At 68.3% G+C, this 55029-nt stretch carries 49 protein-coding genes (1 of these 49 running past the window's edge); 28 read left to right on the top strand and 21 right to left on the bottom strand.

Annotated features, from left to right (window positions below; translation table 11 throughout):
- Nucleotides 1-1302: the 3' portion of a chaperonin GroEL gene (gene groL / locus KDK82_RS00580; RefSeq protein ID WP_013800679.1), read on the top strand. It extends 342 nt beyond the left edge of the window; only the last 1302 of its 1644 coding nucleotides appear in the window; its start codon lies beyond the left edge, outside the window; its stop codon occupies nt 1300-1302.
- Between the two features lie 109 nt (nt 1303-1411).
- Here groL and KDK82_RS00575 read toward each other — a convergent pair whose 3' ends face one another.
- Complete coding sequence (locus tag KDK82_RS00575; RefSeq protein WP_088165405.1) at nt 1412-2689, bottom strand: PLP-dependent aminotransferase family protein; 1278 nt, start codon at nt 2687-2689, stop codon at nt 1412-1414.
- A gap of 111 nt (nt 2690-2800) precedes the next feature.
- A complete protein-coding gene (locus KDK82_RS00570) occupies nt 2801-4216 on the bottom strand; it encodes a VOC family protein (protein WP_034397069.1) in 1416 nt (471 codons plus the stop codon).
- Between the two features lie 166 nt (nt 4217-4382).
- Here KDK82_RS00570 and KDK82_RS00565 point away from each other — a divergent pair, with 166 nt between their 5' ends.
- A complete protein-coding gene (locus KDK82_RS00565) occupies nt 4383-5303 on the top strand; it encodes a LysR family transcriptional regulator (protein WP_012207461.1) in 921 nt (306 codons plus the stop codon).
- Here the strand turns inward: KDK82_RS00565 and KDK82_RS00560 are convergent.
- The 7 genes from KDK82_RS00560 to KDK82_RS00530 are packed head-to-tail and all read right to left on the bottom strand — an operon-like array spanning nt 5278 to nt 13464.
- Nucleotides 5278-6240 carry a GTP-binding protein gene (locus tag KDK82_RS00560; protein WP_088163694.1) on the bottom strand — a complete coding sequence of 321 codons (963 nt, stop codon included), beginning with the start codon at nt 6238-6240 and terminating at the stop codon, nt 5278-5280. The genes KDK82_RS00565 and KDK82_RS00560 overlap by 26 nt on opposite strands.
- A 1-nt stretch (nt 6241) precedes the next feature.
- On the bottom strand, nt 6242-7906 hold the full coding sequence (locus KDK82_RS00555; RefSeq protein ID WP_088165404.1) for an amidohydrolase: 1665 nt from the start codon (nt 7904-7906) through the stop codon (nt 6242-6244).
- Between the two features lie 19 nt (nt 7907-7925).
- Nucleotides 7926-8948 carry an ABC transporter ATP-binding protein gene (locus KDK82_RS00550; protein WP_088163692.1) on the bottom strand — a complete coding sequence of 341 codons (1023 nt, stop codon included), beginning with the start codon at nt 8946-8948 and terminating at the stop codon, nt 7926-7928.
- Nucleotides 8945-9973 carry an ABC transporter ATP-binding protein gene (locus tag KDK82_RS00545; RefSeq protein ID WP_065346774.1) on the bottom strand — a complete coding sequence of 343 codons (1029 nt, stop codon included), beginning with the start codon at nt 9971-9973 and terminating at the stop codon, nt 8945-8947. The genes KDK82_RS00550 and KDK82_RS00545 overlap by 4 nt, the downstream gene beginning before the upstream one ends.
- Complete coding sequence (locus KDK82_RS00540) at nt 9973-10881, bottom strand: ABC transporter permease (protein ID WP_016448711.1); 909 nt, start codon at nt 10879-10881, stop codon at nt 9973-9975. Before KDK82_RS00540 ends, KDK82_RS00545 begins: the two co-directional genes overlap by 1 nt.
- Before the next feature lie 4 nt (nt 10882-10885).
- Complete coding sequence (locus KDK82_RS00535) at nt 10886-11863, bottom strand: ABC transporter permease (protein ID WP_012207467.1); 978 nt, start codon at nt 11861-11863, stop codon at nt 10886-10888.
- 17 nt (nt 11864-11880) lie between these two features.
- Entirely contained in the window at nt 11881-13464 is a 1584-nt protein-coding gene (locus KDK82_RS00530; protein WP_088163690.1) for an ABC transporter substrate-binding protein, read from the bottom strand.
- Nucleotides 13465-13706: 242 nt separating this feature from the next.
- On the opposite strand from KDK82_RS00530, the gene KDK82_RS00525 reads away from it, so the two are divergent.
- A complete protein-coding gene (locus tag KDK82_RS00525) occupies nt 13707-15233 on the top strand; it encodes a PLP-dependent aminotransferase family protein (RefSeq protein WP_088163688.1) in 1527 nt (508 codons plus the stop codon).
- On the opposite strand, the gene KDK82_RS00520 is transcribed toward KDK82_RS00525, so the two are convergent.
- From KDK82_RS00520 to tal, 3 genes are all read right to left on the bottom strand, one after another.
- Entirely contained in the window at nt 15218-16117 is a 900-nt protein-coding gene (locus KDK82_RS00520) for a transporter substrate-binding domain-containing protein (RefSeq protein ID WP_012207470.1), read from the bottom strand. The genes KDK82_RS00525 and KDK82_RS00520 overlap by 16 nt on opposite strands.
- A 231-nt stretch (nt 16118-16348) precedes the next feature.
- On the bottom strand, nt 16349-17968 hold the full coding sequence (pgi, locus tag KDK82_RS00515; protein WP_088163686.1) for a glucose-6-phosphate isomerase: 1620 nt from the start codon (nt 17966-17968) through the stop codon (nt 16349-16351).
- Between the two features lie 4 nt (nt 17969-17972).
- A complete protein-coding gene (gene tal, locus KDK82_RS00510; protein WP_088163684.1) occupies nt 17973-18926 on the bottom strand; it encodes a transaldolase in 954 nt (317 codons plus the stop codon).
- A 208-nt stretch (nt 18927-19134) separates the two neighbouring features.
- Here tal and KDK82_RS00505 point away from each other — a divergent pair, with 208 nt between their 5' ends.
- A complete protein-coding gene (locus KDK82_RS00505; protein ID WP_016448717.1) occupies nt 19135-19980 on the top strand; it encodes a MurR/RpiR family transcriptional regulator in 846 nt (281 codons plus the stop codon).
- Between the two features lie 28 nt (nt 19981-20008).
- On the opposite strand, the gene fabF is transcribed toward KDK82_RS00505, so the two are convergent.
- The gene (fabF, locus tag KDK82_RS00500; RefSeq protein WP_088165403.1) at nt 20009-21334 is read right to left on the bottom strand and encodes a beta-ketoacyl-ACP synthase II; all 1326 of its coding nucleotides are present in this window, start codon (nt 21332-21334) and stop codon (nt 20009-20011) included.
- Nucleotides 21335-21540: 206 nt separating this feature from the next.
- Here fabF and KDK82_RS00495 point away from each other — a divergent pair, with 206 nt between their 5' ends.
- A complete protein-coding gene (locus KDK82_RS00495; RefSeq protein ID WP_088163682.1) occupies nt 21541-22143 on the top strand; it encodes a TetR/AcrR family transcriptional regulator in 603 nt (200 codons plus the stop codon).
- A gap of 15 nt (nt 22144-22158) precedes the next feature.
- On the opposite strand, the gene KDK82_RS00490 is transcribed toward KDK82_RS00495, so the two are convergent.
- From KDK82_RS00490 to KDK82_RS00480, 3 genes are all read right to left on the bottom strand, one after another.
- Nucleotides 22159-23385 (bottom strand): M20 aminoacylase family protein, encoded by a 1227-nt coding sequence (locus KDK82_RS00490; RefSeq protein ID WP_088163680.1) that lies wholly within the window; start codon nt 23383-23385, stop codon nt 22159-22161.
- 134 nt (nt 23386-23519) lie between these two features.
- On the bottom strand, nt 23520-24668 hold the full coding sequence (locus tag KDK82_RS00485) for a porin (protein WP_034397081.1): 1149 nt from the start codon (nt 24666-24668) through the stop codon (nt 23520-23522).
- Nucleotides 24669-24850: 182 nt separating this feature from the next.
- A complete protein-coding gene (locus KDK82_RS00480; protein WP_071956829.1) occupies nt 24851-25906 on the bottom strand; it encodes a porin in 1056 nt (351 codons plus the stop codon).
- A 331-nt stretch (nt 25907-26237) separates the two neighbouring features.
- Here KDK82_RS00480 and coq7 point away from each other — a divergent pair, with 331 nt between their 5' ends.
- Nucleotides 26238-26855 carry a 2-polyprenyl-3-methyl-6-methoxy-1,4-benzoquinone monooxygenase gene (coq7, locus tag KDK82_RS00475; RefSeq protein WP_034397083.1) on the top strand — a complete coding sequence of 206 codons (618 nt, stop codon included), beginning with the start codon at nt 26238-26240 and terminating at the stop codon, nt 26853-26855.
- 108 nt (nt 26856-26963) lie between these two features.
- Here coq7 and KDK82_RS00470 read toward each other — a convergent pair whose 3' ends face one another.
- Complete coding sequence (locus tag KDK82_RS00470) at nt 26964-27416, bottom strand: OsmC family protein (protein WP_012207481.1); 453 nt, start codon at nt 27414-27416, stop codon at nt 26964-26966.
- A 366-nt stretch (nt 27417-27782) separates the two neighbouring features.
- Between KDK82_RS00470 and ilvA the strand changes: the two genes are divergently transcribed.
- Genes ilvA through KDK82_RS00455 form a run of 3 tightly spaced genes read left to right on the top strand, consistent with a single transcriptional unit; the run spans nt 27783 to nt 30778 of the window.
- Nucleotides 27783-29336 carry a threonine ammonia-lyase, biosynthetic gene (gene ilvA, locus KDK82_RS00465; RefSeq protein ID WP_013800662.1) on the top strand — a complete coding sequence of 518 codons (1554 nt, stop codon included), beginning with the start codon at nt 27783-27785 and terminating at the stop codon, nt 29334-29336.
- A gap of 30 nt (nt 29337-29366) precedes the next feature.
- Nucleotides 29367-30179, top strand: coding sequence for an adenosylcobinamide-GDP ribazoletransferase (locus tag KDK82_RS00460; RefSeq protein WP_088163678.1), 813 nt, complete (start codon nt 29367-29369; stop codon nt 30177-30179).
- On the top strand, nt 30176-30778 hold the full coding sequence (locus KDK82_RS00455) for a histidine phosphatase family protein (RefSeq protein ID WP_088163676.1): 603 nt from the start codon (nt 30176-30178) through the stop codon (nt 30776-30778). Before KDK82_RS00460 ends, KDK82_RS00455 begins: the two co-directional genes overlap by 4 nt.
- Before the next feature lie 6 nt (nt 30779-30784).
- Here KDK82_RS00455 and KDK82_RS00450 read toward each other — a convergent pair whose 3' ends face one another.
- A complete protein-coding gene (locus tag KDK82_RS00450; RefSeq protein ID WP_034397087.1) occupies nt 30785-31258 on the bottom strand; it encodes a type II secretion system protein N in 474 nt (157 codons plus the stop codon).
- Nucleotides 31259-31304: 46 nt separating this feature from the next.
- Here KDK82_RS00450 and gspG point away from each other — a divergent pair, with 46 nt between their 5' ends.
- The 17 genes from gspG (at nt 31305) to KDK82_RS00365 (ending at nt 46476) form a co-directional block, all read left to right on the top strand.
- A complete protein-coding gene (gene gspG, locus KDK82_RS00445) occupies nt 31305-31757 on the top strand; it encodes a type II secretion system major pseudopilin GspG (protein WP_170961998.1) in 453 nt (150 codons plus the stop codon).
- An 82-nt stretch (nt 31758-31839) separates the two neighbouring features.
- Nucleotides 31840-32295: a GspH/FimT family pseudopilin gene (locus KDK82_RS00440; RefSeq protein ID WP_034397088.1), complete on the top strand. Its 456-nt coding sequence runs from the start codon at nt 31840-31842 to the stop codon at nt 32293-32295.
- The gene (gspI, locus tag KDK82_RS00435) at nt 32292-32690 is read left to right on the top strand and encodes a type II secretion system minor pseudopilin GspI (RefSeq protein ID WP_063328348.1); all 399 of its coding nucleotides are present in this window, start codon (nt 32292-32294) and stop codon (nt 32688-32690) included. The genes KDK82_RS00440 and gspI overlap by 4 nt, the downstream gene beginning before the upstream one ends.
- On the top strand, nt 32691-33398 hold the full coding sequence (locus KDK82_RS00430) for a prepilin-type N-terminal cleavage/methylation domain-containing protein (RefSeq protein WP_088163673.1): 708 nt from the start codon (nt 32691-32693) through the stop codon (nt 33396-33398).
- Nucleotides 33395-34372, top strand: coding sequence for a type II secretion system minor pseudopilin GspK (gene gspK, locus KDK82_RS00425; RefSeq protein WP_065346786.1), 978 nt, complete (start codon nt 33395-33397; stop codon nt 34370-34372). The genes KDK82_RS00430 and gspK overlap by 4 nt, the downstream gene beginning before the upstream one ends.
- Nucleotides 34373-34416: 44 nt before the next feature.
- Nucleotides 34417-35661, top strand: coding sequence for a type II secretion system protein GspL (gene gspL / locus KDK82_RS00420; RefSeq protein ID WP_088163670.1), 1245 nt, complete (start codon nt 34417-34419; stop codon nt 35659-35661).
- Nucleotides 35658-36218 carry a type II secretion system protein GspM gene (gspM, locus tag KDK82_RS00415; protein ID WP_013800653.1) on the top strand — a complete coding sequence of 187 codons (561 nt, stop codon included), beginning with the start codon at nt 35658-35660 and terminating at the stop codon, nt 36216-36218. Before gspL ends, gspM begins: the two co-directional genes overlap by 4 nt.
- 2 nt (nt 36219-36220) lie before the next feature.
- Complete coding sequence (gene gspN / locus KDK82_RS00410) at nt 36221-37024, top strand: type II secretion system protein N (RefSeq protein ID WP_088163668.1); 804 nt, start codon at nt 36221-36223, stop codon at nt 37022-37024.
- A 3-nt stretch (nt 37025-37027) separates the two neighbouring features.
- Nucleotides 37028-39403, top strand: coding sequence for a type II secretion system secretin GspD (gene gspD, locus KDK82_RS00405; protein WP_088163666.1), 2376 nt, complete (start codon nt 37028-37030; stop codon nt 39401-39403).
- A 14-nt stretch (nt 39404-39417) separates the two neighbouring features.
- Nucleotides 39418-40779: a GspE/PulE family protein gene (locus tag KDK82_RS00400; protein WP_013800651.1), complete on the top strand. Its 1362-nt coding sequence runs from the start codon at nt 39418-39420 to the stop codon at nt 40777-40779.
- A gap of 63 nt (nt 40780-40842) precedes the next feature.
- Complete coding sequence (locus KDK82_RS00395; RefSeq protein ID WP_223275171.1) at nt 40843-41127, top strand: hypothetical protein; 285 nt, start codon at nt 40843-40845, stop codon at nt 41125-41127.
- Nucleotides 41128-41212: 85 nt separating this feature from the next.
- Nucleotides 41213-42214, top strand: coding sequence for an LLM class flavin-dependent oxidoreductase (locus KDK82_RS00390; protein WP_088163664.1), 1002 nt, complete (start codon nt 41213-41215; stop codon nt 42212-42214).
- A 4-nt stretch (nt 42215-42218) separates the two neighbouring features.
- A complete protein-coding gene (locus KDK82_RS00385; protein WP_013800648.1) occupies nt 42219-42908 on the top strand; it encodes a YafY family protein in 690 nt (229 codons plus the stop codon).
- An 88-nt stretch (nt 42909-42996) separates the two neighbouring features.
- Entirely contained in the window at nt 42997-43641 is a 645-nt protein-coding gene (locus KDK82_RS00380) for a glutathione S-transferase family protein (RefSeq protein ID WP_043822076.1), read from the top strand.
- A 144-nt stretch (nt 43642-43785) separates the two neighbouring features.
- Nucleotides 43786-45012: a type II secretion system inner membrane protein GspF gene (gene gspF / locus KDK82_RS00375; protein WP_088163662.1), complete on the top strand. Its 1227-nt coding sequence runs from the start codon at nt 43786-43788 to the stop codon at nt 45010-45012.
- A gap of 16 nt (nt 45013-45028) precedes the next feature.
- Nucleotides 45029-45949 carry a 5'-nucleotidase gene (locus KDK82_RS00370; RefSeq protein ID WP_012207501.1) on the top strand — a complete coding sequence of 307 codons (921 nt, stop codon included), beginning with the start codon at nt 45029-45031 and terminating at the stop codon, nt 45947-45949.
- A gap of 62 nt (nt 45950-46011) precedes the next feature.
- A complete protein-coding gene (locus tag KDK82_RS00365; RefSeq protein ID WP_088163660.1) occupies nt 46012-46476 on the top strand; it encodes an EF-hand domain-containing protein in 465 nt (154 codons plus the stop codon).
- A gap of 24 nt (nt 46477-46500) precedes the next feature.
- Here the strand turns inward: KDK82_RS00365 and KDK82_RS00360 are convergent, their stop codons facing one another.
- From KDK82_RS00360 to KDK82_RS00350, 3 genes are all read right to left on the bottom strand, one after another.
- Nucleotides 46501-46935 carry a hypothetical protein gene (locus tag KDK82_RS00360; RefSeq protein WP_012207503.1) on the bottom strand — a complete coding sequence of 145 codons (435 nt, stop codon included), beginning with the start codon at nt 46933-46935 and terminating at the stop codon, nt 46501-46503.
- A 155-nt stretch (nt 46936-47090) separates the two neighbouring features.
- Nucleotides 47091-47594, bottom strand: a complete 504-nt coding sequence (locus tag KDK82_RS00355) for a DUF1854 domain-containing protein (protein WP_012207504.1) — start codon at nt 47592-47594, stop codon at nt 47091-47093.
- Nucleotides 47595-47597: 3 nt separating this feature from the next.
- The gene (locus KDK82_RS00350; protein ID WP_088163658.1) at nt 47598-49892 is read right to left on the bottom strand and encodes an ABC transporter transmembrane domain-containing protein; all 2295 of its coding nucleotides are present in this window, start codon (nt 49890-49892) and stop codon (nt 47598-47600) included.
- Nucleotides 49893-50110: 218 nt separating this feature from the next.
- Between KDK82_RS00350 and cphA (KDK82_RS00345) the strand changes: the two genes are divergently transcribed.
- Both cphA (KDK82_RS00345) and cphA (KDK82_RS00340) read left to right on the top strand, forming a co-directional pair.
- Complete coding sequence (cphA, locus tag KDK82_RS00345) at nt 50111-52303, top strand: cyanophycin synthetase (protein ID WP_088165402.1); 2193 nt, start codon at nt 50111-50113, stop codon at nt 52301-52303.
- A 66-nt stretch (nt 52304-52369) separates the two neighbouring features.
- Nucleotides 52370-54949 carry a cyanophycin synthetase gene (gene cphA / locus KDK82_RS00340; RefSeq protein WP_043782910.1) on the top strand — a complete coding sequence of 860 codons (2580 nt, stop codon included), beginning with the start codon at nt 52370-52372 and terminating at the stop codon, nt 54947-54949.
- Nucleotides 54950-55029 lie beyond the last annotated feature (80 nt).

Below are 55029 nucleotides of genomic sequence, written 5' to 3'. Positions count from 1 at the left end.
GACCTCAAGCGCGGCATCGACAAGGCTGTCGCCGCCCTGGTGGAAGAGCTGAAGAAGCAATCCAAGGCCACCACCACCTCCAAGGAAATCGCCCAGGTCGGCTCGATCTCCGCCAACTCCGACGAATCCGTGGGCAGCATCATTGCCGAAGCCATGGACAAGGTCGGCAAGGAAGGCGTGATCACCGTTGAAGAAGGCAAGTCGCTGGCCAACGAACTCGACGTCGTCGAGGGCATGCAGTTCGACCGCGGCTACCTGTCGCCCTACTTCATCAACAACCCTGAAAAGCAGGTTGCCCTGCTGGACAACCCCTTCGTGCTGCTGTTCGACAAGAAGATCAGCAACATCCGTGACCTGCTGCCCACGCTGGAAGCCGTGGCAAAGGCCGGCCGTCCCCTGCTGATCATTGCAGAAGACGTCGAAGGCGAAGCCCTGGCAACGCTGGTGGTCAACACCATCCGCGGCATCCTGAAGGTTGTGGCTGTCAAGGCTCCTGGCTTCGGCGACCGCCGCAAGGCCATGCTGGAAGACATCGCCATCCTGACGGGCGGCAAGGTCATCGCTGAAGAAGTGGGCCTGGCGCTGGACAAGGTGACCCTGGAAGACCTGGGCCAGGCAGTGCGCATCGAAATCGGCAAGGAAAACACCACCATCATCGACGGTGCTGGCCAAGCTGCTGAAATCGAAGCCCGCGTCAAGCAGATCCGCATCCAGATCGAAGAAGCCACCAGCGACTACGACCGCGAAAAGCTGCAAGAGCGCGTGGCCAAGCTGGCTGGCGGCGTTGCCGTGATCAAGGTTGGCGCTGCCACCGAAGTCGAAATGAAGGAAAAGAAGGCCCGCGTTGAAGACGCCCTGCACGCTACCCGCGCTGCTGTGGAAGAAGGCATCGTGGCCGGCGGCGGCGTGGCTCTGCTGCGTGCCAAGCAAGCCGTGGGCGACCTGAAGACCGGCGATGCCGAGCAAGACGCAGGCATCAAGCTGATCATGAAGGCCATCGAAGCGCCCCTGCGCGAAATCGTGGCCAACGCCGGTGGCGAGCCCTCGGTGGTGGTCAATGCCGTGCTGAACGGCTCGGGCAACTACGGCTTCAACGCTGCCAACGACACCTACGGCGACATGCTGGAAATGGGTATCCTGGACCCGACCAAGGTGACGCGTACGGCCCTGCAGAACGCCGCTTCCGTGGCATCGCTGCTGCTGACGACCGAAGCCATGATCGCCGAGTCTCCCAAGGCTGAAGGCGGCCCTGCCATGCCCGACATGGGCGGCATGGGTGGCATGGGCGGCATGGGCATGTAATTGCCCGCCGCAACCGGGCAGGCCTTGCGCCATGCCCGGTTTGCCCAGCAAGACAAAGGCCGCCCTCGGGCGGCCTTTGTCATTGCATGAACGCTTTTGCCGATGTCTTTCAGGACACGGCCTGGCCCCAGGCCCGGCCCAGGCGTGCCACGGCCTCGGTGATCTGGGGCACGGTGGGCGCCGCATACGACAGGCGCATGCACAGGCCGGCCTTGTCTGCTGCATCGGCCGGGAAGAAGGCCTTGCCCGGCACATAGAGCACGCCCTGCTCCACCGCTGCCGTGAACAGCGCACGGGCCAGGGCCTGGGAATCGCCCGCAAGCCGCTGCGGCGGCAGCAGCTGGGCCCAGACGAACATGCCCCCCGCAGGCCGCACGAAGCGGATCTGATCGCCCAGGGCCGACTGCATGCCAGAGCACAGCGCATCCATGCGCGCCGCGTACTCGGCGCAGGCCTGGGCCAGTTGGGGCGCATAGCGGCCCGAGCGCAGATAGTGCGCGGCGATCATCTGCGCCAGCGGCGAGGTGCACAGATCGGCCGTCTGCTTGGCGATGGTGCAGCGGCGCAGCAGTTGGGCGTCGGCCAGCATCCAGCCGATGCGCAGCGCAGGCGCCACGGTCTTGGACAGGCTGGACAGGTAGACCACGGGATTGGCCTGGGCGCCGCACAGCGCCAGGCCCGTTTCGTAGATCGACGGCTCGCGCTGGCCGGCAAAGCGCAGCTCGCCATAGGGGTCGTCCTCGACGATGACAAAGCCATGCTGGCGCGCCAGCTCCACCAGGGCCGTGCGCCGCGCCGCGGGCAGCAGGGTGCCGCCCGGGTTGGAGAAGTTGGGCACGGTGTAGAGCAGCTTGGGGGCGCGCGCATGGGGCCACTGCGCCAGCAGGCGGGCCAGGGCCTCGGTGTCCAGGCCCTGCTCGTTCGTGGGCACGGCAACGACCTGTGCCTGGGCCAGCTTAAGGGTCTGCAGCGTGGCCGGGTAGGCGGGCACTTCGACCAGCACCGGATCGCCGGGCTCGACCAGCACCTTGACCAGCAGGTCGAAGGCCTGCTGCGAGCCCGTGGTCACGATCATGTCGGCCGGCGTGCAGGCAATGCCGCGCGTGGCGCACAGCGCGGCCAGGGCTTCGCGCAGCGCAAGCTGGCCTTCGCTGGCGCCGTACTGCAGGCTGGTGGCGGCATCCTGCTGCAGCGCGGCCATGGCGGCCTGCTGCAAACCTTCGGCATCGAACAGGCTGGGCGAGGGATAGCCTCCGGCCAGCGAGAGCATGCCGGGACGGCTCAGGTAGGGAAACAGCTCGCGGATCGGCGAGCCTTCGGGCTGTGCGAACAGCGGGTTGAACAGATGGGCGGTGGGCGACGACGCGCCCTGGTCTGCGGTGCTCATGAAGGCCTCCGGCAAATGGCAAAAACAAAGGGGCGCACGCGCAGGCCTGGCGCCTGTGCATGCGCCCCGGGGAAGGGGATCAACGGTGGCGGGCTCTGCCCGGGTCGGCGCTTATGCGGCGACCTTGGTGGCCTGGCCGCGCAGCGCGCTGCGCAGCTGGTCGATGGAGCGCTGCTGGGCCTGCTCGTACAGCGCGATCTCGTCATGCACGCGGGCACCCAGGTCGGCCTCGAAGGCCTGCTGGGCCGCATGGGCCGCGTACTGCTTTTGCTCTTCGCCGCCCAGGTTGGACTGGAAGATGCCGGCCGCGCTCACGGGCAGGAAGTCTTCGTAGACGATGGGCTCGGCCTGGGCCAGGCCGCGGGCGATCAAGGCGTCCAGGTCCGAGGCGGCGGCCGCTGCGGCCTCGCCTGCGGCCAGGGCGGCTCCCTCGTCGCTCAGCGTGAAGCGGTAGAAGGCCAGGTCTTGCCGGCGCAGCTGCTCATGGGTGTCGGGGAAAGCCTCGAAGACCTGGGCCAGGCGGCTGCCGTAGTCGGGCGCGGCACTGCCCGCGCTGCCCATGTCGCGCACCTGGGCCAGCAGCTGGTCGTATAGCGCGCGGCCCTTGCGCGTGAGCGCCACGCCGCGCTGCTCGATCTCGCCGAAGCGCGCCGTGTGCGAGCCCGCGCCCGTGGCATCGCCCGCAAAACGCACGGTCTCCTTGAGCGCCTTGAAGCTGGTCTGGCGCAGCAGGATGGGGCAGGCGCGGCGCGGCGGGCCTTCGACCACGTCCTTGGCGTCCATGCCGCGTGCGGGCATGGCGGCCTGGGCGGCGTCGATGTCCAGGGTGCGCGGCGTCAGGTGGTTGATGTGCGGGCCCTTGAAGCAGACCACGTCGGCGATCAGGCGGTGGGCCTTGTGCAGCGCATCGTAGGTGGTGCCGTCCACGGTGGACTCGCTGTGCCAGCGGAAGGTCTCCAGCGCCTCGCGCACGAATGCGTCGGCATCGGCGTCGGCCAGGCCGCCATGGGCTTCGGCCTGGGCGATCAGCGCCAGCGCGCGTTCGGTGAAGATGCTGCGTTGCGCCAGGATGGCGCCGGCCTGGGCCCGCAGCGCCTCGTCGGCAATCAGGTCCAGGCGCAGCAGCGAGGTGAAGACGCGGAAAGGGTTGGCCAGCAGCGCCGCATCGCCCACGGGGCGGAAGGCCGTGGAGTGCACGGGCACGCCGGCCACCGACAGGTCGTAGTAGCCCACGGGCTCCATGCCCATGATGGCGAACAGGCGGCGCAGCATGGACAGCTCGGCCGCCGTGCCCACGCGGATGGCGCCGTGGCGCTCCACGCCCAGGCGGGCCAGCTCGCCGCTGCGCTGCATCCGGGCCAGCAGCGCGGGCTCGGCCTGCAGCGTGCGCTGGTTGATGTCGGCCACGAGTTCGATCAGCGTGCCGTACTGGGGCACTTCATCGCGGTACATCTCGGACATGGCGCTGGAAAACCGTGCGCGGATCTCGTCGGAGGGCACGAAGGTGTGGGCAGGCGTAGAGGACATGGTGCTCGTGGGGACTGAAGTTGGAGCCGCAGGGCAGCCCTGCGGCAGAGTGGATTCCTGGCACGCATGCTAGGTCTGCGCCTTGAGCCTGGTCAAACGATAATCAGGCCCATAGGTCATTCCCAAACAGAATGCCCCTCCCACGATTGCCCCACCGCCCTCTGCCATGCTGCTGTCCCGCCGTTTCCTGCCCCCCATGTCCCTGCTGTGCGCCTTCGAGGCGGCGGCCCGGCACCAGAGCTTCACGGCAGCTGCGGCCGAGCTGCACCTGACGCAAAGCGCCGTCAGCCGCCAGATCCGCGCGCTGGAGGAGCGGCTGGAGGCGGAGCTCTTTGTGCGCGAGCGCCAGACCGTGCGGCTCAGTCCGGCCGGCCAGGCCTATGCCCAGGAGATACGCGGCGCGCTGATGCGCATCTCCACCGCCACGCTGGGCTTTCGGGCCAACCCGCGCGGCGGCAGCCTGAACCTGGCCATCCTGCCCACCTTCGGCACGCGCTGGCTGGCGCCGCGCCTGCCGCAGTTCTTCAGCGCCCACCCGGGCATCACCATCAACCTGACGACGCGGCTGTCCCAGTTCGACTTCCAGCTCGAAGCCGTGGACGCCGCCATCCATTTCGGCCTGCCGCACTGGCCGGGCGCCGAGCTGGCCTTTCTGATGAGCGAGACCGTGGTGCCTGCCTGCAGCCCCGCCCTGCTGGCCCAGCATGGCTTTGCCCAGCCCCAGGACCTGCTGCAGGCGCCGCTGCTGCACCTGGCATCGCGCCCCGATGCCTGGCAGCGCTGGCTGTCCGTGCACCATGCGCCCATGGCCGAGGGCCAGGGCATGCTGTTCGACCAGTTCGCCACCGCCGCCCAGGCCGCCATCGCCGGCGTGGGCGTGGCCTTGCTGCCACGCTTTCTGATCGAGCGCGAACTCGCCCAGGGCGATCTGGTGCGTGCCCTGCCCCATCTGCCCGAGATGGAAAGCGCCGAGCGCTACTACCTGGCCTGGCCCACGAGCCGCGGCAACTACCCGCCGCTGCAAAGCCTGCGCGAGTGGCTGCAGCAGGCGGCCCAGGATTTCATGCGGGACGGCCCGCAGCCCTGACGCCCGCAGCGCCTGCCACCAGCGCCTGCAGCGCGGCCACCGGCAGTTGCCCGGCCAGGCCGATGGCCACGATGGCGGGCACCTGCTGCTGCGCGGGCGCGGGCGCTGATGCGGCACGCAGCCGGCCGCTGCGCCCGGCAAACTGAAGCTCGCTCCACTGGCCCGCCCCGGTCTGCACCACGCCCTTGAGCCGCAGCACGCCAGCCGGCATGGCCTGCAGCCACGCCTGCAGAGCCGTCTCGGACAGCGTCCCGGGCGGCTGGCAGGACCAGGTCTCGAACTGCCGGCCATGCATGGGGCGCGCAGTGCCGGCACCCCATGAAACCTCCCGCACGCCACGCAGCAGGGCTGCGCCACTGAGCAGTTCCACGGGCACCCGGGCTTCGTGCACATCGCAGCGTTGCGCGGCTGGCGCGTGGCTGGCTATCCAGCCGTGCACGCGCTCCAGGGTCCGGGCATCGGCCAGATCGGTCTTGTTGACGATGACCAGATCGGCCCGGGCCACCTGGCGCTGCAGCGTGTCGGCCAGCAGCGGATCGGCCGCCTGCCCGGGCAGGGCAGCGGCATCGATAACCACGATGACGCCGTCCAGCGCCAGTGCGGGATCGGCCAGGCCCAGTTGGGCAATGCGCCAGGGGTCGGAGACGCCGCTGGCCTCGACCACCACGGCGTCAAAGCGCTCGCGCTGCTGCAGCACGCCGATCAGGGCCATGGAGAGGTCATCGCCGATCTGGCAGCACACGCAGCCATTGGTCAGCGCGATGGTGTCGCCGCTGTGGGCCCTGATCAGGCCTGCATCGATGTTGAGCGCACCGAAATCGTTGACCAGCACGGCCAGCCGCTGGCCATCCGCATGGCGCAGCCAGTGGTTGAGCAGCGTGGTCTTGCCGGCGCCCAGAAAGCCGCCGATGACCGTGAACGGCAACCGCTGCCCCATGTCATGCCGCCTTGAAGACACGCCCCGACAGCACCGTGCCCCAGACCCGGAGGTCCTTGAGCACCATGGGGTCCAGGGACAGCGGATCGTCCTCCAGCACGCAGAAGTCGGCGCGCTTGCCGCATTCGATGCTGCCGATCTCGTGGTCCATCTTCAGTGTCCAGGCCGCGCCCAGCGTGACGGCATGCAGGGCCTGGGCCACGGTCAGGCGCTCGGCCGCGCCCAGCACGCGGCCCTTGGGCGTGATCCGGTGGACCGCGCACCAGGCGGTGAACAGCGGCCCCAGCGGCGTGACGGGCGCATCCGAATGGATGGCCAGCGGCACGCCGGCGGCCAGCGCGCTGGAGCAGGCATCGAGCCGCATGGCCCGGTCCGGTCCCATGGTCATCTCGTAGTGCTGGTCGCCCCAGTACCAGAGGTGGTTGGCGAACAGGTTGGCGCACAGGCCCAGCGCCGCCATGCGGCGAAACAGCGGCGCATCGATCATCTGGCCATGCTGCAGCGTGTGGCGGTGATCGGGCCGGGGGGCGCGGGCCAGCACGCGACCTATGGCGTCGATGGCGGCTTCGCTGGCCTCGTCGCCATTGGTGTGCGTATGGATGAGCAGGCCTGCGCGGTGGTAGGTCTCGAAATCGGCCTCGTACTGCGCGGGCGCCGTGACCCAGATGCCGTTGGGCGCGCCGTTGTAGTGACCGGGCCAGCGCAGGCGTGCCGAAAAGCCCTGGATGGAGCCGTCCAGCATCATCTTGACCAGGCCGTAGCGCAGCCGGTCGGTGTTGCGCGCCATGAGCGTGCGCACATGCTCGGCACCGGCCTCGGCGCCATGCGTGCCGTGAAACGCCTGGAAGGCGGGCAGGATGCGGATGGGCACCTGGTCGTCGGCCAGCGCAGCCTCCAGCACGCGGCAGTCCTGCTCACCCAGCCTGTTGACCAGGTCGGTGGCCGTGGTCACGCCCTGGCGGCAGGCCAGGCGCGCAAAGGAGCGCACGCCGGCCTCGGTCATGGGCGCCAGCAGGCCGGCGTTGCCGATCTTGCGCAGCACCAGGAACATGGCGGCCGGCTCCTGCAGCTCGCCCGTGGGCTCGCCGGCCAGGGCGTGGCCGGGTGCAAAGCGCACCACGCCCTCGACCTCGTTGTCACGCGTGATCTCGGCCAGGCGCAGCATGGCGCTGTTGACGTTCATCAAATGGCCGTTGGCGTGCGAGATCACGATGGGACGGCCTGCGGCGGCGCGGTCCAGGTGCTCCACCGTCATTCGCTCGCCGCCAAAGTAGATGGGATCGAACCCCCAGGCGATCAGCGGCTGCCCGGGCGGCAGGCCCTGCGCATCCATGCGCGACGCCACCTCGGCCAGGCGGTCCACCACGGCATCCATGGAGCGCAGGCCGGGCCAAATCTTTCCGTCGGGGTCGCGCCGGTCGAACCAGCCCGTGTATATCCAATCCCACATGCTGCCTTCCTTGAGGTGGCAGTGGCCCTCGACCAGCCCGGGCAGCAGCACCTGGTCGGCAAAGCGCTCGTCGATACGGCACTCGCCCCAGGCCATGCAGCGCGCGAGGTCCCCGACCGCGAGGATGCGCCCGTCGCGCACGGCCACGTGCGTGGCCTCGGGCTGCATGGGGTTCATGGTGATGATCTTGCGGGCGGCGTAGACGGTGATGCTCATGGTGGCGGGTGCTCCGGGTTCACAGGGCCAGCGGCGCGCGCGGCACGCCATCGATGTGGTCCACGCGGATGCAGCGCACCCAGTGGCCTGGGGCGGCTTCGCGCAGCGGTGGCGTCTCGGCCGAGCACGCAGGCACGGCCACGGGGCAGCGCCCGGCGAAGCGGCAGCCCGCGGGCGGGTTGATGGGGCTGGGCGGGTCGCCGGCCAGCCGGATGCGCCGCGCCGCGCGCTCGCGCCCGCCGCGCACCGTGGGCACGGCCGACATCAGGGCCACGCTGTAGGGATGCAGCGGCCGCGCGAAGAAGTCCTGGCGCGGTGCGCGCTCCACGATCTGGCCCAGGTACATGACGGCGATGTCGTCGCAGATGTGCTCGACCACGGCCATGTCGTGCGAGATGAACAGGTAGCTCAGGCCCAGCTCGCGCTGCAGCCGCGCCAGCAGGTTGAGGATCTGGGCGCGGATGGCGATGTCCAGCGCCGACACGGGCTCGTCGCAGACCACGAGTTCGGGCCGCGTGGCCAGGGCGCGCGCGATGTTGATGCGCTGGCGCTGGCCGCCCGAGAACTGGTGCGGGAACAGCTGGCGCTGTTCGGGCCGCAGGCCGACCTGGGTGAACAGCTCGGCCACGCGCGCCTCGCGCTCGGCCGGCGTGCCCACGTCCATCAGGTCCAGCGGAGCGCGCACCGCATCGCCCGCGCGCTGTCGCGGATTCAGCGAGGAGAACGGGTCCTGGAACACGATCTGCATGCGCCGCCTCGCTTGGCGCAGGGCCTCGCCCGACAGGCCGCCCAGGTCGGTATCGCCCAGCTGCATGCGGCCCGCCGTCACGGGCGCCAGGCGCATCACGGCCAGCGCCGTGGTGGTCTTGCCCGATCCCGACTCGCCCACCACGGCCAGCGTGCTGCCGCGCCGCAGGCTGAAGGACACGCCGTCCACGGCCTTGACCACTTCGGGCCTGCCGAACAGGCCCTTGCCCGGGCGCGGAAAGTGGACCTGGAGATCGTCCACCTGCAAGAGGGTATCGTCCATGCGTGCGTTCATGCCAGGGCCTCCGTGTGGGCGCGGATGCGGGAAGCGGGAGCGTGCAGCCAGCAGGCCACGCCGTGGGATGGATCATCCAGCGCGGTCAGCGGCGGCGCCTCGCTGGCGCAGCGCGGCTGGGCCTCGCGGCAGCGCGCACGAAAGGCGCAGCCGCTGCCCAACTCCCAGATCGAGGGCACGACGCCGGGGATCTCGGGCAGCTCGGTGCGCCCGCCTGCCTGGCTGCTGCCCAGCTCGGGCAGGCAGGCGATCAGGCCGCGCGTGTACGGATGGGCGGGCGCCGACAGCACCTGTTCGCAGCGGCCCTGCTCGATCACGCGGCCCGCATACATGACCATGACGCGGTCGGCCATCTCGGCCACGGCCCCCATGTCGTGCGTGATCAGCACGATGGCCGTGCCCTTGTCGCGCTGCAGCTCGCGCAGCAGGTCGAAGATCTGCGCCTGCACGGTCACGTCCAGCGCCGTGGTGGGCTCGTCGGCGATCAGGATGTCGGGCCGGCAGGCCAGGGCCATGGCGATCATCACGCGCTGGCGCATGCCGCCCGACAGCTGGTGCGGGTACTCGTGCACGCGCCGCTCGGGCGCGGGGATGCCGACCTGCCGGAGCATCTCCACCGCGCGCTGGCGCGCGGCGCCCGCGTCCAGGCCGGCGTGCAGGCGCAGCGGCTCGGCGATCTGCTCGCCCACGGTGAGCACCGGGTTCAGCGAGGTCATCGGCTCCTGGAAGATCATGGAGATGCGGTTGCCGCGCACCTGGCGCATATGGGCCTCGCCGGCGGCCACCAGGTCCTCGCCCTGGAAGCGCACCTGCCCGCCCGTGATGCGGCCCGGAGGCGAGGGAATGAGGCGCAGCAGCGCCAGCGCCGTCATGCTCTTGCCGCAGCCGGATTCGCCGACCACGCACAGGGTCTCGCCCGCGCGCAGATCGAAATCCACGCCGTTGAGCACCGTCGCCTGGCCGCGCCGGCCCTGGAAGGCCACGCGCAGGCCGCTCACTTGCAACAGGGGGGTGTCGGTGTCCATCAGCGCTCCCTCAGCTTGGGGTTGAGTGCATCGTTGAGGCCGTCGCCGATCAGGCTGACGGCCAGCACGGTGACGAAGATGGCGGCACCGGGAAAGGCCACGGCCCACCAGCACGACAGCAGGTACTGGCGGGCCGACCCGATCATCAGGCCCCAGCTCATCTGGTTGGGGTCCCCCAGGCCCAGGAAGGACAGGCCGGCCTCGAACAGGATGGCGGCGCCCACGGCCAGCGTGGCCGACACCACCAGCGGCGGCAGCGCATTGGGCAGGATCACCTTCCAGATGATGCGGCCGTGGCGCGCGCCAATGGCGCTCTCCGCGCGCACGAATTCAAGCTGGCGGATGCGCATGAACTCGGCCCGCGTGAGCCGCGCAGTGGCCGGCCAGCTGACGCTGCCGATGGCCAGCGTGACCGTCACCAGCGAGGGCGAGAACAGCGTGACCACCACCATGGCGAACAGCAGCGCAGGCAGCACCTGGAAGAACTCGGTCACGCGCATCAGCAGCGCATCGACGCGGCCGCCGTAGTAGCCGGCCATTGCCCCCAGTGTCACGCCGATGCACACCGACAGCAAAGCCGCGAAGGCGCCCACCATCAGCGTGGCGCGGCCGCCGTGGATGATGCCCGTGAGCACGTCGCGCCCCAGCTGGTCGCTGCCCAGCCAGGCCTCCTCGCTGAACGGCGGGCTCAGCGGCATGGTGCGGATCTCGAACGGGTCCGCAGGCCAGATCCAGGGGCCGGCGATGGCCACCAGCAGCACGATGAGCAGCATGGCCATGCCGGCAATGGCCGAGGGGTTGCGCAGGAACATGCGCAGCGCTTCGCGCGCCGGGTGCTCGGCATGGGCTGCGGCCTGCGGCGCGGCGACGGTCGGCACGGACACGGAAGGTGGTGTGATGGCATTCATGGTCTCAGGCCGCCTTGATGCGGGGATCGATCAGCCGGTAGCACAGGTCGGTGACGAGGTTCATCACGACCACGACGATGGAGGAGAACAGCAGCACGCCCAGGATGGTCGGGTAGTCGCGCCGCAGCACCGAGTCGAAGGCCAGCCGGCCCAGGCCCGGCCAGTTGAAGACCGTCTCGACGATGATGGCGCCAGCCATGACGTTGCCGAACTGCAGGCCCAGCATGGTCACCACGGGCAGCAGCGCGTTGCGCAGCGCATGGCGGTAGAGCACCACATGCTCGGCCAGGCCCTTGGCGCGCGCCGTGCGGATGTAGTCGGCACCCAGCACGTCCAGCATGGACGAGCGCGACAGCCGGCTGTACTGCGCCAGGTAGACCAGGGCCAGTGTCAGCGCAGGCAGCACCAGGTGCCGGGCCACGTCCAGCAGGTCGGCAAGGCCTGCGCCGCCTGCGGCATCGGCCGAGCGCATGCCCGACACCGGCAGCACGGGCCACCAGGAGGCAAAGGCCAGCACCAGCAGCATGCCGGTCCAGAACACGGGCGCCGCAAAGCCCACCAGGGACAGCACGGTGATGCACTGCGACAGCAGGCCGTTGGGCCGGCGCGAGGACAGCACGCCCAGCAGCGTGCCCACCACGAAGGCCGTGAGCACGGCGGCCAGCACCAGCAGCAAGGTGGCGGGCACGCGCTCGGCAATCATCTGCGCCACCGGCAGGTTGAAGAAGTAGGAGTAGCCCAGATCACCACTGGCCACGCGCGCCAGGTAGATGCCCAGCTGCACGGGCAGCGGCCGGTCCAGCCCGTAGCGTGTGCGCAGCTCGGCCATGAGCTCGGGCTCCATGCCGCCGCTGGCGCCGGCAATGGTCTCCACGGGATCGCCGGGCGCCGCATGCACCAGCATGAAGTTCAGCACCACCACGGCCAGCACCAGCGCCAGGCCCTGCAGCAGCCGCTTGAGGAGTGTGCGGAGAAATGCCATGGCCGGGTCCTCCTGGATTACTTCAAGAAAATCTCGTCATAGGGCGAGGCCGGCCCCCAGACCGTGGTCGGCAGGTTGCCCACGTTCTTGCGCGCAGCCGTGTGGTAGGGCGAGTTGTTGATGAATATCACCGGCAGCTCGTCCGTCACGGTCTTCTGGAAGGCCGCATAGAGCTTCTTGCGCTCGGCCGCATCCAGCGTGCTGCTGGCCGTGTTCAGCAGCTCGTCCACCTTGGGATTGCGGTAGGACTGGGTGTTGGTCCAGACCACGGGCTTGATGTTAGTGGACAGGTAGCTGCGGTGCACGCCGATGACCGGGTCGCCCCAGTTGAAGACGATGTCCATGGACAGGTCGAAGTCATGCGTGGCCAGCCGCCGGGACCAGGCCGGGAAATCGGCCGAGGCCCTTACATCGACGGCGATGCCGACCTTCTTGAGCTGGGCGCGCACGTACTCGGCCACGTTCTTTTGCTGCTCGTCCGTGCCCGGCAGGTAGTCGATGCTGATCTTGAAGCGCTCTCCGTTGGAGGCGGGCTTGAGGCCGGCCTCGTCCAGCAGGGCCGCCGACTTCTTGAGGTCCATCGGATAGCGCACCAGGTCGGCCGAGGCAAACGGGCTGGCCGCCACGATGGGGCCGTCGGCCACGGTGGCAAAGCCGCCCATCAGCGCCTTGGTGATGAAGTTCTTGTCGATGGCATGCGCAATGGCCTTGCGCACGCGCACGTCGTCCAGCGGCTTCCTGTCGGTGTTGATGGCCAGCCAGTTGATCGAGCCTATGCCCTCGAAGCCCTTGCCGGTCAGCGTGATCTGGGGATTGGTGGACAGGCGCTTCAGGTCGATGGAGGCCTGCAGGTAGGGCACCATCTGCACGTCGCCGCGCTCCAGGCTCAGCAGCAGGCTGGAGGAGTCGGGCACGATGTTGAAGACCAGCTTGTCCAGATAGGGCCGGCCCGGCAGGAAGAACTTGTCGAAGCGCTCCATCACGATGCGCTGGCCCGCGCGGAACTCGGTCAGCTTGAACGGCCCCGAGCCCACCACGTCGGCGCTGTTGCGCGCATGGGTCTTGAGATCGGCACCATCGCCATAGATGTGCCTGGGCAGTATGGGCGCCAGCGCCGGGCTCATGGCCAGCAGGATGGCCGGATGCGGCGCGTTCATGCGGATGATGGCCGTGTACGGGTCGGGCGTGTCCACCTTCTCCACGGGCCCCAGCATGGTCTGGAACGGATGGTTGGCCTTGATGGCCATGATGGAGAAGGCCACGTCGGCCGAGGTGATGGGCTTGCCGTCGTGGAACACGGCATTCCTGCGCAGGGTCAGGGTCAGCGACTTGCCATCCTCGGCCAGCTTCCAGGATTCGGCCAGGTAGGGCTGGGGCTTCCACTGGTCATCGAAGCGCAGCGGGCTGGCGAACAGCTGGGTGGAAGGCATGGCCGTGGCAATGCCCGATTGCACGGCGCCGTTCAGGTGCCGTGGCACCTGGGTGCTGCCCACGATCAGGGTGCCGCCGCGCTGCGGCTCCTGGGCCTGCAGCGGCGTGGCCGCCAGGCCCGCCAGCGCCAGGGCCGCCAGGGCGCGGCGTCGGAAAGTGATGGTGTGCATGGACTGTCTCCCTCGTTGGATCGCCAGGCCGCGCGGCTCGCTGCCTTCAATCCAGAATACGCAACAAGGGCGCGGGCCGCGGGGGCCACAGCCGTCCAAACGTAGGAGCCAGAGGCCCGGTGTTTACCCGCGTCGGCCGGCCCAAACCTTTACTTGCCCGCACCCGCACCGCAACATGGCGCCGACCGCGCGCCCTCTGCCCGGCCGCGCCAAGAACGCCCCCCGATTGCCTCCGTTGCGCCATGAGCACCCCTTCCGCCACAGACCCACGCCACCAGTGGGCCCGCCTGTTCGCGCTGCCCGAGCAGCCCGGCCTTCCCCTGAAGGACCGCCTGCGCCTGGCCCTGGTCCAGCCCATCCTCGAAGGCCGCCTGCCGCCCGGCGCGGCCATGCCACCCTCGCGCGAGCTGTCGCGCCTGCTGGAGGTGTCGCGCAATACCGTGACCACGGTCTACGAGCAGCTCGTGGATGAAGGCTTTCTCGAGGCCCGCCCGCGCAGCGGCGTGTTCGTGGCCCGGGATTCGCGCCTGGCTGGTGTGGACGGCGCCGTGGCCCTGCCTGCGACAAGTCCCGGGGAGCCCGCACCGGACTGGTCTGCACGCGTGCTGCGCTCGCTGACGGACAGGCACACGCTGTCCAAGCCGCAGCAGTGGCGCGAGTACCCCTACCCCTTCGTCTACGGCATGCACGATCCCGCGCTGTTTCCCACCGAAGGCTTCCGGGAATGCTGCACGCGCAGCCTGGCGCGCGCCCAGCTGCCGCACTGGACGCCGGACTTCGAGACCGACGACGTTCCCGACCTGATCGAGCAGATCCGCCTGCGCCTGCTGCCCCGGCGCGGGGTGTTCGCGCTCAAGGAAGAGATCCTGGTCACCGTGGGCGCGCAGCAGGCCTTCTACCTGCTGGCCGACGCGCTGCTGGACCCCTCGCAGCGCCTGGGCTTCGAGGAGCCCGGCCACCCGCATGCGCGCAACACCTTTTCGCTGCGCCGCCCCCACTGGGTGCCCGTGGCCGTGGACGAGGAAGGCGTGGTGGTCGATGGCCTGCCGCCGCTGGACTATCTGTTCGTCACGCCCTCGCACCAGAGCCCCACCACCGTGACGCTGAGCCTGCAGCGGCGCGAGCAACTGCTGCGCCGCGCCGAGCAGGGCGATTTCGTGATCATCGAGGACGACTACGAGGCCGAGAACCTCTACCAGGGCACGCCCATGCCCGCGCTCAAGAGCCTGGACAAGGGCGGGCGTGTGATCTATGTGGGTTCGCTGTCCAAGAGCCTGTCGCCCGCGCTGCGGCTGGGCTATATCGTCGCGCCGCGCGCGCTGATCGACGAGTTGCGCGTGCTGCGCCATGCCATGGTGCGCCACCCCAGCGCCTTTCTGCAGCACGCCTATGCGCTGTTCCTGTCGCTGGGCCACCATGAGGCCCATGCGCGCCGCGTGAACCAGGCCATGCTGGAACGCGTGGCGCAGGTGGACCGCTCGCTGCGCGCGCACCTGCCGGATTTCATCTTCCGCCAGCCCCAGGGCGGCGCATCGCTGTGGGTGCAGGCGCCGGCGTGGCTGGATGCCGATGCGCTGGCCGCCGTGGCGCGCCGCCACGGCGTGCTGATCGAGGCAGGCAGCGCGTTCTTTACGACGCCGCGCCAGCCCTGCCCCTTTTTCCGGCTGCGCCTGTCCTCCATTGCCATCGATCAGATCGATGCCGGCATCCAGGCGCTGGCGCGGGCGGTGATGGAGCTGGACTCAGCCCGCAATCACTGCTGCGCGTAGGATTCCAGCGGCTTGTCGTTGGGCTTTTGCAGCAGCTGCTTGAGCAGGTCGCTCATGGGCAGGTTCAGCGGGGCGTTCTTGGGCGGAATGGGCTGCACGAACCACTTGTCGTAGATCTTCGCCACTTCGCCCGAGGCCATCATGCCCACCAGCACGTCGTCCACGGCCTTCTTGAAGGCGGGATCATCGCGGCGGAACAGGATGGCAATGGGCTCGGAACCCAGCACCTCGCCCACGATCTTGAAGCCTGCAGGGTTCTTGGAGTTGGCGATGACGCCGGCCAGCAGGTTGTCGTCCAGCACGAAGGCATCGGCACGGCCCGATTCGAGCATCAGAAAGCTCTCGAAATGGTCCTTGCCCAGCGAGGTGGGCAGGTTCACGCCATTGTCGCGCCCGTACTTGCGCAGCAGCTGCACGGCGGTCGTGCCGGCCGAGGCCGCCACGGGCTTGCCGTCGAGCTGCTTGAAGGAGGTGATGCCCGAGTCGGCGCGCACGGCCATGCGCACCTGGCTCACATAGGTGGTCACGGCAAAGGCCACCTGCTTTTGGCGCGCGAGGTTGTTCGTGGTCGGGCCGCAGCCGATGTCCACGGTGCCGTTCTGCACCAGGGGCATGGTGTTCTGCGAGGTCAGGGCCATGTACTCGATCTTGGCCTTGGGCACGATCTGGGCCAGCACCTTCTCGCACAGCTCCACATGGTAGCCCACGTACTTCTGCGTGGTCCCGAAGGCATAGGCCATGGGCGCCGAGCTTTCGCGCACACCCATCACCACCTTGCCTGTGCTCTGGATCTTGTCCAGCGTGCCGGCCGCCTCCTGTGCATGGGCAGCGCCAGTTGCCGCCACCACACATGCCATCGCCACATGGGCCAGTACGAATCGCATCGAGGGTCTCCTTGGATAGTTGTTGCAGGTCCGAAGGCGCGCTGCGCCTCCACCCTGCCGTGCCGCCGTCGCCGGCTGCCTCCAGGCAGGGCCGCCGTCAAGGCGATTGCATCAACTATCGAGCAATCAGGCGCCTGTGCATAACGATGAAATGGAAGAAGGTCATGCTCCACCCACATGACCCGGCACCCTGATGGTGCGCCGCGGTGGCCGCCGGCCCGCCGCGCCCGGTCAGCCGGCCGACCCTGCCGCAAGCCGGTGCATGAGGCCCTGCGTCGAGGCATCGACGCCCTGCCAGTCGCCGCTGTCCTGCCGCGCATGCAGCTGGCGCGCCAGGTGCTTGCCCAGCTCCACGCCCCATTGGTCGAAGCTGTTGATGCCCCACACCGCACCGGCCGAGAAGACACGGTGCTCATACAGCGCGATCAGGGCGCCCAGCGATGCCGGGTCCAGCTGCTGCAGCAGCAGGAAGCTGCTGGGCCGGTTGCCCGCGCAATGGCGCTCTGCCCCTTCGCCATGGCGCCCCTCCATCAGGGCCTGGGCCTGGGCAATGGCGTTGACGACCAGACTCTGGTGGTGGGCGCCCAGGTATTTGCCGCCGTCGCGCAGCGCGATGAACTCCACGGGAATCACGTCCTGGCCCTGGTGCAGCATCTGGAAGAAGGCATGCTGGCCATTGGTGCCGGGCTCGCCCCAGATCACGGGCGCCGTGCGCACGGGCAGTGTCTGCCCGTCGCGCGTCACGCCCTTGCCGTTGCTCTCCATCTCCAGCTGCTGCAGGTAGGCGGTCAGCCGCCGCAGGCCATGGCTGTAGGGGGCGATGCAGCGGCTGGAGAAGCCGCAGAAATCGCGGTACCAGACGTCCAGCAGGCCCAGGCGCAGCGGCAGGTTGCCGTCCACGCCCGAGGAAAAGAAATGCGCGTCCATGGCATGCGCGCCGTCCAGCAGCGCACGGAACTGCGCCGCGCCAATGGCGATGGCCACCGGCAGGCCGATGGCCGACCACAGCGAAAAACGGCCGCCCACCCAGTCCCAGAATCCCAGCGTGCGGCGGATGCCGAAGTCGGCTGCTGCCTGCACATTGGTGGTGAGCGCCACGAAGTGCCGGTCGATGGAGCACGCGGCCTGCGGGTCCTCGCTGCCGCCCTGCTCCAGGAACCACCGGCGCGCCGAGTGCGCGTTGAGCATGGTCTCGGCCGTGGTGAAGGATTTGGAGGCAATCAGGAACAGCGTGCTGTGCGGGCGCACGCGGCGCAGCACATGGCCGAGCTCATGGCCATCGACGTTGGAGACGAAATGGAAATTCTTGCCCGCATCGACCCAGTCCTCCAGCGCATTGACCACCACTTCGGGGCCCAGGTGCGAGCCGCCGATGCCGATGTTCACGATGTCGGTGATGCCCTCGTCGCCACGCACCTGCTCGGCCAGGGCCAGCATGGCGTCCAGCGTCTCGTGCACCTGGCCCAGCGCCTCGTGCATGGCCGGCTGCCACTGCTGCACGGTGGCGCAGTGGCGCAGCTGGCCGCCGTCGCGCGGCATGCGCAGCAGCCAGTGCATGACGGCACGGCCTTCGGTGCAGTTGACAGGCTCGCCGGCCAGCATGGCGTCGCGCTGGGCCAGCACGCCGGCCTGCTGCGCCAGCTCGCGCAGCAGCTCTTCGGTGCGCTCGGTCCAGAGGTTCTTGGACAGGTCGGCAAAGACATGGGGCGCCTGCTGGCTCAGCGCCTCCAGCCGGCCCGCGTCCGCGGCAAAGGCCTGGCGCAGATCCAGGGTCTGGATGTCTTCGTGGAAATGGCTTTCAAGTGCCGGCCATGCCGGCAAGGTATTGCACAGAACGGGCAAGGTCTTCATCCAATCAGTCTGCGGCCTGCTGCATCAATGCTTCGAGCTTGCGCGTGTCGGCAGCAAAGGCGCGAATGCCTTCGGCCAGCTTCTCGGTGCCCATGGCGTCTTCGTTGAGGGCCAGGCGGAACCCGGACTCGTCGTAGTGCACGGGATCGAGCTCCAGGGTCCGCGCCGCCTCGGGGTCCAGGGCGCGCGACAGGGGCGCATCGCTGGCGCCCAGCTGGGCCAGCAGTTCGGGGGCGATGGTCAGCAGGTCACAGCCGGCCAGTGCCACGATCTGGCCCGTGTTGCGAAAGCTCGCGCCCATGACCTCGGTGGCGATGCCGAAGTGCTTGTAGTGCTCGTAGATGGCGCGCACGGAACGCACGCCGGGGTCGTTGGCGCCGGCCATGGCGGCCTCGTCCCACTGGGCGCCAGCCTGCTTCTTGTACCAGTCGTAGATGCGGCCCACGAAGGGCGAGATCAGCTGCACCTTGGCCTGTCCGCAGGCCACGGCCTGGCAGAACGAGAACAGCAGCGTGAGGTTGGTGTGAATGCCGCGCAGCTCCAGCTGGCGCGCCGCCTCGATGCCTTCCCAGGTGGAGGCGATCTTGATGAGCACGCGGTCGATGTGCACGCCTTCGGCCTGGTACAGCTCGATCAGGCGCTCGGCACGTGCCACGGTGGCCGAGGTATTGAAGGACAGGCGCGCATCGACTTCGGTGGAGACACGGCCCGGAATGGTGTTCAGGATCTCGCAGCCGAAGCGCACCAGCATGCGGTCCATGACCTCGTCGAGGCTGCGGCCCTTGTACTGGGCGACGGTGGCACGCATCAGCGGTGCGTACTCGGGCTTTTGCACCGCCTTGAGGATGAGCGAGGGATTGGTGGTCGCATCCCGCGGCTGGAACTGGGCCAGTTGGTGGAAGTCGCCGGTATCGGCCACCACGGTCGTGTACTGTCGAAGCGCATCAAGCTGGTTCATGGAACATCCTTTGGGCGGGAGCCTGGCGAGGGGCGGCATCGCACCAGGGCGGTGCGGTTGTACCGGCAAATCCTTCGAGTGTATGCGCGCGCATGGTTTGCATCGGCGTCAGGAAAGTAAGCGAAGGCTGCCGCTCATGCAAAATGCGCGCTGGACCTGCCTTGCGGCAACCGCTTCCCTTTACCCACAGAACAACGCCCACCGCCTAATGCTGGACCGCATCACCGCCTCGCTGCCCTCGCTTGCTCCCGCCGAACAACGCGTGGCCCGCCTGGTGCTGGCCGATCCTCGGGCCTTCGCACGGCAGCCGGTGCGCGAACTGGCCGAGCGTGCCCATGTCAGCAAGCCGACGGTGGTGCGCTTTTGCCGCAGCATGGGCTACGACGGCCTGGCCGACTTCAAGCTCAAGCTGGCCGGCAGCGTCAGCGAGGGTGTGCCCTTCATCCACCGCAGCGTGGACACCGACGACAAGACCAGCGACGTGATGGTCAAGGTGGTGGACAACGCCGTGGCCGCCTTCCTGCAATACCGCAATGCCGCCAGCACCACGGCCATAGAGCAGGCGGCGCAGGCCATCGCCTCGACCTGGCAGACAGGCCGGCGCATCGAGTTCTACGGCGCGGGTAACTCGGGCATCGTGGCGCAGGACGCGCAGCACAAGTTCTTTCGCCTGGGCGTGACCAGCCTGGCCACCAGCGACGGCCACATGCAGGTGATGAGCGCCACCCTGCTGGGACCCGGCGACTGCGCGGTGATCATCTCCAACTCGGGCCGCACGCGCGACCTGATGGACGCCGCCGACATCGCGCGCAAGAACGGCGCCACCACGATTGCCATCACCGCCAGCGGCTCGCCCCTGGCCTCGGCCTGCCACATCCATCTGGCCGCCGACCATCCCGAGGGCTACGACCGCTACAGCCCCATGGTGTCGCGCCTGCTGCACCTGCTGGTCATCGACGTGCTGGCCACCTGCGTGGCGCTGCGCATCGGCCCGGCCCTGCAGCCTGCGCTGGAGCAGATGAAGAACAACCTGCGGGCCAAGCGCTACACGTAGCACCGGCCCCCAGGCCCACCCTCCTCGCTCAGCCCTGCCAGCGCCTGAGCACCAGCGAGGCGTTGACGCCACCAAAGCCGAAACCGTTGACCAGGGCATGCTCCATGGCCCAGGGTCTTGCCGCGCCGGCGATCAGGTCCAGCCCCTGGGCCAGGGGATCGGGCTCCACGAGATTGCGCGTGGCCGGTGCCATCTGTTCGCGCAGCGCCAGCACCGTGAAGATGGCCGCCACCGCGCCCGCCGCGCCCAGCAGATGGCCCGTGGCCGACTTGGTGGAGCTGATCGCCACGCCGCTGCCCTCGCCAAACAGGGAGCGCATGGCCGCCAGCTCGCCCCGGTCGCCCACGGGCGTGGAGGTGGCGTGGGCATTGAGGTACTGCAGCTGATCCGGCGACAGCCCGGCCATGGCCAGCGCCTGTGCCATGCTGCGGCGCGCGCCGTCGCCATCTTCCGGCCCCGAGGTGATGTGATAGGCATCGGCGCTGGTGCCGTAGCCCACCACTTCGGCCAGCGGCACGGCGCCGCGCGCCAGGGCGTGCTCCAGTCCCTCCAGCACCAGGGCGCCCGCGCCCTCGCCCATGACAAAGCCGTCGCGGCCTGTGTCGAAGGGGCGCGAGGCCTCCTCGGGGCGGTCGTTGTATCCCGTGGAAAGGGCCTTGGCTGCCGCGAACGCGCCCAGGCTCACGCGGTCGATGGCTGCCTCTGTGCCGCCGCACAGCGCCACATCGGCCTCGCCCGAACGGATCATGCGCAGGCCGTCGCCCACCGCCTGAACGCTGGCAGCGCAGGCAGTGACCGGCGCACCCAGCGGGCCCTTGAGTCCATGCCGTATCGACACATGCCCGGCCGCGAGATTGACCAGGAAAGACGGCACGGTGAATGGCGACAGGCGCGACACCCCCCGGCTGTCCGTGGTGCGCACGGCCTGGGCAATGGCGCCAAAGCCGCCGATGCCCGAGCCAATGATGCAGGCCGTGCGCGTGCGCTCGTCCTCGCTGGCAGGCTGCCAGCCGGCCTGGGCCAGGGCCTGGTCCGATGCGTCCAGCGCCAGCGGAATGAAGCGGTCCATCTTGCGCTGGTCCTTGGGCGAGACCACGGCATCGATGTCCCAGCCGCCTTCCGGGTCCCGGGCCAGGTCAGGCACCTGGCCTGCCACCTGGCCCGGCACATCGGGCGCCAGATCCTCGGGCAGCCGGCTCAGGCCCGATGCGCCGGACAGCAGCCGGCGCCAGGCCAATTCAGTGCCGCGCCCCAGCGGCGAGACCATGCCCATGCCCGTGATGACCACGCGGCGAGGCAGGTGGGCAGCCGTATGGGACGTCTGGGACGTATGCGCCGTATGGGCCGTATTCATGAGCCGCTCCTGGCACACCGTGCGGAGGTCGGAGCGGGCCCAGGCAGCAGGCTGCGCAGAAGTGAACAGGCATTCATCGGTTCTTCCCTGTAGAGTGCACAGCCCCTGCAGAACATGGCGCACAGGCCATGGCAGGGGCTGATTTATGATGATGGCCGTCATCATAAACGTGTTTTGATAACAACCACAATCATTGGACAGCACACATGAAAGTCACGAAAGCCCAGGCCGCGCAGAACCGGCAGGACATCCTCGAAGCCGCCGCACGGCTGTACCGCGAGCACGGGCTGGACGGCGTCGGCGTGGCCGAGGTGACGCGCGGCGCGGGGCTCACGCACGGCGGGCTCTATCGCCACTTCGAATCCAAGGATGCGCTGGTGCGCGAGGCCTGCGCACGCGCCTTCGACTGGTCCATCGCGCCGCTGGACGGCCTGCAGGGTGAACAGGCCGGCAGCCTTGCCGCGCGCGTGCAGTCCTATCTGTCGCCGCAGCACCGCGACAGCCCCGGCGAGGGCTGCCCCGCTGCGGCGCTGGCCGTGGACGTGGCCCGGGCAGGCGGCGATCTTTCAGCGGTGTTCGCCGAAGGGGTGGAACGCAACATCGGCAGATTTGCGCGCGTGATAGGCACACTTGGCGACGATCAGGCACCCGATGCCACACAGCGCGCCCAGGCCATGGCCATGCTCAGCAGCATGGTGGGCGCCCTGGTCCTGGCACGCGCCACGGTCGCGGCCAATCCAGCCTTGTCCGACGAGATTCTGAAAACGGTGCAGGCCCACCTTCTTGCGCCCGAGGGCCAGGCCCGTTGACCCGCTCCGTCTGCGCTATACGTCCTGCGAATGCAGCGGCATGGCCTGCTCGATCAGGCTGGCGTGCAAGGCAGCGCCCAGTGGCAGCACTTCGTCGTTGAAGTCATACCGGCTGCTGTGCAGCGGCACCCCGGGCTGGGCGCCCGTGGATTGCCCCAGGCGCAGGTAGGCGCCGGGTTTGTGCTGCAGCATGAAGGAAAAATCCTCCGCGCCCATGCTGGGCTCCAGCTGCCGGTCCAGGTTCTCCACGCCCACCAGCGCCTGGGCCACATCGGCCGCAAAGGCGGCCTCCGTGGGGGAATTGATGGTGGCGGGATAGATGCGCTCGTAGTTGACCTTGGCCGTGGCACCCAGCCCCAGCGCCACCGCGCTGCACAACTCCTGCAGTCGCTGCTCGACACGGTCCTGCACGGCGGAATCGAAGGTCCGCACGGTTCCCACCAGCGTTGCCGTGCCCGGCATCACGCTGAAGGCGCCCAGGTCCCCGGCCTGCATGGCACACAGGCTGATGACGGCGCTGTCGATGGCGCGCACATTGCGCGAGACGATGCTCTGCACGGCCGTGGTGATGTGCGCGGCCGCCAGCACCACGTCCACCGTCTGGTAGGGATGCGCACCATGGCCGCCGCGCCCCGTAATCTCGATGGTGATGCGGTCGGCCGCCGCCATCATCGCGCCCATGTTAATGCCCACCGTGCCCGCACGCATGGCGGGCCAGTTGTGCATGGCGTACACGGCCTGCATCGGAAAGCGGTCGAAAAGACCATCGGCAATCATGGCCCGCGCACCACCGCGCCCTTCCTCGGCGGGCTGAAAGACCAGCACGGCCGAGCCATCGAAGCGCCGCGTCGCGGCCAGGTAGCGGGCGGCGCCCACCAGCATGGTCGTATGGCCGTCATGCCCGCAGCCGTGCATCAGACCCTGCTTGCCGGACTTCCAGGGAAATTCGTTGTGCTCGACCATGGGCAGTGCGTCCATGTCGGCACGCAGGCCCACCATGGCGCCCGAACTGTGGCCCTGCCCGCGGATCACGGCCACCAGGCCCGTGGTGCCCAGGCCTTCATGGATCTCGTCCACACCGCACTGGCGCAAGGCCTCCTTGACGCGCGCCGCCGTGAAGCGCTCCTCGAATCCCAGCTCCGGATGCGCATGCAGCTCGCGGCGCAGCGCCGTCAGCTCCGGGTGGTACTGGGCGATCTGGGCAAAGGCCCGACCGCCTGCCTTGTATCGAGTGGCTTCCATAGCCTTGGTTCTTTCGCTTCGTTGGCCTGCGCATTACCTTAACGCAGGAAATCGCGCCCGCCCACCGTCAGCCCATCGACAGGAAACAAAAAGGCCTCCCGAAGGAGGCCATTCGTTGCGCAGACGCCGCGTGCTCAGAAGCGATGGCGCAGGCCGACGGTGAAGCCCGTGCGCTTGGTGGCGCCATTGGCGTCCAGCATCACGCCCGAGCCACCGCTGGTCTTGGTGTGGTCCAGGGCCACATAAGCATCGGTACGCTTGGAGAAGGCGTAGTCGGCCACCGCCACCAGGAAGTCTGCCTTGCCATTGAAATTACCCGTGCCCGAGCCCGACTGCTTGGCATGGTAGTAATGCGCGCCCACATTGATCTGGGGCGTGATCTGGTAGCCGAAGCCCATCTTGTACATCTGGCGCTTGTTGGCGTCGCCGGCCACGAAGCCGCCGTTGGACGAGCCCGTCCAGAAGGAGTTGAGGATGGCCTGGTCGAATCCACCGCCTGCCGCTGCAGCTGGGAACGCATCCTTGCGCTTGTTCAGGCCGTAGCCCAGGTTGACGTACCAGGGACCCACACGGTACGAGCCGCCCAAGGTATAGGCATCGACCTTGGTGCCGGCCGGCAGCGTGGTGCCCAGGTAGCCGGCGCCTGCGGAGATGCCGCTTTGCGAATAACGCAGATAGCCGCCAGCCGTCTTGATGGCGCCACCAGGGCTCACGCCGGTGCCCACCTTGTCGAAGGTGTTGTTCTCGTCGAACGAATACTGCAGGGCGCCGCGCACGGGGCCGAACTCGGCCAGGTACTTGACCATGTTGCTGGCGCGCGCCCCCATGGACATGCCGATTTCAGGCTTGTAGGCCTCCATGTACGGCGAATATGGGAAAGAGGCATAGGTGGAAGTCACCAGGTCGAACAGCAGGTTGTACTGGCGGCCCAGGGTAACCTGGCCAAAGCTCTTGCTGCGCAGGCCCACCCAGGATTGCTGAAAGTAGCTGGCCGCAGCCTGCTCGCCGGTGTCGGTGAGGAAACGGGCTTCCAGGTTGGCAATCGCTGCCAGACCGCCACCCAGGTCCTCGGTGATATTGATGCCCCAGCGGCTCTGCGACATGCCGCCGCCGATCATCTGGGTCTTGCCGCTCTTGGTCGGGCCTTCATTGGTGGTGTGGCGCACAGCGGCATCGACGATGCCGTACAGCTGCACGCTGCTTTGCTGGGCGAATGCTGCCAAGGGTGCCGTTGCTGCCAACACCGCCAGTGCCACGCTCTTTTTCACGAATGAAGAATTCATTGTGTTGTCTCTCTCTTGTTAACGATTGGTTGGTGGAAATTTCATTCTAGAAACGCTTTTCCCGCCTCGTCACCGTTGGCACAAGCACAACACAGGTCTTTCCCTAGCACAAAACAAAAGAGCCAGTCCGAAGACTGGCTCTTTTTTGCTTCAAATGGCAACTGGCTTACGCCAGCCGTTCATTAGAAAGCGTGGCGAATGCCGACTTGCACGCCAGTCTGGCTTTCGCCAGCTTGCACGCCACCAGCGTACACGCCCTTGGCTTGCAGGCCCAGGGTCGAAGCATCCTTGTTCTTCAGGAATGCCAAGTTGCCGTACAGAGCGGTGCGCTTGGACAGGTTGTGGACGTAGCCCAGAGTGATCTGGTGAGCCTTGGAGTCGATGGCCTTTTGGTCGTACAGAGCGTATTGCAGCTTGACTTCGCCCACGCCGCCGACGGGAGCCGAAGCGCCCAGCATGTAGGAGTTGGTCTTGATGTCGCCGCCGATGTCACGCTTGAACTTGGTCTGTTGCAGCAGGCCGCTCAGCTTGGCAACGCCGAAGTTGTACGAAGCACCCAGGGTGATTTCGTCACGGTCGGTAGCCAGGCCGCCAACGGCAGTCTTTTGCTGGGCCAGGCCCAGGCTGGCGCTCAGGGGGCCGTTGTCGTATGCAACGTAACCACCGATGTAACGGCCGACGCTGTCAGCAGTACCGATGGTTTGCTTTTCGTCGAAAGCGTAGCCAAAGCCGGCGTTGAAACCGCCGAAGTTGGGGGTGTAGTACGAGATCAGGTTGTTAGCGCGGATGCCGTTGTCGTCGGCGCCTTGGCCAGCTGCCCAGTTACGGAAGCCCATGAATTGGCCGATACCGGTGGCGCTGAACAGGTCGTAGGAGGTCAGCTTTTGGAAGGTCGGGACTTGGTCACGGCCCAGGCGCACTTCACCGAAGTTGCCCGACAGGCTCACGGTGGAACGACGCTTGAAGTTGAAGCCGCTGGCGTTGCCATCGTCACCGAAGATTTCGCCTTCCAGCCAGAAGCCAGCCTTCAGACCACCACCCAGGTCTTCCGTGCCGCGCAGGCCCAGACGGCTCGTGGAAGCGCCGCTGGTGCCCAGGCCGTAACGGCTGTCGCCAGCTGCGTCCTTGTTCACGTAGGCAACGTTGGTGTCCACGATACCGAACAGGGTCACGGAGGATTGAGCCATTGCGGCGCCGGAAGCAGCCAGCACTGCCAGGGCAATCAGAGATTTTTTCATTACGAGTTACTCCAAGGTTTAGAAGGGCGCCGGTCGTGAGGAAGAGAGGCTTGGCCTGATGCTCCACCGGTTTCCCGCGCCAACCTCCTGGTGGGGAAGTTAGGGCCTATTGCACCAGACCACCGCTGCCCATGCAAAGAAATTCACCCACAAACGGGCATTACCCCCCGTTTTTCGTTGCACTGCCGCAACAAACCTGCAAGCCAACACAATCAGGCCCAACCCGAACATCGCGCCAGCCTTGTTGCGCTTGCACAAAGAGAGGGCATGGCGTCCTGGTGTACCGTTCAGACCCTGAATTTGCCAAGATTTTCCGCTCTAGGGACCGCCCATGGACAAGATACTGACTGCCGCCGATGCGGCGCTTCGCACCCTGTTTGCACAGCCTTCCGCCGCCGAACGCTCCCCGGCCGCCGGCATCGCGGAGGGAGAGCTGACCGAGGCACAGCGTCGGCTGTCGGGCGCCTTGATGCGCGTCAATCATGTCGGAGAGGTCTGCGCCCAGGCGCTGTACAACGCCCAGGCCATGGTGACGCGCGACATGGTGCTGCGCGAGCACCTGCTGGAGGCGGCGCGCGAGGAGACCGACCACCTGGCATGGACCCGCGACCGGCTCAACGCCCTGGGCGACCGGCCCAGCCTGCTGAACCCGCTGTGGTTTGCCGGCGCCTTCGCCATTGGCGTGGTGGCCGCCAAGATCAGCGACGCGGCCAGCCTGGGGTTTGTGGTGGAGACGGAGGAGCAGGTGTCCGCCCATCTGGAATCCCATCTGGACCTGTTGCCCGAGGAAGACCGCGCCTCGCTGGCCGTGGTGGCCCGCATGAAGGATGACGAGGAACGCCATGCCGCCGCTGCGCGTGAAGCCGGAGCCCTGGAATTGCCGCCCCCCGCCCGCGCCTTGATGCGCCTGGCAGCCAAGGTGATGACGACAACCGCCCACCGCATCTGAACCTTCAGAAACATCTGAAACAGCATTCCATCCAAAAAAAGCGGGCCTTGCCCGCTTTCTTCATTTCAGGAGGGCCGCGCCCAGGCGCAAGCCCAGCCATCGGCGGCATCAGGCCTCGACGATGTCGAATCCCGTGGTGATCTCGGCCGTCTTGCCCAGCATGATGGTGGCCGAGCAGTATTTGTCATGGCTCATGGCGATGGCACGTTCCACCGCACCCGTGGGCAGACCCGTACCGCTGACGGTGAACTGCATGTGGATCTTGGTGAACACCTTGGGGTCCGCATCGGCGCGCTCCGAGGTGAGCTTGACGCTGCAGCCTTTGACGGCATGCCTGCCGCGCTTGAGGATCAGCACCACGTCATAGGCCGTGCAGCCACCGGCGCCGGCCAGCAGCATCTCCATGGGGCGGGGTGCCTGGTTCTGCCCCCCGTTGGCGGGGTTGGCCGCATCCGGCGCCCCATCCATATTGACCACATGGCCGCTGCCCGTTTCCGCCACGAAGCCCATGCCCGAGCGCATGCCGGTCGTGCCGCCTGTCCAACTCACTGTGCATTCCATTGTTGCGTCCTCAAAAAACTGTTGCTATTTTGCATCAACTACACAAAAACCCTGATTTTGTTGCAACGCAGCACCTGTCGTGCATACAATGCACCCAAGCGTTATCTGAAGGGTTAACCCGGACACCCCTCCAGATGGACTGCAGATTGTGAACCAACTTCGCTCTGCATCGCACCAGTTGTCTCCTCCACCTCCTCTATTGGTGGATTCAGCCCCCGGCTTTACAGCCTGGGGCTTTTTTTTGGTTTCGTCGCTCCCGGCCTGTGCAGGACGCTGCACTGCAGCATGATTCACAAGCGCCTATGATGGCCGCCTGACACCGACGGGCCGCCTCCCGGCCTGCTGCTCTCCAGCCTTTCGCCGACGATGAACCACCCCCTGACCCCTGCCGACTACCTGACCAAGATCCTTACCGCGCGCGTCTATGACGTGGCCGTGGAGTCGGACCTGGAGCCCGCCAAGGCGCTGAGCCGCCGCCTGCACAACAAGGTGCTGCTCAAGCGCGAGGACCAGCAGCCGGTGTTCAGCTTCAAACTGCGCGGCGCCTATAACAAGATGGCGCACCTGTCGGCCGAGCAGCTGGAAAAGGGCGTGATCTGCGCCTCGGCCGGCAACCATGCGCAAGGCGTGGCCCTGGGCGCACGCAAGCTCGGCTGCCGTGCCGTGATCGTGATGCCGACCACCACGCCCCAGGTCAAGATCGATGCGGTGCAAGCGCTGGGCGGCGAGGTGGAACTGGCCGGCGAAAGCTATTCCGACGCCTACAAGCACGCCGTCAAGCTGCAAAAGGAAAAGGGCCTGACCTTTGTGCACCCCTTCGACGATCCCTACGTGATCGCCGGCCAGGGCACGATTGCCATGGAAATGCTGAGCCAGCTCCAAAAGCTGGGCAGCCCGCGCCTGGACGCGGTCTTTGTCGCCATCGGCGGCGGCGGCCTGATCTCGGGCGTGGCCAACTACATCAAGGCCGTGCGCCCCGACGTGAAGGTGATCGGCGTACACACCAAGGATTCGGACGCCATGCTGCAGTCCGTGCGTGCCGGCCACCGCGTGGAGCTGGCCGACGTGGGCCTGTTCGCCGACGGCACGGCCGTCAAGCTGGTGGGCGAGGAAACCTTCCGCATCGCCCAGGGCCTGGTGGACGACTACGTGGTGGTCGATACCGATGCCGTCTGCGCCGCGATCAAGGACATCTTCGTGGACACGCGCTCCATCGTCGAGCCGTCCGGCGCCCTGGCCGTGGCGGCCATCAAGCAGTACGTTGCCAAGCACAAGACCAAGGGCGAGACCTATGCCGCCATTTTGTGCGGCGCCAACATGAACTTCGACCGGCTGCGCTTCGTGGCCGAGCGGGCCGAGGTGGGCGAGGAGCGCGAGGCCCTGTTCGCCGTGACCATCCCAGAGGAGCGCGGCAGCTTCAAGCGCTTTTGCGAAGCGGTGGGCAAGCTGCCCGGCGGCCCGCGCAACGTGACCGAATTCAACTACCGCATCAGCCACGAGAACAAGGCCCACGTCTTCGTGGGCCTGACCACGGCGGCACGCGGCGAGTCCGAGAAGATCGCCAGGAACTTCGAGAAGCAGGGCTTCGAGGCGCTGGACCTGACCTTCGACGACATGGCCAAGGAGCATCTGCGCCACATGGTCGGTGGCCATTCGCCGCTGGCGCAGGAAGAACGCCTGCTGCGCTTCGTCTTCCCCGAGCGCCCCGGCGCACTGTTCAAGTTCCTCAGCCTGATGGCGCCGACCTGGAACATCTCGCTGTTCCACTACCGCAACCAGGGCGCCGACTACGGCCGCATCCTGGTCGGCATGCAGGTGCCCGCCAAGGATGGCAAGAAATTCGACGCCTTCCTGAGCAATCTTGGCTACCCCTGGGTCGAGGAAACCGCCAACCCGGCCTACCAGCTTTTCCTCAAGTGACGGACCTGGCGGGCCGGCACTGACACGCCCATGCAGCCGCTTCGCCACTTTGTCCTGGCCGTCCAGTTCTTCAGCCGCATCCCGGTCACGGGGCGGCTGGCCGCCTGGGCTGGCTGGAGCCCCCAGCTGCAGCATGCCAGCGTTGCCCATCTGCCGGGTGTCGGCTGGCTGGTGGGCGCATGGGGCGCAGCGTGCCTGATGGCAACGGGCTGGCTGCTGGCACCCAGCCCCTGGATGCCGCTGGTTGCCGCCGTTCTTTCCACCGTGGCCACTCTGTGGCTGACCGGGGGACTGCACGAAGACGGATTGGCAGATGTGGCCGACGGCCTGGGCGGCTTTGTCCCGCCCGAGCGCGCGCTGGAAATCATGAAGGATTCGCGCCTGGGAGCCTACGGCGCCATGGCCCTGGTGATGGCGCTGCTGGCCAAGCTATCCCTGGTCGCGCTGCTGGTCGACATCAACATGCAATGGGCGGCCTTGCTGCTGTGCAGCATCCATGTGCTGTCGCGCATGGCGCCGCTGGCCCTCATGCAATGCCTTCCCTATGTGGGCCAGGCCGCCCACTCCAAGGCCTTGCACGCCGCGGGTCGGCCATTGGCTGCCAGGGGCCTGGTCGCGGCAACCCTCTGGTGCCTGCCCGCCCTGGCACTGACAGGCTGGCTGGGGGGCCTGCCGCTCGTCATCGGCCTGGTACTGCCCGGCGCCCTGGCCACGGCCGCCATGGTGCGCTGGCTGCGCCGCCGGCTGGGCGGCATGACGGGGGATTGCCTGGGCGCTGCCCAGCAGGTCTGTGAACTGGCCATGCTGCTGGGGGCTGCCGCCGTACTGGTGCGCGTGCCATGAACTCCGCCTGCGCCAGCCCGGCCCCACGCCTTTGGCTGGTACGCCATGCCCGCCCCCTGGTGGCGCCCGGCATCTGCTATGGCCGACTCGACATGCAAGCCGACGCCCAGGCCACGGCCGATGCAGCCCAGGCCCTGCATATCGCGCTGCCTGCGGATTGCCGGATGCTGCATTCGCCGCTGCGCCGATGCAGCCAATTGGCCCGGGCTCTGCAGGCCCTGCGGCCCGGCCTGGCATCGCAGGCGGATGGCCGGCTGCTGGAGATGGATTTCGGCCACTGGGAAGGCCAGCCCTGGGATGCGCTGGACCGCAGCGCCATCGATGCCTGGGCGGCAGACCTTGCCGGGCACGCGCCGGGCCGGGGAGAGTCCCTGGCGACCATGCTGCGCAGGGTGGATGAGGCCTTGCAGCAGGCGAGCAGGGGTTCGGTGGGCGATGGCGCCGCACGCGACACCGTCTGGATCACCCATGCCGGTGTGGCGCGCTGCGCGCAATGGCTGATGCGCGAAGGCAGCGCCCTGCCCCAGGCGGCCCAATGGACGCTGCCCGCGCCTGACTTTGGCGGCTGGCTGGTGCTGGACCTGCCGTTGCCGCGCTGACCGGGATCAGCGCTTGTCGGGCAGGGGAATCTGCAGCGTGATGGAAGCCGGGCCATCGACCCTGGGTCCCAGGCGCGCCTCGCGGCCCGACACCGACTGCAGCACCACGCCGTCTTCCACGGCGCGCCCCACGCGGAAGGGCTTGGCCGGCTGGTTGCCCACGGCGATGACCGCCGCGCCGCCGCCGCTGTCGCGCCCGGCCAGCACACCGACCAGCGCATAGCGCGAGACCACAGGCGCTGCAGCGGGGGCGACGGCGCCCTGCGCGGCTGCCACGCCTCCCAGCGCCTGCGCCAGCGCGGGCGCATCGACCTGCAAGGGCTCGGCGGGCGCGGGTGGCACGGGCGCTCCCGCGCCGCCGTTGCCCAGGCGCATGGCCCAGAAAGCCACGACGCCGGCAGCCAGCAGCCAGAGCACGAATGTGGCCGCCTTGACATGCCAGGTCCGGGCCTGGCCGCGGTTCAATGAAAGTGTCACCATCGCGCGATTATGATGGAGCGATATGTCCAATTTGCTGCACCGTTCCATGACCAGCCTTCCCCGCCGTCCGTTGCCTGCCCTGCGCACTGCCGTCCAGCGCGGCTTCACGCTGATCGAGCTGATGGTGGTCCTGGTCATCATCGGCGTGCTGGCGGCCCTGATCGTGCCCAATGTGCTGGACCGCGCCGACGATGCCCGCGTCACGGCTGCACGCACCGACATCACCAACATCTCCCAGGCGCTCAAGCTCTATCGCCTGGACAACCAGCGCTACCCCACGGCGGAGCAGGGCCTGCAGGCCCTGATCGTCCGCCCCACGAGCGGACCGCTGCCCAACAACTGGAAGCCCTACCTGGAAAAGCTGCCCAACGATCCCTGGGGCCGCCCCTACCAGTACCTGAATCCTGGCATCAAGGGACCCATCGACATCATGTCCTTTGGCGCCGACGGCCAGGCCGGCGGAGAGGGTAAGGATGCCGACATCGGCAGCTGGCAATAAGTCGATGGCCCGGGCAACGGCCCGCAGGGGCCGCGCCGCACCGCACCACAGGCCCGCACTCCCAGCGGGCCTGCCTGCTCTCATGCCCCGCCAGACCGCGCCCTCCTCCCTGTCCACCCCTTCGCGCGGCTTCACCCTGCTGGAGCTGATGGTCGTCATCAGCATCATGGCGATTGCCGCCGCAGGCGTGAGCCTGTCGCTGCGCGACAGCGGACAGGCACAGCTGGAGCGCGAGGCCGAACGCCTGGCCGCGCTGCTGGAGTCGGCCCGCGCCCAGGCCCGTGCCAACGGCGTGCCCGTGCGCTGGCGGCCCATGCCGCAAGGCTTTCGCTTCGAGGGACTGCCGGCCAGCGCGCAATTGCCTTCCCAATGGCTGCAGCCAGGCGTGCAGGCGCAGCCGGCCACGCCGCTGGTGCTGGGCCCCGAGCCACTGATTCCGCCCCAGTCCGTCACGCTGACGCTGCGCGACTCCACCAGCCCGCCGCTGCGCGTGGCCACGGATGGACTGCGGCCCTTTGCCGTGCAGTCCCTGCCATGACAGCCCTCCACGGACCGCGCCGAAAGCACGGCGCCCCCAGGCGCCCGGCACGCGGCTTCACGCTGATCGAGGTGCTGGTGGCCCTGGGCATCGTGGGCATTGCGCTCATGGCCGGTCTGCAGGCCACATCGGCCCTGACACTCAATGCCGAGCGCCAGTCCGAGGTGCTGCTGGCCCAGCTGTGCGCGCAAAACGAGCTGGTGCGCATGCGCCTGTCGCGCCAGATGCCGCCCGTGGGCGACAACAGCCTGACCTGCGAGCAGGGCGGCCGGCAACTGCAGGTCCGGCTCAGCGTGCGGCCCACACCCAATCCCAGCTTCCGCCGTGTCGATGCCCTGGTGGTCACGGCAGAGCACCCCGTGCTGCGCGTATCCACCATCGTGGGACGCTTCTGAATGCGCTTGCGCCACCCATCCCGCACGCACGGCTTCACCCTGGTGGAGCTGATGGTGGCCATCGCCGTCATGGCCCTGCTGGCCCTGGTGAGCTGGCGCGGGCTGGACAGCATGGTGCGCTCGCAGGAGACCATTCGTGCACGCAACGAGCAGCAAATGGTGCTGCAGACCGTCATCGCCCAATGGAATGCCGACCTCGAAGCGCTGATGCCGCTTGAAAACACACAGGTCATCGACTGGGACGGCCAGGTGCTGCGCATGACCCGCAAAAGCAGCGCCGCCGTGGACGACGGCGCCGTGGTCGTCGCCTGGGCGCGCCGCCAGACGGCTGGGCGCGACCAGTGGCTGCGCTGGCAGTCGCCGCCGCTGCGCACGCGCGCACAGTGGCGCGATGCCTGGAACCAGGGATCGCAATGGGGGCGCAACCCCTCGGACGACCAGCGCCGGCGCGAAACCGCGCTGATGCCCCTGGACCAATGGCGCCTGTACTACTACCGCGATAACGCCTGGAGCAATCCGCAGTCCAGCGGCTCGGACAACGGCACGGGCACGGTCACCCCGCCGTCCGGCGGCACCAACAGCAGCGCGCAGCTGCCCACGATTCCCGACGGCATCCGCGTCGAACTGACCCTGCCGCCCGACAGCGCCATTCCTGGCCGCGTCACCATGGACTGGGTCAACCCCCTGCGCTCCAACAGCCGATCATGATGCGCACACCCCGCCCCCTGCCCGGCCGCCGCCGCCACCGTGGCGTGGCCCTGCTGGCCGCCATGCTCACGGTGACCCTGGTGGCCACGTTCGCCGCCACCGCGCTGTGGCAGCAGTGGCGCAGCGTGGAAGTCGAGACCGCCGAGCGCAACCGCATGCAGGCCGCCTGGATCCTGCTGGGTGCGCTGGACTGGTCGCGCGTGGTGCTGGCCGAGGATGCGCGCACCAGCCTGCAGGTGGACCATCTGGCCGAACCCTGGGCCGTGCCGCTGCAGGAGGCGCGCCTGTCCACCTTTCTGGCGGCGCAGAACAACGTCAGCCAGGTCGATGACGGCATGGCCGACATGCAGGACGCCTTTCTCTCGGGCCAGATCATCGACCTGCAGTCGCGCCTGAACCTGCGCAACCTGCTGAGCGCCCCCGACAAGCCCGAAACCCTGCGCCCGCTGTCCCGCCTGCTGGAGCGCCTGAACCTGCCCCCTGCCTATGCCACGCAGATCGTCCAGGCCCTGCGCGCAGCCGCCACCCCTGGCGAGGGCGCGCAGTTCCTGATGCCGCGCACGCTGGGCCAGTTCGGCTGGCTGGGATTGCCGCCCGAGGTCGTCGCGCGCCTGGAGCCCTACATCACCCTGCTGCCCGAGAACACGCCCGTCAACCTCAACACCGCCAGCGCCGAAGTCATCTGGGCCAGCGTGGAGGACCTGACCTGGTCCCAGGCCAGCCAGCTGGTGCAGTTGCGCGCATCGCGCCCTCTGCGCAGCCTGGCCGATGCCTCCAACGCGCTGGGCCTGCCGCAGAAATTCGAAGGACAGAACCTGTCGGTGGCCACCAGCTTCTTCGAGGCGCGTGGCCGCATGCGCCTGGGCGAGATCGTGGCCAGCGAACGCTCCATGTTGCGTCGCAACAACATGACAGTCACTACCATCTGGCGTGAGAGGGGGGACTGGGGATTGCCCGAAGCTCCCGCGCCATGACAGATGGCTGTCACACTCGCCCCCTACAATGCCCGCTTCCGCCCATGAGCACCTTGATTCTTCATCTGCCTGCGGGCCCCGCTGGCGAATACGCCTACGCACTCAGCAGTGACGGCCTGCGCGCCGACCGGCATGGCCTCGCCGCCGCAGGCCTGCTGCCCGATCCTGGCCGCACCGGCCAGACGGTTGCCGTGGTGCCGCACCAGGCCTTGTCCTGGCATCTGGTCAGCCTCCCCCATGGCGTGCCTACGGGAAGCCGGCGCGGACATGTGCGCCTGCGCGCCGTGCTCGACGGGCTGCTGGAAGAGCGCCTGCTCGACGAGCCCTCCCAATTGCACCTGGCCCTGCAGCCGCAGGCACGCGCAGGCGAGCCCTGCTGGGTTGCCGCCTGCAACAAGGCCTGGCTCCATGCCCACCTTCAGGCCCTGGAATCCGCAGGGCGGCCCGTGGGCCGCATCGTGCCGGAATGTCCGCCCCAGGCCACGCCCCAGCTGTGGGCCGTGGGCTCACCCGAATCGGCCTGGCTGCTGGCCACCGGCCTGAGCACCGCCGCGCAGGGCATGGACTCGCTGGCCTGCCTGCCGCTGCGCACCGACAGTGCCGACCCCGCCATGCTGGCCGCGCTGCTTCATGCCCTGCCCCCCGACACCCCGATCCAGGCCGACCCGGCGCTGGCCCGCGCCGCCGAGGCCCTGCAGCGCCCCGTCAGCCTGCTGACGGACGCCCAGCGCGGCCTGGCGGCCCGCGCACAAAGCTGGGATCTGGCCCAGTTCGACCTCGACCTGGGCGGTGGCAGCCGCACACGGCGGCGCATGCTCGACGGCTGGCAAAGCTTTCTGCGCGCGCCGCAATGGAAGGCCGCGCGCTGGGGCGCCGTGCTCGCCCTGCTGGCCCAGGTAGTGGGCCTCAATGCCTGGGCCTGGACCGAGAACCGCGCCATTGCGGCCAAGCAGGTGCAGGTGCGCTCCACGCTGGCCACCAGCTTCCCCCGCGTGCCCGTCATCGTCGACGCGCCCGTTCAAATGCAGCGCGAAGTCGCCACGCTGCGCCAGACCGCCGGTGCGCTGACGCAGGGCGACCTGGAGCCCCTGCTGGCCGCCGCATCCCGGGCCCTGCCCGCTGGACAGTTGCCCCAGGCCATGGACTACCAGGACCGGCAGCTGCGCCTCAAGGGCGTCTCGCTGGAGGCCGAGGCACTGGAGCAGGCACAACAACATCTGGCCGGCAGCGGCCTGCGACTGCAGCGTGACGGCGCCGACCTGCTGCTTGCCCAGGAGGCCCGGCCATGAACATGCGCGCATCCCGCCAAAGCCTGGCACCCCTGCGCGCGCGCTGGAATGCCCTGGCGCCGCGTGAACAGAACATGACCCTGCTGGCCGGTGGCGTGGTGGCACTGGCCCTGCTGTGGTGGGTGGCCCTGGCCCCCGCCCTGCACAGCCTGCGCACCGCGCCCGAACGCCATGCCCAGGCCGACCGCCAGTTGCGCCAGATGCAGCTGCTGCAGGCCGAGGCCGAGCAGCTGCGCGGCAACGCACGCCCCGTGGTCGGCGATGCCAAGGCGCTGCTGCAAAGCTCGCTGTCCGCCGAACTGGGCGCCTCCGCCCAATTGAACTGGATGGGCGACCGCGCACAGATCACGCTCAAGGCCGCACCCGCCGCCGCGCTGGCGCGCTGGCTGGCCCAGGTCCGCAGCAACACCCACGCCGTTCCGGCCGAGATGAAACTGGCCCGCAGTGCATCTGCAAGCACTGCCGCCGCCTCCGGCGCAGCAGGCGCTGCCGATGCCGTGCGCTGGGACGGCAGCCTGGTGCTGGACCTGCCCGTCGATCCGTCGCGGGCGCCTTGAGCATGCAACGCAAGCCCCGCACCCAGCCGGCCCTGCGCGCACCGCGCGGCTGGGCGCTGGCCGGTGCCCTGTGCGGCCTGGTGGCCACCACCGTCGTCTGGGCGCCCGCCGCCTGGCTGGCGCGCGGCGTGGATTCGGCCACGCAGGGCCAGGTGCTGCTGCAGCAGCCGCGCGGCACGCTGTGGAATGGCTCGGCCTCCCTGGTCTTCACCGGAGGCGCCGGCAGCCGCGACCGCACAGCCCTGCCCACACGGCTGGAATGGACGCTGCGCCCCGGCCTGGACGGCGCCCGCATACAACTGCGCAGCGAATGCTGCACACCCACGCCCGTGGTGCTGGACCTGCTGCCCCGCTGGCAGGGCCTGAGCGCCGTGGTGCATGACAGCGACACGCGCTGGCCTGCCTCCCTGCTGTCCGGTCTGGGCACGCCCTGGAACACGGTGGACCTGCAAGGCCAGCTGCGGCTGGCCACGCAGGCCCTGCAACTGCAGCTGCTGTGGCAATCGGGCCGCTGGCGCAGCGAAGGCAGCACGCGCCTGGAGGCGCTGGCCGTATCCTCACGCCTGTCACCGCTGCGCCCGCTGGGCAGCTACCGGCTGGACATCCTCGGGGGCGACAGTCCGCAGCTGCAGCTCAGTACCCTGACCGGCGACCTGCGCCTGAGCGGCCAGGGCCAATGGGTGGGCCAGCGGCTGCATTTCCAGGGCGAGGCCTCGGCCAGCCCGGAGCGCGAAACCGCGCTGTCCAACCTGCTCAACATTCTGGGACGGCGCCAGGGGCCCCGGTCCATCATTTCCTTTGGTTGATCCATGACTCAGCAGCACACGACCCCGTTCTGGCGCAACACCCTGCACACGCTGGCCGTCAGCGCCATGCTGGCCTGCACCGCTGGCACCGCCCAGGCCCAGCAGACCAATGCACCGGCCGGCGCCACGCCCAGCCTGCGCCCCGGCGAGCCTGTGACACTGAATTTCTCGGGCGCCGACATCGAGGCCGTCTCGCGTGCCATCGGCGCCATCACCAACCGCAACGTGGTGGTCGATCCGCGCGTCAAGGGCCAGATCACGCTGCTGACCGACAGGCCCGTGCCGCCTGCCACCGCCTACCAACAGTTCCTGGCCGCGCTGCGCCTGCAGGGCTTCACCATTGTCGAATCGGCCGGCCTGTACAAGGTCATCCCTGAAGCCGACGCCAAGCTGCAGGCCAGCGAAGTGGCCGTGGGCGCGAGCCGCAGCAGCGCGGGCAGCCAGATCGTCACCCAGATCTTCAAGCTCAACTACGAGAACGCGGCCAACCTGGTTCCCGTGCTGCGCCCGCTGATCAGCCCCAACAACACCATCAACGTCAACCCGGGCAACAACTCGCTGGTCATCACCGACTACGCAGACAACCTGCAGCGCATCTCGCGCATCGTGGCGACCATGGATGTGTCCAACGCCACCGATGTCGAAATCATCCCGCTGCGCCATGCCGTGGCCACCGACATGGTGGCCCTGGTTTCGCGCCTGATCGAAGGCGGTACGGCCAGCCCCGGCGGCCTCACCGTGACCGCCGGCGGCGCCAATATTCCGGGCCAGAGCGACAACGCCTTCAAGACCTCGCTGATGGCCGAGCCGCGCAGCAACTCCATCGTGCTGCGCGCGGCCAACCCCGCACGCCTGGCCCAGGTGCGCTCGCTGATCGCGCGGCTGGACCAGCCCGCCATGAACGGCGGCGGCGACCAGGGCAACATCCATGTGGTCTATCTGAAGAACGCCGACGCCGTGGCGCTGGCAGCCACCTTGCGCGCAGCCATAGGCGCCCAGGCCACGGCCGCGGGCACGGCCAGCGGCCAGCCCGGTGCGGGCGGCACCACGCCGCAGGGCGGCGGCATGTCCTCCATTCCCACCTCGCAGCCCGTGGTCTCGCGCGACTCCAGCGGCACGGCATCCATGGGCATGGGCTCGTCCTCGGGCCTGGGCAGCGGCGGCGGGGGCGGCGCGCTGGGCGTGGCCCAGCAGCCGTCCACGGGCGGCATGGTCCAGGCCGATCCGTCCACCAACTCGCTGATCATCACCGCCCCGCCGCCCATCTACCGCCAGATGCGCGCCGTGATCGACAAGCTCGACGGCCGCCGCGCCCAGGTGCTGATCGAAAGCCTGATCGTCGAACTCAAGGACAACCGCCTGGCCCAGTTCGGCGTGCAGTGGCAGGCCATCCTCAGCAACAACGGCAAGGTGCTGGGCAGCATCGGCAACAACTCCAGCGTGGCCGGCGCCAACATCCTGAGCCTGCTCAACGCCTTCAACAAGGACGGCAGCATCAACACCAGCACGGGCGGCATCACCGGCGACACGGTGAACAGCATGCGCGGCACCAACCTGGGCTTCACGCAGAGCGTCAACGGCAACACCACGCTGGGCTTTCTGGCCAACTTCCTGCAGAACAGCGGCGACGCCAACATCCTGTCCACGCCCAACCTGATGACGCTGGACAACGAGGAGGCGCGCATCATCGTCGGCCAGAACGTGCCCATGGTCACGGGCTCCTACGCCAGCAATTCCACGGGCGGCACGGTCAACCCGTTCACCACGGTGGAGCGCAAGGACGTGGGCCTGATGCTGCGCGTGCGCCCGCAGATCAACGAGAACGGCACGGTGAAGCTGGCCGTGTTCCAGGAAGTCTCCTCGGTGGACGAGTCCACGCGCAAGGACACCAACGGCCTGACCACCAACAAGCGCTCCATCGAGTCCAACGTGCTGGTCGAGGACGGCAACATCGTCGTGCTCGGCGGCCTGATCGACGACAACTACTCCCAGGCCGAGGACCGGGTGCCTCTGCTGGGCGACATCCCCGTGGTCGGCAACCTGTTCCGCAACACCAACCGCAAGCGCAACAAGACCAACCTGATGGTCTTCCTGCGCCCCGTGGTGATGCGCGATGCGACTGCGACCAACCAGGTCTCTTCCGAGCGCTACGAAGCCATTCGCGCGCAGCAACAGAGCCTGCAGCCCGAGCCCAGCGCCCTGCTGCGCTCGGTCAATGCCGCGCCCGTGCTGCCCACGCTCACGCCCCAGCCGGACCCCGGCTCGTTCACCAACCCGGCCGCCATCGTCAACGTGCCGGGCGCAAAGCCCGAGCTGATCGACTTCACCCAGCCGCAGCCCGCCGCTCCCGCCGTGCCGGCAGCCCCCGGCGCGCTCTGAGGCAGGAAGGCCCCATGCGCTATCCCCTGCCCTATTCGTTTGCGCGCACCAGCCAGCTGCTGATCGAGGACGACGGCCACGAGCCCCTGCTCTGGCACGGCCCCTCGCCCGACTGGCAGGCCCTGTCCGAAGTCCAGCGCAAGCATGCGGTGCAGCGCTGGCAGATGCTGGATGCGGGCACGCTGGCGCACCGCATCAGCGCCGCCTATTCGCAGGGCGAGTCCAGCGCGGCCCTGGTGGTCAGCGAGGTCGAGTCCGACGCCGACCTCTCGCGCATGATGCAGGAACTGCCCGCCGTCGAGGACTTGCTGGAGACTGCGGACGACGCGCCCATCATCCGCATGCTCAACGCCCTGCTCACGCAGGCCGCGCGCGACGGCGCCAGCGACATCCACATCGAGCCCTATGAGCGCCACTCCAGCGTGCGCTTTCGCGTGGACGGCGACCTGCGCGAGGTCGTGCAGCCCAACCGGGCCCTGCACGCGGCGCTGATCTCGCGCCTGAAGATCATGGCCGACCTGGACATCGCCGAAAAGCGGCTGCCCCAGGACGGCCGCATCAGCCTGCGCCTTGGCACGCGCGCCATCGACGTGCGCGTCTCCACCCTGCCCAGCGCCCATGGCGAGCGCGCCGTGCTGCGCCTGCTGGACAAGAGCGAGAGCAAGCTCAGCCTGGAGGCCGTGGGCATGCAGGGCGAGACGCTGAGGCGGTTCACCCACATGACGGCGCAGCCCCACGGCATCGTGCTGGTCACCGGCCCCACGGGCTCGGGCAAGACCACCACGCTGTACGCGGCGCTGTCGCGCATGGACGCCAGCCACAGCAACATCATGACGGTGGAAGACCCCATCGAGTACGAGCTGGCCGGCGTGGGGCAGACCCAGGTCAACGCCAAGATCGAGCTGACCTTCGCCAAGGCCCTGCGCGCCATCCTGCGCCAGGACCCGGACGTGATCATGATCGGCGAAATCCGCGACTTCGAGACCGCGCAGATCGCCATCCAGGCCTCGCTGACGGGCCACCTTGTGCTGGCCACGCTGCACACCAACGACGCATCCAGCGCCGTCACCCGCCTGATCGACATGGGCGTGGAGCCGTTCCTGCTGTCGTCCTCCCTGCTGGGCGTGCTGGCCCAGCGCCTGGTGCGCAAGATCGACACCACCGAGCCCAGCGGCTACCGGGGGCGCACCGGCATCTTCGAGATGCTGGTGGTGGACGACACCATCCGCGCGCAGATCCACCGCCAGGCCAGCGAGGCCGAGATCCGCGACACCGCGCTGGCCTCGGGCATGCGCCTGATGCGCGACGATGGCGAGCGCCTGGTGCGCGAGGGCATCACCACGCCCGAGGAAGTGCTGCGCGTCACGCGCGACTAGGCGCAGGCGGCCACGCCAGACCCTGCGCAGCACGGGGCATCCCCGTTTGCCACAATGGTCGGCATGTTGGAATCCCTACGCGCCTGGAGCGCTCCCTATGGCGGCGACCTGTTCCTGTGGGTCGCCACGCTGAGCCTGATCAGCTACATCGCCCTGTGGTGGTTCAAGTCCCGGCTGTCCACCAGCCAGTTGCGCCGCGTCATCCGCCTGTCGGCGCTGGTGGCGCTGCCGCTGTCCTGGCTGGCCATTCAGCAGGGCGAGAACCATCTGGCGGCTGCCATCCTCCCCCTGGTCTGGTGCGTGGTGCTGGGCATCACCTGCGCACGGGAAATGTCCAGAAGAAACTGAGTGCGCGAACGCGCACCAGGAATGCCCTGGCGCGGCAAGGCCCGCGCCGCCCCCACCCACCGTGAACTGGAAGTTGGAACCTGCCATGACATCATTCAATGAAGTCCGTCTGTCCATGCTCGACCTCGTGGCCGTGCGCGAAGGCGGCACCGTCGCCGAGGCCCTGGACATTGCGCTGGCCACGGCCCGCAAGGCCGAGGAACTGGGATTCGAGCGCTACTGGCTGGCCGAGCACCACAACATGCCCGGCATCGCCAGCTCGGCCACGGCCGTGCTGATCGGCCACATCGCGGGCGGCACCTCGAAGATCCGCGTGGGCTCGGGCGGCATCATGCTGCCCAACCATGCCCCGCTGGTGGTGGCCGAAGCCTTCGGCACGCTGGCCGAGCTGTACCCGGGCCGCATCGACCTGGGCCTGGGCCGTGCACCCGGCACCGATGGCGCCACCATGCGCGCCCTGCGCCGCGACCGCGTCGAGACCGAGGAGGACTTCCCGCGCGACGTGATGGAGCTGCAGCGCCTGCTGGGCCCGGCCACGCCCGAGCAAAAGCTGGTGGCCACGCCCGGCGCGGGCACCAACGTGCCGATCTGGCTGCTGGGATCCAGCCTGTTCTCGGCCCAGCTGGCCGCCCACCTGGGCCTGCCCTACGCCTTTGCCTCGCACTTCGCGCCGCGCATGCTCTACCAGGCCGTGCAGCTGTACCGCAGCCTGTTCAAGCCGTCGGCCCAACTGGCCAAGCCCTACGTGATCGTCGGCGCACCCGTGATCGCCGCGCCCACCGATGACGAGGCCGAATACCTGGCCAGCAGCACCTACCAGCGCGTGCTGGGCATCATCACGGGCCGGCGCGGACTGCTGCCGCGCCCCATCGAGAACTATGCGGCCCAGCTCGGCGAGCAGGAGCGCCGCGCCATCGGCGAGTTCCTGGCCGTGGCCTCCATCGGCGGCCCGGACAAGGTGCGCACGCGCCTGCAGAAGCTGCAGGCCGACACCGAGGCCGACGAGCTGATCCTGGTCAGCGACGTGTATGACCGCGACCTGCGCCTGCGCTCGCTGGAGATCACGGCCGGCGTCATGGGCCGCTGAAGGCATGAGCCGCTCCGCCCGGCTGCTGCAGCTGATCGACCTGCTGCGCCGCGCGCGCCTGCCCCAGGCCGGGCCGGTGCTGGCCCGGCAGCTGGACGTGAGCCTGCGCACCCTGTACCGCGACATTGCCACCCTGCGCGAACAGGGTGCAGCGATTGCGGGCGACCCGGGCGTGGGCTATGAGATGCGGCCCGGCTTTCTGCTGCCGCCGCTGATGTTCACGCCCGATGAGCTGGAAGCCCTGCTGCTGGGCGCGCGCTGGGCCAGCCGCCAGGCCGACCCCGAGCTCGCCCAGGCCGCCACCGCCGCGCTGGACCGCATACGCAGCGCGCTGCCGCTGGAGCTGCGCATTGAGGTGGACACCAGCGGCCTGCTGGTGCCGCCCATCTGCCACGAGTCCGTGACCGAGCCCTGGCAGACCGCGCTGCGCCTGGCGATACGGCGCCAGCACCGGGTGCTGCTGCACTACACGGATGAGAAGGGCCAGCCGACCGAGCGCCAGATCTGGCCTTTTGCCATGGCTTTCTTCGATCAGCGGCGCATTCTTGCGGCCTGGTGCGAACTGCGCCAGGACTTCCGCCATTTCCGCGCCGACCGCGTGCGCTCCGTCACCGATCTGCAGGAACGCTATCCCGACCACCGCAGCGGCCTGATCGAACGCTGGTCGCGGCAACTGGGCTACACGGTCCGCTGACACCACTGCTGACAAAAACTGTCAGCATGGCCTCCTACAGTCGCTCCCATGGCCTTCTCGCCATGCATTCAAACCACTGGGAGCCTTCATGAACGACTCGATCAAGCCTCTGCGCTTTTACTTCCACCCCCGCTCGCGCGCCGTCATCGCGCGCTGGATGCTGGAGGAATGCGGCGCCCGCTATGAGCCCGTGCGGCTGGAATACGGCAGCACCATGAAGGCTGCCGACTACCTGGCCATCAATCCCATGGGCAAGGTCCCCGCCCTGGTGCACGGCGAGACCGTGATCACCGAACAGGCCGCCATCCTTGCCTATCTGGCCGACATCTTCCCCGAACGAAGGCTCGCACCGGCCGTGGACAGCCCGCTGCGCGGCGTCTACCACCGCTGGATGTTCTTCCTGGCCGGCCCCGTCGACGCCTTGATAACTGCCAAGAGCCAGGGCCACCTGGAGCAGCAGACGGCCGACCAGGCCATGTCCGCCGGCTATGGCCGCTATGACGACGTGGTGCAGACGCTGCGCCAGGCCGTGGCCGGCAGGCGCTACCTGTGCGGCGACCAGTTCACCGCGGCCGACGTGCTCATGGCCAGCTACCTGCGCTGGGGCACGATGATGAAGCTGCTGCCCGCGCTGCCCGAGTTCAGCGACTACGGCCAGCCGCTGATGGAACGCCCGGCCTCGCTGCGCTCCATCCAGCTCAACGAAGCGGACCTCGCGGCCCAGCCGGCATAAGGACCAGGCAGGGGCTGCCGCCGACCGCGGCGGCGGCCTCGCCATCCAGCCGTCACCGGCAGCGGCTACCATCGGGGGTTGGATCGCCGCCTGGCGTTTCCTGAACGCCATCCCTTCCCCAGCCCTTCCCGACTCCCGCCGCGCATGCCTGCCTTTTCCTTCGAAGCCCTGGATGCACAAGGTCAGACCCGCAAGGGCACGATCGAAGCCGACAACGCGCGCGCCGCGCGCAGCCAGCTGCGGGCCCAGGCCCTGGTGCCCATGGCCGTGGAGATTGTGGCCTCGGGTTCCGCGTCCGGCCCGCAGGGCGGCGCCTCGCGCTGGCTGACCCGTCCCGTCCTTGGCTCCACAGGGCTCACCGTGTGGACGCGCCAGATGGCGGGGCTGGTCGGATCAGGCCTGCCCATAGAGCGCGCCCTGGCCTCCCTGTCCGAAGAAGCCGACGACCCGCGCCAGCACCACCTCGTGGCCGCGCTGCGCGCCGAGGTCAACGCAGGCTCCACCTTTGCCCGCGCCCTGGCCCAGCACCCGCGCGAGTTCTCCGACATCTACTGCGCCGTGATCGGCGCCGGCGAGGCCAGCGGCAGCCTGGGCCCGGTGCTGGAGCGGCTGGCCGACGACCTGGAATCGCGCCAGGCCCTGCAGTCCAAGCTCATTGGCGCAGCCCTGTACCCGGCCATCGTGACCCTGGTGGCCATTGTCATCGTGCTGTTCCTGGTCAGCTACGTGGTGCCCCAGGTGGCCAGCGTGTTCGCCGGCACCAAGCGCGCCCTGCCCTGGCTCACCGTGGCCATGCTGGCGCTCAGCGACTTCGTGCGCAGCTATGGCTGGGCCGCGCTGATCGCCCTGGTGCTGGGCGCCCTGGGATTCCGGCTGTCCATGAAGAACCCCGTGCTGCGCGAGCGCTTCGACGCCTGGTGGCTGCGCCTGCCGCTGATCGGCCGGCTGGCGCGCAACTACAACGCGGCACGCTTTGCCGGCACGCTGGCCATGCTGGCGGGCGCAGGCGTGCCCATTCTCAAGGCCTTGCAGGCCGCAGCCGAAACGCTGGGCAACCGCGCGCTGCGCGCCGATGCCATGGACGCGCTGGCCCTGGTGCGCGAAGGCGCGCCGCTGGCCTCGGCCCTGGCGCAGAAAAAGCGCTTCCCGGGACTGATCTCCATGTTTGCCCGCCTGGGCGAGCAGACCGGCCAGCTGCCCGTGATGCTGCAGCGCGCGGCCAACCAGCTGTCCACCGAGGTGCAGCGCCGTGCCATGCACCTGGCCACCATCCTGGAGCCGCTGCTGATCGTGGCCATGGGCATGGTCGTGGCCCTGATCGTGCTGGCCGTGCTCATGCCCATCATCCAGCTCAACCAGTTCGTCAAATAGCGAAAAGCGCCAAGCCATGCCCGTGACCCTGCAAGACAAGCTGGTCGTCGCCATCTCCTCGCGGGCGCTGTTCGACTTCGAGGAGGAGAACCGGCTGTTCGACGCCGGTGACGAGCAGGCCTACATGCGCCGCCAGCTGGACCTGGTGCACCAGCCCGCACGCCCGGGCATCGCCTTCCCGCTGGTGCGCAAGCTGCTGGCCTTCAATACGCCCGAAGTGCAGCGCGTGGAGGTGATGATGCTGTCGCGCAACGACCCGGCCAGCGGCATGCGGGTCTTTGCCTCTGCCAAGGCGGCCGACATGCACATAGAGCGCGGCGTGTTCACGCGCGGGCGCGATCCGTTTTCCTACCTGCGGCCGCTGGGCGCTCACCTGTTTCTCTCGGCCAACGAGGTCGATGTGCGCAGGGCGCTGTCCATCGGCTTTCCTGCCGCGCGCGTGATGGTCGATTCCACGCCAGCAGGCGACCGCTACCCGCAAGAGGTGCGCATCGCGTTCGACGGCGATGCCGTGCTGTTCTCCGACGAGGCCGAACGCGTCTACCAGCAAGGCGGGCTGCCGGCCTTTCTGCGCCACGAGGTCTCCCATGCCGCCACGCCGCTGGCGGAAGGGCCGTTCAAGCCGCTGCTGGTGGCGCTTCACCGGTTGCAGCAGCAGGCGGACTCGTCCCAGACCATGCGCATTCGCACGGCCCTGGTGACGGCGCGCAGCGCACCGGCGCACGAGCGTGCCATCCGCACGCTGCTGGAATGGGGCATTGCGGTGGACGAGGCCATGTTCCTCGGCGGCCTGGAAAAGGGCCCGTTCCTGCGCGAGTTCGAGCCGGACTTCTTCTTCGACGACCAGACCGGCCACGTCAACTCGGCCGCGCGCCATGTGCCGGCAGGCCATGTGAGCAGCGGCATCTCCAATCCGGACGCCGATCCGCCGAAGTAAACAATTGCAAAGGGCGGGCCGGCCGTGCTTGCAAATGCCGGTTCCGTGCCCAAATAAAGCCAATGCATTTTCCCCTCATGAACCGCTCTGCCCTGCTGCGCCGGCCACCGCTGCTGCAGGCCGCCGTCGTCGTGCTGCTGACCAGCGCCTTCATGCTGCCCGCCGCGCGCGCGCAGGCGGCAGAAAACGCAGCCACCGAGCAGGCAACGGCCAGCCCGGCGCCGCTGACCAAGGGGGAGATCAAGGCCCAGCGCGAATTCAAGATGCTGGACTTCAACAAGGACGGCAAGCTCAGCCGTGCCGAAGTGGCGCTGTTCCCGCGCCTGTCGGCGGCCTTCGACGAGGCCGACACCGACAAGGACGGCTACGTCTCCTATGCGGAGGTGCAGGCCTTTGCCGTCAAGTACCGCGCCGAGCGCGACAAGGCAAAGGCCAAGGCGCAGGCCGAAGAGGCAAAGGCCGCCGAGCGTGCGGCAGCAGCACCGGCAGCCAGGGACAAGAAGGAAGGCGAAGGCTCAAAGGACTGAGCCTTCTTGCCCGGCCCCTGACACTCAAAGACCGCCGGTACGCTTGACCTTGGGTTCCGAATAGGTCAACGGTTCGTCGCGCACCTGCATCTTGTTGCGGGCCACATCGTCGGCCTTGCTGACCTCCTGGGCCTGCTCCACCGCCATGGCGCTGGCACGCCACATGGACTGGATGAACTCGATGAGCTGCTTGGAGATCGGCTCCTTGGGCGGCTCCTCGACCTCTTCCTTCTGCTTGATCTCTTCGGCCAGCGTCCAATCGCGGTTCTCCTGGTCCACCACGGACGGCTTTTCAGGATCGCGCACCACCCGGCCCTCGCCGATGCGGTCCGTGGATTCGACGGCGTTGGTGGCGTTCACAGGACGCACGGGCACCGCGCCCGACGCACCGGTGGAGTACAGATCGGCGCTTTGCGGGCGCCACGGTATGGGTGATCGGTCAACAGGTGGAATTGGCATGGCTCGACCCTCTTGCTGGATGTGTGCTGTGGGCGGGAATTTCCCGCCGTCGCCTCATCATCGACAGAAGCTGAAAGAACTGAAGCGCTTTTTTTGAAAGACGCTTCGGCCTGCCTCAAACCAAGGGTAAACCCTTTATTCGCCCCGACCAGGCGCTAGAGGAAGCGCTCCAGCAGCTTGCGCGAGGTGCGGTCCAGCGCCGTGCTGTCGGGCACGCTGAACTGCACGCCGTCCTGGCTGGTGATCATCAGATGCGTGCGGCCCGACAGGCGCCGGATGTCCTCCTCGGCCTTGAGCACGAGCTGCACGGGGCCCCGGTCGGTCTCCAGGTCCCAGGTGCTGGGCGTGGAATAGCTGGACACCTTGTGGATGCGCTGGATGACGGGCACGAACTCGCGCACGGCCAGGTCTTCCTCGATCAGCGTGCGGGCCTGCGCCGGCAGGTGGTCCATGTGGTCCACCCACAGCGCCTCCTTGCCATCGACGGAGACCAGGGACAGGCCTTCCAGCGGTGCAGCAATGGGAAAGGCGCGCACGGGCACCACGGATTCGTGGCGCGTGCCGTCGGCCAGGATCAGCACCAGGCGGCCATGGGCGTTGCGCTCCATGCGCACACCGCTCAGATCGGCGCCGGCTGCGGAATGTTGGGCGTTGGACATGGCTTATTCCTCGATGGTGGTTGCGGCCAGGGTCAGGCCTGCGGCCTGGGCATCCTCTTCGGCGCGCCGCGCCTGGGCCTGGTACAGGCGCCAGTAGGCGCCCTGCTTTTCCATCAACTCGTCGTGCGGACCCACTTCCACGATCTCGCCCCGGTCCATGACCACGAGGCGGTCGGCCTTGCGCAGCGTGGACAGGCGGTGGGCAATGGCAATCGTCGTGCGGCCCTGCACCAGATTGTCCAGCGCCTTCTGGATTTCCTTCTCGGTCTCGGTGTCCACGGCCGAGGTGGCCTCGTCCAGGATCAGGATGCGCGGGTCGATCAGCAGTGCGCGCGCAATGGAGATGCGCTGGCGCTCGCCTCCCGACAGGCCCTGGCCGCGCTCGCCCACCAGGGAGTCGTAGCCGTGCGGCAGGCGCAGGATGAATTCATGGGCGTGGGCCGCACGGGCCGCCGCCACGATTTCCTCGCGCGTGGCATCAGGCTTGCCGTAGGCGATGTTCTCGGCAATGGTGCCGAAGAACAGGAAGGGCTCCTGCAGCACCAGGCCGATGTTGCTGCGGAAGTCCGAGACCTTGAGCCTGCGGATGTCCACGCCGTCGAGCTGGATGGAGCCCTCGCTCACGTCATAGAAGCGGCTGATCAGGTTGACCAGGGTGCTCTTGCCCGAGCCGCTGTGACCCACCAGACCGATCATTTCACCCGGACGAATCTGCAGATCCAGGTTCTTGATCACGGCGCGGCTGCCGTAGCGGAAGCTCAGGTTGTCCAGCGTGATGGCGCCCTGCACGCGCGGCAGCTTGACCGGGTTGACCGGGTCGGGCACGTTGCTCACGTGGTCGAGGATGTCGAAGATGCGCTTGGCGCCGGCCGCTGCCTTCTGCGTGACCGAGACGATGCGGCTCATCGAGTCCAGGCGGCTGTAGAAGCGGCCGATGTAGGCGATGAAGGCCGTCAGGATACCCACCGTGATCTGGCCGCCAGCCACCAGCCAGATGCCGAAGCCCCAGACCACGAGCAGGCCGATCTCGGTCAGCAGCGTCACCGTGGGCGTGAACAGCGACCAGGTCTTGTTGACCTTGTCGTTGGCCTGCAGGTTGACCAGATTGGCCTGGGCGAAGCGGTCGGCCTCGCGCTTTTCCTGGGCGAAGGCCTTGACCACGCGGATGCCGGGGATGGTGTCAGCCAGCACATTGGTCACTTCGGACCAGACGCGGTCGATCTTCTCGAAGCCCGTGCGCAGGCGGTCGCGCACCAGATGGATCATCCAGGCGATGAAGGGCAGCGGCACCAGGGTGACCAGGGCCAGCCACGGATTGATGGAGAACAGGATGACCGAGGTCATCACGATCATCAGCACGTCGGTGGCGAAATCCAGCGCATTCAAGGATAGAAACAAATTGATGCGATCTGTTTCCGCCCCGATGCGTGCCATCAGGTCGCCCGTGCGCTTGCTGCCGTAGTAGTCCAGCGACAGCGTCAGCAGGTGGTTGTAGGTGGTGGTGCGCAAGTCCGAGCCAATGCGCTCGGAGACCTTGGCCAGCACGAAGGTGCGCGCCCAGCCCAGGCCCCAGGCCACCAGCGCCGCCGCAAGCAGCCCGCTCAGGTAGAAGACCACGAGGCTGCTGTCGATCTGCTGCCCGTTCTGGAACGGGATCAGGATCTTGTCCACGATGGGAATCGTCAGGTAGGGCGCCACCAGGGTGGCGCCCGTGGAGGCCAGCGTCAGCAAAAAGCCCAGCAGCAGCTGGTGCCGGTAGGGATGGGCAAAGCGCCACAGGCGCAGCAGCACCCAGGTGGAGGTCTGCGGGCCCTGCTGGCGCGCGCAGGCCGGGCATTCGTCGGCCTCGGGCGGCAGCTCGGCCTGGCAGGCCGGGCAGCGGGGCACGTCGTCCTCGGGCTCGGCAAAGTCCTCGCCGCGTGCCAGTCGCTCGCGCTCATGGTCGAACTGCTGCAGCAGGCGCAGCACGGCCGCCTGGTGGCGCAGCGTGAAGCGCCACAGCGCCAGCCGCGCCGCAGGGCCGTGCAGTTCGAGGTTGCCCACGCCGCCGTGGTCCAGCGTGCGCAGATTCTGATCAATGGATAGTACCCACTCACTCCACTGCTGATCTGCAGGATCACAGGCGAGGAGCCGCTGGTTGGTCAGCACAACCCAGCCTTCGCCGAAGTGCATATCGAGGGTCAGGTCAACCGGGACGAGGGCCAGCACGTTTTCATTGGAAGCGAGCCTGGCTCGCAGCCCAGCCCCGCGGGGGCTGGCAAGGAAGGCCGAAACGTCCACAGAATGGTGTTCTTGCATGTTGAGTTGTTTTTCCCGCCCCTGGCGGCTCCTGGTGTCATGCGGGCAACCGCAGCTCCCCGGTGGATATCCCGCGCTTTGCACGGCATACCCTGCTCAACGCGCCAACCCTGGTTTAGGCTGACAGCACTGCGCATGGGCTTTCTGAGCGCACAATCCTCTCCCATTCTCCGGCGATCCGCACCCGGGTCGTCGCTCACGCTTACCCGTTGATCGACATGGCGAAATTCAAAGACATCCAACTCTTGCGCACCACCTACCTGCGTGGACCCAGCGTCTGGACCTACCGTCCCGTGCTGGAGGTCTGGCTGGATCTTGGTGAGCTGGAGGACTATCCCTCGAACAAGCTTGCCGGTTTCAACGAGCGCCTGACGGCCTGGCTGCCCGACCTGGTCGAGCACCACTGCGGCGTGGGCGAGCGCGGCGGCTTCATCCAGCGCCTGGAAGGCGGCACCTGGTGCGGCCACGTGCTGGAGCACATCATCATCGAGCTGCTGAACCTGGCGGGCATGCCGGCCGAGTTCGGCCAGACGCGCGAGATTTCCCAGCGCGGCATCTACCGCATGGTCTTCCGCTGCCCCGAGGAAACCGTGGCGCGCACGGCCCTGGCCTACGGCCACCGGCTGATCATGGCCGCCATCAACGACGAGCCCTTCGACCTGAAGGCCGCCGTCAAGGCCATCAAGACCGAGATCAACGACCGCTACCTGGGCCCGAGCACGGGCTGCATCGTCGATGCTGCAGGCGAGCGCCGCATTCCCCACATCCGCCTCAATGACGGCAACCTCGTGCAGCTCGGCTATGGCGCCGCGCAGCGCCGCATCTGGACCGCCGAGAGCGACCAGACCAGCGCCATCGCCGAAGGCATTGCCCAGGACAAGGACTTCACCAAGCGCCTGCTGGCCGCCTGCGGCGTGCCCGTGCCCGAAGGCCAGATCGTCAACAGCCCCGAGGAAGCCTGGGAAGTGGCGCAGGACATCGGCTTTCCCGTCACCGTCAAGCCTTCGGACGGCAACCACGCGCGCGGCGTGACGCTGGACCTGCGCGACGAGGCCGACATCAAGACCGCCTTTGCGCTGGCCCAGCCCGAAGGCTCCGACGTGATCGTCGAGCGCTTCATTGACGGCACCGAGCACCGCATCCTGGTGGTGGGCGGCAAGGTCGTGGCGGCCTGCCGTGGCGAGACCGTGAGCGTGGCCGGCAACGGCAAGTCCACGCTGCGCGAACTGGTCGCCGTGGTCAACCAGGACCCGCGCCGCGGCCCCGAGCAGGAATACCCGCTGGACTGGATCAACCTCGAAGCCCCGGCCGTGAAGCTGGAGCTCAAGCGCCAGGACGTGACACCCGACAGCGTTCCCGCCCAGGGCACCAGCGTGCTGCTGCAGCGCAACGGCAACATGGCCATCGACTGCACGGATGAGGTCCACCCCGAAGTGGCCTACATGGCCACGCTGGCCGCCAAGATCGTGGGCCTGGACATCGCGGGCATGGACATGATCCTGCAGGACGTCTCGCGCCCCATGAAGGAGCAGGGCGGCGCCATCCTCGAAGTCAACGCCGGCCCCGGCCTGCTGATGCACCTGAAGCCCACCAGCGGCGCACCGCGCCCCGTGGGCATGGCCATCGCCGACCACCTGTTCCCGCGCACCGAAGAGGGCACGGGCGCAGGCCGCATCCCCCTGGTGGGCATTGCCGGCACGCGCAACAACGGTTTCACGGCCCGCCTGGTGGGCTGGCTGCTGCAGCTGTCGGGCAAGCTCACGGGCGTGGCCAGCAGCGAGGGCATGTTCCTGTCCAACCGCCAGACCCAGAAGACCAACACCGCCAATTGGGCCGGTGCCCACCGCCTGCTGACCAACCGCCTGGCCCAGGCCGCCGTCATCCAGACCACGGCCCGCTCCATCCTGGAAGAAGGCCTGGCCTACGACCGCTGCCTGGTCGGCGTGGTCACCGACATGGACGGCTTCGAGCAGTTGCCTGACCATGACGTGCACGAGCAGTCGCAGATGACGCGCGTGATGCGCACCCAGATCGACGTGGTGCTGGACGAAGGCGCTGGCGTGCTCAATGCCGACATCGAACAGGTGGCCGACCTGGCCCGCCTGTGCGACGGCGAAGTGCTGTTCTATTCGATGCAGGCAGACAGCCCCGTGGTCGCGGCCCACCGTTCCGAGAGCGAAGGCCGCGCCGTCTTCGTGCGCGGCAACCAGGTGATCCTGGCCACGGGCGCGGCCGAGCGCATGCTGGGCACGCTGGACGCACTGAGCCTGCCCGGCGGCCTGCGCCCGGACACGCCGGCCCTGCTGGCCGCCATTGCCGCCGCGTGGTCCATGGACATTGCCCCCGACCTCATCGTCGCCGGCATCAAGACCTTCGACTACACGCCGGCCGCCGCAGCCACCGCCGCCTGAGCCCGACCACACGATGACATGCAGGCAGGCCCGGCGACGCGGGCCTGCCCTCCGAAAGAAGACACTATGCAGATCACCCGCATCCGAGCCCTGCGCGGCCCCAATCTCTGGACCCGCAGCACCGCCATCGAAGCCATCGTGCAATGCGAGCCCGGCGAGTGCGACTACTCGGCCCTGCCCGGCTTCGAGGACCGGCTGCGCGCGCGCTTTCCCAAGATCGGCACGCTGCAGCCGCACGGCGCCGACCAGCGCCTGTCGCTGGCCCAGGTGCTGGAAGTCGCGGCCCTGTCGCTGCAGGCCCAGGCTGGCTGCCCGGTGACCTTCAGCCGCACGCATGAAACCGTGGAAACCGGCACCTACCAGGTGGTGGTGGAGTACACCGAAGAGGCCGTTGGCCGCCTGGCCATGGAACAGGCCGGCGAGCTGCTGCAGTCGGCCCTGGCCGACACGCCCTTCGACGCCGACAAGGTGGTGGCCCAGCTGCGCGAACTCGACGAGGACGAGCGCATCGGTCCCTCCACCGGCTCCATCGTCGATGCGGCCGTGGCGCGTGGCATTCCCATCCGCCGCCTGACCTCGGGCTCGCTGGTACAGCTGGGCTGGGGCTCCAAGGCGCGCCGCATCCAGGCCGCCGAGCTGGACCAGACCAGCGCCGTGGCCGAGTCCATCGCCCAGGACAAGGACCTGACCAAGCGCCTGCTGCACGCCGCCGGCGTGCCCGTGCCGCTGGGCCGCCCCGTCAAGGACGTGGAAGAAGCCTGGCTCGTGGCCCAGGAAGTGGGCCTGCCCGTGGTGGTCAAGCCCCAGGACGGCAACCAGGGCAAGGGCGTGGTGGTCAACATCACCACGCACGAGCAGCTCAAGGCCGCCTTTGCCACCGCCTCGGAATTCGGCGACGACATCATGGTCGAGCGCTTCCTGCCCGGCCATGACTTCCGCCTGCTGGTGGTCGGCGGCCAGTTGGTGGCCGCTGCGCGCCGCGAGCCGCCCCAGGTGCTGGGCGACGGCCAGCACACCATCCGCGAGCTGGTGGACATCGTCAACCAGGACCCGCGCCGCGGCTCGGGCCACGGCACGGCGCTGACCAAGATCCGCCTGGACGACATCGCCATCGCGCGCATCGCCACCGAAGGGCTCACGCCCGAATCCGTGCCGGCCCAGGGCCAGCGCGTGGTGCTGCGCAACAACGCCAACCTGTCCACCGGCGGCAGCGCCACCGATGTGACGGACGACGTGCACCCCGACATCGCCGCGCGCGCCGTGGAGGCCGCCCAGACCATCGGCCTGCACATCTGCGGCGTGGACGTGGTCTGCGAGACCATGCTGCGCCCGCTGGAAGAGCAAAACGGCGGCATCGTCGAAGTCAACGCCGCACCGGGCCTGCGCATGCACCTGGCGCCGTCCTTCGGCAAGCCCCGCAACGTGGGCGTGCCCATGGTCGATGAGCTGTTCGCGCCGGGCCAGGACGGCCGCATCCCGCTGGTGGCCGTCACCGGCACCAATGGCAAGACCACGACCACGCGCCTGATCGCCCACCTGTTCACCTCGCATGGCTGGCGCACGGCCATGACGAACACGGACGGCGTCTACGTCAACGGCCGCCAGATCGACAGCGGCGACTGCTCGGGCCCGCGCAGCGCGCGCAACGCCCTGGCCCACCCCGAGACCGATGCGGCCGTGCTCGAATGCGCACGCGGCGGCATCCTGCGCGAAGGACTGGGCTTCGACCGCTGCCAGGTGGCCGTGGTCACCAACGTGGGCGCGGGCGACCACCTGGGCCTGAACTACATCACCACGGTGGAAGACGTGGCCGTGCTCAAGCGCGTCATCGTGCAGAACGTGGCCACCGACGGCTATGCCGTGCTCAACGCGGCCGATCCGCTGGTCGCCGCCATGGCCTCCACCTCGCCGGGCAAGGTCATCTATTTCGCGGCCGACCGCCACCACCCCGTGATGGCCACACACCGTGCCCAGGGCAACCGCGTGGTCTACGTGGACGGCGACAGCATCGTCGCGGCCGAAAGCTCGTGGCGCGAGACCATTGCGCTGCGCGAGATCCCCATCACGCGCAACGGCACCATCAGCTTCCAGGTGGAGAACGTCATGGCCGCCATCGCCGCCGCCTGGGGCGTGGGCATGCCCTGGCAGACCATCCGCCGCGGCCTGGCCGGCTTCGTCAACGACAGCGACAACGCGCCGGGCCGCTTCAACGTCATGGACTACCGTGGCGCCACGCTGATCGCCGACTACGGCCACAACCCCGACGCCATTCGCGCCCTGGTCCAGGCCGTGGACGCCATGCCGGCCCAGCGCCGCAGCGTGGTCATCAGCGGGGCCGGCGACCGACGCGACCAGGACATCACCGAGCAGACCCAGATCCTGGGCAAGGCCTTCGACGACGTCATCCTCTACCAGGATGCCTGCCAGCGCGGCCGCGCCGACGGTGAAGTCCTGGCCCTGCTGCAGCAAGGCCTGCAAGGCGCACCACGCACCGACTACGTGACCCAGATCCAGGGTGAGTTCAACGCCATCGACCACGCGCTGGCGCGACTGACACCCGGCGACCTGTGCCTGGTGCTGGTGGACCAGGTGGAAGAAGCCCTGGAGCACCTGCGCCGCCATGTGGCGGGTGAAAACACCCCCTGAGGCGCTTTGCGCCTTCCCCCTCTCTCGCTTCGCGGGAGGGGGACGACACCCTCGGGGCGGGGCGGCCCTTCCTCGGTGTC

Origin of the sequence: Delftia sp. K82, assembly GCF_002193035.1 — a bacterium.
Lineage (GTDB): Bacteria > Pseudomonadota > Gammaproteobacteria > Burkholderiales > Burkholderiaceae_C > Comamonas > Comamonas acidovorans.
The sequence above is the reverse complement of the archived record's forward strand: the minus strand, read 5'-3'. Positions and strand labels throughout refer to the sequence as shown.

What these genes read in the sequence shown, in the direction of transcription:
- KDK82_RS00575 (WP_088165405.1), bottom strand. Translation starts at nt 2,689, where the DNA reads ATGAGCACCGCAGACCAGGGCGCGTCGTCGCCCACCGCCCATCTGTTC.
- KDK82_RS00570 (WP_034397069.1), bottom strand. Translation starts at nt 4,216, where the DNA reads ATGTCCTCTACGCCTGCCCACACCTTCGTGCCCTCCGACGAGATCCGC.
- KDK82_RS00565 (WP_012207461.1), top strand. Translation starts at nt 4,383, where the DNA reads ATGCTGCTGTCCCGCCGTTTCCTGCCCCCCATGTCCCTGCTGTGCGCC.
- KDK82_RS00560 (WP_088163694.1), bottom strand. Translation starts at nt 6,240, where the DNA reads ATGGGGCAGCGGTTGCCGTTCACGGTCATCGGCGGCTTTCTGGGCGCC.
- KDK82_RS00555 (WP_088165404.1), bottom strand. Translation starts at nt 7,906, where the DNA reads ATGAGCATCACCGTCTACGCCGCCCGCAAGATCATCACCATGAACCCC.
- KDK82_RS00550 (WP_088163692.1), bottom strand. Translation starts at nt 8,948, where the DNA reads ATGAACGCACGCATGGACGATACCCTCTTGCAGGTGGACGATCTCCAG.
- KDK82_RS00545 (WP_065346774.1), bottom strand. Translation starts at nt 9,973, where the DNA reads ATGGACACCGACACCCCCCTGTTGCAAGTGAGCGGCCTGCGCGTGGCC.
- KDK82_RS00540 (WP_016448711.1), bottom strand. Translation starts at nt 10,881, where the DNA reads ATGAATGCCATCACACCACCTTCCGTGTCCGTGCCGACCGTCGCCGCG.
- KDK82_RS00535 (WP_012207467.1), bottom strand. Translation starts at nt 11,863, where the DNA reads ATGGCATTTCTCCGCACACTCCTCAAGCGGCTGCTGCAGGGCCTGGCG.
- KDK82_RS00530 (WP_088163690.1), bottom strand. Translation starts at nt 13,464, where the DNA reads ATGCACACCATCACTTTCCGACGCCGCGCCCTGGCGGCCCTGGCGCTG.
- KDK82_RS00525 (WP_088163688.1), top strand. Translation starts at nt 13,707, where the DNA reads ATGAGCACCCCTTCCGCCACAGACCCACGCCACCAGTGGGCCCGCCTG.
- KDK82_RS00520 (WP_012207470.1), bottom strand. Translation starts at nt 16,117, where the DNA reads ATGCGATTCGTACTGGCCCATGTGGCGATGGCATGTGTGGTGGCGGCA.
- pgi (WP_088163686.1), bottom strand. Translation starts at nt 17,968, where the DNA reads ATGAAGACCTTGCCCGTTCTGTGCAATACCTTGCCGGCATGGCCGGCA.
- tal (WP_088163684.1), bottom strand. Translation starts at nt 18,926, where the DNA reads ATGAACCAGCTTGATGCGCTTCGACAGTACACGACCGTGGTGGCCGAT.
- KDK82_RS00505 (WP_016448717.1), top strand. Translation starts at nt 19,135, where the DNA reads ATGCTGGACCGCATCACCGCCTCGCTGCCCTCGCTTGCTCCCGCCGAA.
- fabF (WP_088165403.1), bottom strand. Translation starts at nt 21,334, where the DNA reads ATGAATACGGCCCATACGGCGCATACGTCCCAGACGTCCCATACGGCT.
- KDK82_RS00495 (WP_088163682.1), top strand. Translation starts at nt 21,541, where the DNA reads ATGAAAGTCACGAAAGCCCAGGCCGCGCAGAACCGGCAGGACATCCTC.
- KDK82_RS00490 (WP_088163680.1), bottom strand. Translation starts at nt 23,385, where the DNA reads ATGGAAGCCACTCGATACAAGGCAGGCGGTCGGGCCTTTGCCCAGATC.
- KDK82_RS00485 (WP_034397081.1), bottom strand. Translation starts at nt 24,668, where the DNA reads ATGAATTCTTCATTCGTGAAAAAGAGCGTGGCACTGGCGGTGTTGGCA.
- KDK82_RS00480 (WP_071956829.1), bottom strand. Translation starts at nt 25,906, where the DNA reads ATGAAAAAATCTCTGATTGCCCTGGCAGTGCTGGCTGCTTCCGGCGCC.
- coq7 (WP_034397083.1), top strand. Translation starts at nt 26,238, where the DNA reads ATGGACAAGATACTGACTGCCGCCGATGCGGCGCTTCGCACCCTGTTT.
- KDK82_RS00470 (WP_012207481.1), bottom strand. Translation starts at nt 27,416, where the DNA reads ATGGAATGCACAGTGAGTTGGACAGGCGGCACGACCGGCATGCGCTCG.
- ilvA (WP_013800662.1), top strand. Translation starts at nt 27,783, where the DNA reads ATGAACCACCCCCTGACCCCTGCCGACTACCTGACCAAGATCCTTACC.
- KDK82_RS00460 (WP_088163678.1), top strand. Translation starts at nt 29,367, where the DNA reads ATGCAGCCGCTTCGCCACTTTGTCCTGGCCGTCCAGTTCTTCAGCCGC.
- KDK82_RS00455 (WP_088163676.1), top strand. Translation starts at nt 30,176, where the DNA reads ATGAACTCCGCCTGCGCCAGCCCGGCCCCACGCCTTTGGCTGGTACGC.
- KDK82_RS00450 (WP_034397087.1), bottom strand. Translation starts at nt 31,258, where the DNA reads ATGGTGACACTTTCATTGAACCGCGGCCAGGCCCGGACCTGGCATGTC.
- gspG (WP_170961998.1), top strand. Translation starts at nt 31,305, where the DNA reads ATGACCAGCCTTCCCCGCCGTCCGTTGCCTGCCCTGCGCACTGCCGTC.
- KDK82_RS00440 (WP_034397088.1), top strand. Translation starts at nt 31,840, where the DNA reads ATGCCCCGCCAGACCGCGCCCTCCTCCCTGTCCACCCCTTCGCGCGGC.
- gspI (WP_063328348.1), top strand. Translation starts at nt 32,292, where the DNA reads ATGACAGCCCTCCACGGACCGCGCCGAAAGCACGGCGCCCCCAGGCGC.
- KDK82_RS00430 (WP_088163673.1), top strand. Translation starts at nt 32,691, where the DNA reads ATGCGCTTGCGCCACCCATCCCGCACGCACGGCTTCACCCTGGTGGAG.
- gspK (WP_065346786.1), top strand. Translation starts at nt 33,395, where the DNA reads ATGATGCGCACACCCCGCCCCCTGCCCGGCCGCCGCCGCCACCGTGGC.
- gspL (WP_088163670.1), top strand. Translation starts at nt 34,417, where the DNA reads ATGAGCACCTTGATTCTTCATCTGCCTGCGGGCCCCGCTGGCGAATAC.
- gspM (WP_013800653.1), top strand. Translation starts at nt 35,658, where the DNA reads ATGAACATGCGCGCATCCCGCCAAAGCCTGGCACCCCTGCGCGCGCGC.
- gspN (WP_088163668.1), top strand. Translation starts at nt 36,221, where the DNA reads ATGCAACGCAAGCCCCGCACCCAGCCGGCCCTGCGCGCACCGCGCGGC.
- gspD (WP_088163666.1), top strand. Translation starts at nt 37,028, where the DNA reads ATGACTCAGCAGCACACGACCCCGTTCTGGCGCAACACCCTGCACACG.
- KDK82_RS00400 (WP_013800651.1), top strand. Translation starts at nt 39,418, where the DNA reads ATGCGCTATCCCCTGCCCTATTCGTTTGCGCGCACCAGCCAGCTGCTG.
- KDK82_RS00395 (WP_223275171.1), top strand. Translation starts at nt 40,843, where the DNA reads ATGTTGGAATCCCTACGCGCCTGGAGCGCTCCCTATGGCGGCGACCTG.
- KDK82_RS00390 (WP_088163664.1), top strand. Translation starts at nt 41,213, where the DNA reads ATGACATCATTCAATGAAGTCCGTCTGTCCATGCTCGACCTCGTGGCC.
- KDK82_RS00385 (WP_013800648.1), top strand. Translation starts at nt 42,219, where the DNA reads ATGAGCCGCTCCGCCCGGCTGCTGCAGCTGATCGACCTGCTGCGCCGC.
- KDK82_RS00380 (WP_043822076.1), top strand. Translation starts at nt 42,997, where the DNA reads ATGAACGACTCGATCAAGCCTCTGCGCTTTTACTTCCACCCCCGCTCG.
- gspF (WP_088163662.1), top strand. Translation starts at nt 43,786, where the DNA reads ATGCCTGCCTTTTCCTTCGAAGCCCTGGATGCACAAGGTCAGACCCGC.
- KDK82_RS00370 (WP_012207501.1), top strand. Translation starts at nt 45,029, where the DNA reads ATGCCCGTGACCCTGCAAGACAAGCTGGTCGTCGCCATCTCCTCGCGG.
- KDK82_RS00365 (WP_088163660.1), top strand. Translation starts at nt 46,012, where the DNA reads ATGCATTTTCCCCTCATGAACCGCTCTGCCCTGCTGCGCCGGCCACCG.
- KDK82_RS00360 (WP_012207503.1), bottom strand. Translation starts at nt 46,935, where the DNA reads ATGCCAATTCCACCTGTTGACCGATCACCCATACCGTGGCGCCCGCAA.
- KDK82_RS00355 (WP_012207504.1), bottom strand. Translation starts at nt 47,594, where the DNA reads ATGTCCAACGCCCAACATTCCGCAGCCGGCGCCGATCTGAGCGGTGTG.
- KDK82_RS00350 (WP_088163658.1), bottom strand. Translation starts at nt 49,892, where the DNA reads ATGCAAGAACACCATTCTGTGGACGTTTCGGCCTTCCTTGCCAGCCCC.
- cphA (WP_088165402.1), top strand. Translation starts at nt 50,111, where the DNA reads ATGGCGAAATTCAAAGACATCCAACTCTTGCGCACCACCTACCTGCGT.
- cphA (WP_043782910.1), top strand. Translation starts at nt 52,370, where the DNA reads ATGCAGATCACCCGCATCCGAGCCCTGCGCGGCCCCAATCTCTGGACC.